46 protein-coding genes and 2 tRNA genes are annotated in these 42,787 nt (G+C 44.7%); 30 read left to right on the top strand and 18 right to left on the bottom strand.

Going from position 1 to position 42,787, the window contains the following annotated elements; all coding sequences use genetic code 11:
• On the bottom strand, nt 1-437 hold a 437-nt coding region (locus RDK53_RS08350), incomplete at its 3' end, for an ATP-binding cassette domain-containing protein (RefSeq protein ID WP_308514142.1).
• A 442-nt stretch (nt 438-879) separates the two neighbouring features.
• Between RDK53_RS08350 and RDK53_RS08345 the strand changes: the two genes are divergently transcribed.
• From RDK53_RS08345 to RDK53_RS08330, 4 genes are all read left to right on the top strand, one after another.
• The gene (locus RDK53_RS08345) at nt 880-1,170 is read left to right on the top strand and encodes a hypothetical protein (RefSeq protein ID WP_308514141.1); all 291 of its coding nucleotides are present in this window, start codon (nt 880-882) and stop codon (nt 1,168-1,170) included.
• Between the two features lie 81 nt (nt 1,171-1,251).
• Nucleotides 1,252-2,547, top strand: coding sequence for a CapA family protein (locus RDK53_RS08340; protein WP_308514140.1), 1,296 nt, complete (start codon nt 1,252-1,254; stop codon nt 2,545-2,547).
• Nucleotides 2,548-3,301: 754 nt separating this feature from the next.
• The gene (gene dcuC / locus RDK53_RS08335; protein WP_308514139.1) at nt 3,302-4,573 is read left to right on the top strand and encodes a C4-dicarboxylate transporter DcuC; all 1,272 of its coding nucleotides are present in this window, start codon (nt 3,302-3,304) and stop codon (nt 4,571-4,573) included.
• A gap of 14 nt (nt 4,574-4,587) precedes the next feature.
• The gene (locus RDK53_RS08330; protein WP_308514138.1) at nt 4,588-5,718 is read left to right on the top strand and encodes a M20/M25/M40 family metallo-hydrolase; all 1,131 of its coding nucleotides are present in this window, start codon (nt 4,588-4,590) and stop codon (nt 5,716-5,718) included.
• 161 nt (nt 5,719-5,879) lie between these two features.
• Here the strand turns inward: RDK53_RS08330 and RDK53_RS08325 are convergent, their stop codons facing one another.
• The 5 genes from RDK53_RS08325 to RDK53_RS08305 form a co-directional block, all read right to left on the bottom strand.
• A complete protein-coding gene (locus RDK53_RS08325; RefSeq protein ID WP_308514137.1) occupies nt 5,880-6,218 on the bottom strand; it encodes a cytochrome c3 family protein in 339 nt (112 codons plus the stop codon).
• An 11-nt stretch (nt 6,219-6,229) separates the two neighbouring features.
• Nucleotides 6,230-7,714, bottom strand: coding sequence for an FAD-dependent oxidoreductase (locus RDK53_RS08320; protein ID WP_308514136.1), 1,485 nt, complete (start codon nt 7,712-7,714; stop codon nt 6,230-6,232).
• A gap of 99 nt (nt 7,715-7,813) precedes the next feature.
• Complete coding sequence (locus RDK53_RS08315; RefSeq protein WP_308514135.1) at nt 7,814-9,202, bottom strand: flavocytochrome c; 1,389 nt, start codon at nt 9,200-9,202, stop codon at nt 7,814-7,816.
• An 11-nt stretch (nt 9,203-9,213) separates the two neighbouring features.
• A complete protein-coding gene (locus tag RDK53_RS08310) occupies nt 9,214-9,837 on the bottom strand; it encodes a response regulator (protein ID WP_308514134.1) in 624 nt (207 codons plus the stop codon).
• On the bottom strand, nt 9,830-11,611 hold the full coding sequence (locus RDK53_RS08305) for a PhnD/SsuA/transferrin family substrate-binding protein (RefSeq protein WP_308514133.1): 1,782 nt from the start codon (nt 11,609-11,611) through the stop codon (nt 9,830-9,832). The genes RDK53_RS08310 and RDK53_RS08305 overlap by 8 nt, the downstream gene beginning before the upstream one ends.
• A gap of 777 nt (nt 11,612-12,388) precedes the next feature.
• Between RDK53_RS08305 and RDK53_RS08300 the strand changes: the two genes are divergently transcribed.
• From RDK53_RS08300 to RDK53_RS08280, 5 genes are all read left to right on the top strand, one after another.
• Nucleotides 12,389-12,871 carry an AraC family transcriptional regulator gene (locus tag RDK53_RS08300; protein ID WP_308514132.1) on the top strand — a complete coding sequence of 161 codons (483 nt, stop codon included), beginning with the start codon at nt 12,389-12,391 and terminating at the stop codon, nt 12,869-12,871.
• A gap of 126 nt (nt 12,872-12,997) precedes the next feature.
• Entirely contained in the window at nt 12,998-13,582 is a 585-nt protein-coding gene (locus RDK53_RS08295; RefSeq protein WP_308514131.1) for a pyridoxamine 5'-phosphate oxidase family protein, read from the top strand.
• Nucleotides 13,583-13,585: 3 nt separating this feature from the next.
• The gene (locus RDK53_RS08290; protein WP_308514130.1) at nt 13,586-13,792 is read left to right on the top strand and encodes a 4-oxalocrotonate tautomerase family protein; all 207 of its coding nucleotides are present in this window, start codon (nt 13,586-13,588) and stop codon (nt 13,790-13,792) included.
• A gap of 205 nt (nt 13,793-13,997) precedes the next feature.
• Complete coding sequence (locus tag RDK53_RS08285) at nt 13,998-14,189, top strand: type II toxin-antitoxin system HicA family toxin (RefSeq protein WP_308514129.1); 192 nt, start codon at nt 13,998-14,000, stop codon at nt 14,187-14,189.
• Between the two features lie 56 nt (nt 14,190-14,245).
• Nucleotides 14,246-14,632, top strand: a complete 387-nt coding sequence (locus RDK53_RS08280; RefSeq protein WP_308514128.1) for a type II toxin-antitoxin system HicB family antitoxin — start codon at nt 14,246-14,248, stop codon at nt 14,630-14,632.
• 221 nt (nt 14,633-14,853) lie between these two features.
• Here RDK53_RS08280 and RDK53_RS08275 read toward each other — a convergent pair.
• Together RDK53_RS08275 and RDK53_RS08270 are read right to left on the bottom strand one after the other, a co-directional pair.
• A tRNA-Lys gene (locus tag RDK53_RS08275) sits at nt 14,854-14,929 on the bottom strand.
• A gap of 3 nt (nt 14,930-14,932) precedes the next feature.
• Nucleotides 14,933-15,008: transfer RNA gene (locus tag RDK53_RS08270), tRNA-Lys, on the bottom strand.
• Between the two features lie 262 nt (nt 15,009-15,270).
• On the opposite strand from RDK53_RS08270, the gene recA reads away from it, so the two are divergent.
• The 5 genes from recA to RDK53_RS08245 are packed head-to-tail and all read left to right on the top strand — an operon-like array spanning nt 15,271 to nt 19,679.
• Nucleotides 15,271-16,377, top strand: a complete 1,107-nt coding sequence (recA, locus tag RDK53_RS08265) for a recombinase RecA (RefSeq protein ID WP_066595299.1) — start codon at nt 15,271-15,273, stop codon at nt 16,375-16,377.
• Nucleotides 16,370-16,843 (top strand): recombination regulator RecX, encoded by a 474-nt coding sequence (recX, locus tag RDK53_RS08260; RefSeq protein ID WP_308514127.1) that lies wholly within the window; start codon nt 16,370-16,372, stop codon nt 16,841-16,843. The genes recA and recX overlap by 8 nt, the downstream gene beginning before the upstream one ends.
• Before the next feature lie 49 nt (nt 16,844-16,892).
• Nucleotides 16,893-18,059: an ADP-forming succinate--CoA ligase subunit beta gene (gene sucC / locus RDK53_RS08255; protein WP_308514126.1), complete on the top strand. Its 1,167-nt coding sequence runs from the start codon at nt 16,893-16,895 to the stop codon at nt 18,057-18,059.
• Between the two features lies 1 nt (nt 18,060).
• Nucleotides 18,061-18,954, top strand: a complete 894-nt coding sequence (sucD, locus tag RDK53_RS08250) for a succinate--CoA ligase subunit alpha (protein WP_308514125.1) — start codon at nt 18,061-18,063, stop codon at nt 18,952-18,954.
• Between the two features lie 11 nt (nt 18,955-18,965).
• Nucleotides 18,966-19,679, top strand: coding sequence for a TerC family protein (locus RDK53_RS08245; RefSeq protein WP_308514124.1), 714 nt, complete (start codon nt 18,966-18,968; stop codon nt 19,677-19,679).
• A 60-nt stretch (nt 19,680-19,739) separates the two neighbouring features.
• On the opposite strand, the gene mnmA is transcribed toward RDK53_RS08245, so the two are convergent.
• The 3 genes from mnmA to RDK53_RS08230 all read right to left on the bottom strand — a co-directional run bounded on the left by mnmA (nt 19,740) and on the right by RDK53_RS08230 (nt 23,004).
• Nucleotides 19,740-20,819, bottom strand: coding sequence for a tRNA 2-thiouridine(34) synthase MnmA (mnmA, locus tag RDK53_RS08240; RefSeq protein WP_308514123.1), 1,080 nt, complete (start codon nt 20,817-20,819; stop codon nt 19,740-19,742).
• Nucleotides 20,820-20,887: 68 nt separating this feature from the next.
• On the bottom strand, nt 20,888-21,850 hold the full coding sequence (locus RDK53_RS08235) for a LysR family transcriptional regulator (RefSeq protein WP_308514122.1): 963 nt from the start codon (nt 21,848-21,850) through the stop codon (nt 20,888-20,890).
• 164 nt (nt 21,851-22,014) lie between these two features.
• Nucleotides 22,015-23,004, bottom strand: coding sequence for an MlaD family protein (locus tag RDK53_RS08230; RefSeq protein ID WP_308514121.1), 990 nt, complete (start codon nt 23,002-23,004; stop codon nt 22,015-22,017).
• Between the two features lie 192 nt (nt 23,005-23,196).
• Here RDK53_RS08230 and RDK53_RS08225 point away from each other — a divergent pair, with 192 nt between their 5' ends.
• The 3 genes from RDK53_RS08225 to RDK53_RS08215 all read left to right on the top strand — a co-directional run bounded on the left by RDK53_RS08225 (nt 23,197) and on the right by RDK53_RS08215 (nt 26,129).
• Complete coding sequence (locus tag RDK53_RS08225; protein ID WP_308514120.1) at nt 23,197-24,261, top strand: nitronate monooxygenase; 1,065 nt, start codon at nt 23,197-23,199, stop codon at nt 24,259-24,261.
• Nucleotides 24,254-24,874: a bifunctional nicotinamidase/pyrazinamidase gene (gene pncA, locus RDK53_RS08220; RefSeq protein WP_308514119.1), complete on the top strand. Its 621-nt coding sequence runs from the start codon at nt 24,254-24,256 to the stop codon at nt 24,872-24,874. Before RDK53_RS08225 ends, pncA begins: the two co-directional genes overlap by 8 nt.
• A 139-nt stretch (nt 24,875-25,013) precedes the next feature.
• Nucleotides 25,014-26,129, top strand: coding sequence for a M20 family metallopeptidase (locus RDK53_RS08215; protein ID WP_066595270.1), 1,116 nt, complete (start codon nt 25,014-25,016; stop codon nt 26,127-26,129).
• A gap of 111 nt (nt 26,130-26,240) precedes the next feature.
• Here the strand turns inward: RDK53_RS08215 and RDK53_RS08210 are convergent, their stop codons facing one another.
• Nucleotides 26,241-26,489, bottom strand: coding sequence for a hypothetical protein (locus tag RDK53_RS08210; RefSeq protein ID WP_308514118.1), 249 nt, complete (start codon nt 26,487-26,489; stop codon nt 26,241-26,243).
• Between the two features lie 274 nt (nt 26,490-26,763).
• Entirely contained in the window at nt 26,764-26,997 is a 234-nt protein-coding gene (locus RDK53_RS08205; protein ID WP_308514117.1) for a hypothetical protein, read from the bottom strand.
• A gap of 195 nt (nt 26,998-27,192) precedes the next feature.
• On the opposite strand from RDK53_RS08205, the gene RDK53_RS08200 reads away from it, so the two are divergent.
• Together RDK53_RS08200 and RDK53_RS08195 are read left to right on the top strand one after the other, a co-directional pair.
• A complete protein-coding gene (locus RDK53_RS08200) occupies nt 27,193-27,888 on the top strand; it encodes a nucleoside recognition domain-containing protein (protein WP_308514116.1) in 696 nt (231 codons plus the stop codon).
• Entirely contained in the window at nt 27,881-28,354 is a 474-nt protein-coding gene (locus RDK53_RS08195) for a YjiG family protein (RefSeq protein WP_308514115.1), read from the top strand. The genes RDK53_RS08200 and RDK53_RS08195 overlap by 8 nt, the downstream gene beginning before the upstream one ends.
• Before the next feature lie 128 nt (nt 28,355-28,482).
• Here RDK53_RS08195 and infA read toward each other — a convergent pair whose 3' ends face one another.
• The gene (gene infA, locus RDK53_RS08190; RefSeq protein ID WP_308514114.1) at nt 28,483-28,746 is read right to left on the bottom strand and encodes a translation initiation factor IF-1; all 264 of its coding nucleotides are present in this window, start codon (nt 28,744-28,746) and stop codon (nt 28,483-28,485) included.
• A 222-nt stretch (nt 28,747-28,968) separates the two neighbouring features.
• On the opposite strand from infA, the gene hemG reads away from it, so the two are divergent.
• From hemG to argC, 3 genes are all read left to right on the top strand, one after another.
• Nucleotides 28,969-29,514 (top strand): menaquinone-dependent protoporphyrinogen IX dehydrogenase, encoded by a 546-nt coding sequence (hemG, locus tag RDK53_RS08185; RefSeq protein ID WP_066595264.1) that lies wholly within the window; start codon nt 28,969-28,971, stop codon nt 29,512-29,514.
• 78 nt (nt 29,515-29,592) lie between these two features.
• A complete protein-coding gene (locus tag RDK53_RS08180; protein WP_308514113.1) occupies nt 29,593-31,290 on the top strand; it encodes an AMP-binding protein in 1,698 nt (565 codons plus the stop codon).
• Between the two features lie 133 nt (nt 31,291-31,423).
• Nucleotides 31,424-32,482 carry an N-acetyl-gamma-glutamyl-phosphate reductase gene (argC, locus tag RDK53_RS08175; RefSeq protein ID WP_308514112.1) on the top strand — a complete coding sequence of 353 codons (1,059 nt, stop codon included), beginning with the start codon at nt 31,424-31,426 and terminating at the stop codon, nt 32,480-32,482.
• Between the two features lie 62 nt (nt 32,483-32,544).
• Here the strand turns inward: argC and RDK53_RS08170 are convergent, their stop codons facing one another.
• The 3 genes from RDK53_RS08170 to tyrS are packed head-to-tail and all read right to left on the bottom strand — an operon-like array spanning nt 32,545 to nt 34,911.
• On the bottom strand, nt 32,545-33,198 hold the full coding sequence (locus RDK53_RS08170; protein ID WP_308514111.1) for a YbhB/YbcL family Raf kinase inhibitor-like protein: 654 nt from the start codon (nt 33,196-33,198) through the stop codon (nt 32,545-32,547).
• An 11-nt stretch (nt 33,199-33,209) separates the two neighbouring features.
• Nucleotides 33,210-33,659, bottom strand: a complete 450-nt coding sequence (dtd, locus tag RDK53_RS08165) for a D-aminoacyl-tRNA deacylase (protein ID WP_308514110.1) — start codon at nt 33,657-33,659, stop codon at nt 33,210-33,212.
• Nucleotide 33,660: 1 nt separating this feature from the next.
• A complete protein-coding gene (gene tyrS, locus RDK53_RS08160) occupies nt 33,661-34,911 on the bottom strand; it encodes a tyrosine--tRNA ligase (protein ID WP_308514109.1) in 1,251 nt (416 codons plus the stop codon).
• Between the two features lie 196 nt (nt 34,912-35,107).
• Between tyrS and RDK53_RS08155 the strand changes: the two genes are divergently transcribed.
• Both RDK53_RS08155 and RDK53_RS08150 read left to right on the top strand, forming a co-directional pair.
• Nucleotides 35,108-36,433, top strand: coding sequence for a M23 family metallopeptidase (locus RDK53_RS08155; RefSeq protein WP_308514108.1), 1,326 nt, complete (start codon nt 35,108-35,110; stop codon nt 36,431-36,433).
• A 44-nt stretch (nt 36,434-36,477) separates the two neighbouring features.
• On the top strand, nt 36,478-37,578 hold the full coding sequence (locus RDK53_RS08150; protein WP_308514107.1) for an anhydro-N-acetylmuramic acid kinase: 1,101 nt from the start codon (nt 36,478-36,480) through the stop codon (nt 37,576-37,578).
• A gap of 73 nt (nt 37,579-37,651) precedes the next feature.
• Here RDK53_RS08150 and erpA read toward each other — a convergent pair whose 3' ends face one another.
• A complete protein-coding gene (gene erpA / locus RDK53_RS08145; protein ID WP_066595251.1) occupies nt 37,652-38,023 on the bottom strand; it encodes an iron-sulfur cluster insertion protein ErpA in 372 nt (123 codons plus the stop codon).
• A gap of 190 nt (nt 38,024-38,213) precedes the next feature.
• On the opposite strand from erpA, the gene glyA reads away from it, so the two are divergent.
• The 6 genes from glyA (at nt 38,214) to nusB (ending at nt 42,763) form a co-directional block, all read left to right on the top strand.
• Nucleotides 38,214-39,479, top strand: a complete 1,266-nt coding sequence (glyA, locus tag RDK53_RS08140; RefSeq protein WP_308514106.1) for a serine hydroxymethyltransferase — start codon at nt 38,214-38,216, stop codon at nt 39,477-39,479.
• Nucleotides 39,480-39,493: 14 nt separating this feature from the next.
• Complete coding sequence (gene nrdR, locus RDK53_RS08135; RefSeq protein WP_308514105.1) at nt 39,494-39,970, top strand: transcriptional regulator NrdR; 477 nt, start codon at nt 39,494-39,496, stop codon at nt 39,968-39,970.
• Nucleotides 39,967-41,058, top strand: a complete 1,092-nt coding sequence (ribD, locus tag RDK53_RS08130; protein ID WP_308514104.1) for a bifunctional diaminohydroxyphosphoribosylaminopyrimidine deaminase/5-amino-6-(5-phosphoribosylamino)uracil reductase RibD — start codon at nt 39,967-39,969, stop codon at nt 41,056-41,058. The genes nrdR and ribD overlap by 4 nt, the downstream gene beginning before the upstream one ends.
• Nucleotides 41,059-41,084: 26 nt before the next feature.
• Nucleotides 41,085-41,690, top strand: coding sequence for a riboflavin synthase (locus RDK53_RS08125; protein ID WP_066595243.1), 606 nt, complete (start codon nt 41,085-41,087; stop codon nt 41,688-41,690).
• A 106-nt stretch (nt 41,691-41,796) separates the two neighbouring features.
• On the top strand, nt 41,797-42,282 hold the full coding sequence (gene ribH, locus RDK53_RS08120; protein WP_308514103.1) for a 6,7-dimethyl-8-ribityllumazine synthase: 486 nt from the start codon (nt 41,797-41,799) through the stop codon (nt 42,280-42,282).
• Nucleotides 42,283-42,301: 19 nt separating this feature from the next.
• Nucleotides 42,302-42,763: a transcription antitermination factor NusB gene (gene nusB / locus RDK53_RS08115; RefSeq protein WP_066595238.1), complete on the top strand. Its 462-nt coding sequence runs from the start codon at nt 42,302-42,304 to the stop codon at nt 42,761-42,763.
• The last annotated feature ends 24 nt before the right edge of the window (nt 42,764-42,787 follow it).

Below are 42,787 nucleotides of genomic sequence, written 5' to 3'. Positions count from 1 at the left end.
TGTTCGGCAAATGGGCCGGCGGCTACGAGGGTTCTACCTCTACTCCCGACAAGCTCCAGCAAAGGTTCAACTTTCTTGCGGATATCTGCTTTACTGACGCCGGCAAGCTCCAAAGGCAGGGCAACGTTGTCGAAAACCGTACGGGAAGAGAGAAGGTTGAAGTGTTGGAAAATCATTCCAATCTGTCTTCTTTCTTTGCGCAGTTCCTCATCAGACATTTTTGTCAGATCTTTCCCGTCAACAATGACTGTTCCGGAGGTTGGTCTGTTAAGAAGGTTGATGCATCTGACTAAAGTGCTTTTTCCAGCACCGCTTCGGCCGATAATCCCGAAGATTTCTCCGGGTTTGATGCTGACATTGACATCTTTGCAGGCGAAAAATTTATCCTTTCCGTCAGCAGTGTCATATTCCTGTGTTATGTGCTGTAGTTCAATCATTGTCAAAATTCCAAATTCAGAGGCAAGCCTCGAGGTCCCGGTAAGGACAAATAGTTTCGTAAGCGGACAATAGTTGCCTATCGGTTTAATTACCTGTTGAAAAAATTTGAAGACTCTAAGATTAGCCTCGAATTCTTAAATAAAACAAAAAGAAAGGTACTTTTTTCATCGTACATGGTGAATTCACGGGTTTGTATTGGTCCGTTAAATAAAAATCCGTCCTCTTTTCCTGGAAGCAGATAATCCAATAGAGTGAAAAAACAAAAAATATTGTTCGGGTGTAGCTTCTTAATAAATAACAGTAAGACTTTTTCGTTACTCTGAGATTAATGTTCCTAGGCCGCTGGTGATTGATTCAAATACGTGGCTTCAACATAATGGAAACACAGAAGGATCCCGTATTGAAGTACATCATTTGACTATTTCAAGGAGCATTTTGGATATGAAACCTTCCAGACCTCTAACTATCTCGGCCGTCACTGTCGTATTGTTAGCTTTTCTGGCGGCTCCTGTATCGGCAGCCGAGTCTCCTGTTCCTACGAAGAATGAACCCGCCGTTAAAAACGAACTGCCTAATGGTGTTAATAAGAGTTTGGCTACTGCCGTTAAGCAAGGGGCAGTAGTCGCCGCTTCCCGAGTAGGTTCTGGCCTTATTACACCTCTCGGAAAGTTTACGAAAGAAGGATATGTAACTGCCATGATGCATAATCCTCAAAAGCCCGAATCCTCTTGATGTTGGCTTCTTACCAAGACGCAAGACTCAAAAGAAATCCAACGCATATTTAATGAATGTTGACCTCAAAGGAGTACTCCCATGAAAGTATCTTTTATAGCTTCTGGCGACAGCTTTATTACTAGACACGTAGCCGAATGTGGTTACCCAGGTTTTGATGAAATTCAAAGCTTAATTAAGTCACACGATGTTAGCTTTGCTAATCTTGAGATGACTTTCCATCGTCAGGAAGGTTATCCTGCTGCAACAAGCGGAGGCACTTGGGCGATGACTGATCCCACTATGCTTGACGACATGTTGCGTTATGGATTTAATATTTTTAATACTGCCAATAATCACTCCGGCGATTTTGGTCAGGAAGGGGTGAGCGCAACTATTCGTCACTTGAATGAAAGAAAGATGTGCTTTACCGGTACCGGTAATACATTACAGGAAGCTTCTCGAGCTTGTTATCTAGAGACGCGGCACGCCAGGGTTGCTTTGATTGGTGTTACTGCTACTCTGGATCCTGCTGCAATTGCAGGAGGGCAGGGAGCAGATATGATCGGCCGTCCGGGATTAAATCCATTGCGCTTCCGGACCGTACACCATGTGAATGCCGAGCATTTCTCAATGGCGAGAACTCTTTCAGACATCTCACAGATCAATGCTAGAACTGAACAGAAGATTCGCAATGGCTATTTGCCGCCCTTCCCGGAAGGCACTCTTCCATTAGGAAATATGAATTTCATGCTTACCGAAGGGGATGAGTACAACGAAACCATTCCGAATCCAAAAGACGTTGAAAGAACTGTCAAAGAAATTGAAGAGGCACGCCGTCAAGCTGATATCGTTATAGTGAGTGTTCATGCACATGAAATGAAGGGCGCTGACTCTCAGGTAGCGGCAGAATTTGTAGAAAGATTTGCCAAGGCTTGCATCGATGCCGGAGCCAGCGTAGTAATCGGCCATGGCCCTCACGAGCTTCGCGGTATTGAGGTTTATAAAGGCGGAGTAATTTTCTACAGCTTAGGAAACTTCATTTTCCAAACTGAAACTGTTGAAAGACAGCCCTTTGATGCCTTCCACGGTAAGAATCTTCCGATAGATACGAAGATTGGCGCATATATGGATCACAGAAGCAAGAACGGAACTAAGGGTTATATCGTTCAAGAAAATATTTGGCGCTCGATTTTGCCCTCATGGGAAGTTGAAGACGGAAAGGTAAAGAATGTTGTGCTCCATCCGATCGATTTAGCTCAGAAGGGAACGAGATCACAACGTGGAATCCCATCTCTGTCCGGATCAGAGGAAACCTTGAAGCACATTCAAAAACTCTCCGAACCTTACGGAACAAAAATAGAGATTAAAGACGGAAAAGGCTATCTTGTTTTGTAAGTCGTAAATATAAGATCTCTTTGTAGAGTTAAAAAAAGCAAATTCCATATCTTCCTTGCTTAATCCGGTGAAGACGATGATTTTGAATTCTCTTCACCGGATTTTTTATCGCCTTTCTTCCATAGTTTCTTTGATGAACCGCAATTCCTTGTTCATCTGGTTTTCTTCTTTTAAAGGCATTTCGACAAGCACTTATGGATTGGATCCAAATTCCTTTAGGCAGACCTTAATATCAGGTTTTCAAAAAGCCTTTTCCTAATAGCGAGTTCTGAGAACTGCTTCTTTGTATATATGCGACAGTGCAGAACATTTTTAAGTAAATGAAGTGTTTTCTCGAGGCAGGAAAACACTTAAAGAGAAGTTAATGTTTTTTCTGTTTTTAAATGCTTAACCTTTCTTAATAAGTTTTCTCATTTATTCGTCTAGTTTATAAAAATCAAGATGTTGTTGATGGTTTAGCAACTATTTGTATTTCTAATTCATTACTTAAAACGTAATAAAAAGGTGACCCAGGATATTGATTGAAACAAGCTAAATATTGATACTGGCAACATCAGACAACAGGTATTACAGGTCTGGCTTTAGCCTCTTCGGAAGCTAATTTTGAAACGTTAAAGTTTTGCCAGTTCTTTCCAAGATCTAAGACCGTAATCCAATCATCCCAGCGACATTGCGGTAAAGATCTGCTGTCCTACGACAGTCATTGGAGGGCCGGCGAATCCAATTACAAATCAACCTCAAAAAGGAGATTTTCATGACTATGTTGATTGCTGCCGTGATCGTCGCCGTGATGGTCTGGGCACTGATTAAAAAATATGAAACTAGAATGGTTCTTATCGCAGGCGGCCTGGCGCTTGCTTGCCTTGCAGCTGATCCGCTGGAACCACTTAAATCCTTTTCCGCTTCTATGAAGCAAGCAAAGATTTTTGAAGTCATTATTTCTTGTATGGGCTTTGCAGCAGTCATCAAGCTGACAGGATGCCACAATCATCTTATCGCTTTCTTCGTAAAAGTCCTTAAAAAGGCTGGTCCATTCGTTATCGTTGGTGCTGCCTTAGCAACAATGGTAGTTAATAGTGCTATTCCTTCGGCCGCAGGTACTTCCGCAGCAGTGGGCACAATATTGATTCCTCTTTTGCTGGCTGCAAGGGTTCCAGCGCCAATTGCCGCTGCGACTATTATGGCTGGTTTATATGGCGGTAACTTGAACCCGGGTCATGTTCATCCGACCATTGTGGCCGAGCTGGCAGGAAAGACCAGTGTTGACTTCGTTTCTCTGGTTTACTTCCCATTGATTTCTTCAGTAGTTGTTGCCTCTTGTGTTTTGATTGGTCTTTCTTACTACATGAGAAAGAAAGGGCTTTATCAGGATGCAGAGTTAGAAGAAGGCGCGGGAGAACTCCCAGCTGATTTCAAGCCTAACATCTTCTTGGCCATCGTTCCCCTTCTTCCTTTGGCAATCCTTATGCTTGGTAACTTTGGCTACGTTAAGTTCCTTAAGATGCCTGTTTCCCATGCCATGATTATTGGTGCTGTTATTGCCATGCTGGCAACAAGAACCGGCCCCGGCAGCATTACAAAGGCTTTCTTTAAAGGCATGGGCGATGCATTCGGATCTATCTTCGGCATCATCATCGCAGCTAATATCTTCGTTGCCGGTTTGAAATCTTGCGGCATCATCAAGGCTCTGATTGATTACATGTCTGGTTCTCCAATGATTGCCAAAGCTGCTTCCGTAGTCGGTCCGTTCTTCGTCGCTGTACTGTCAGGTTCTGGTGAAGCAGCTTCCATCGCCTTCAACAATGCTGTAAGTGCACATGCTCCTCAATTCGGTTTGGAAATCATGAATATGGGTGCTATGACAGTTTTGTCCGGTGGTATCGGTCGTTCTCTTTCTCCGGTTGCAGGTGCCATGATTATTTGTGCAGGAATCGCTAAGGTTTCTCCAATCGCGGTTACTCGCTGGATTTGCATCCCAATGCTTTGCGCTTTGGCAACAGCAACTTTCATTCTCTATGTTCTTTAAATTGGAGAATACGAATGCAAAATACACCTATTGTTCAAGAATTTTTAGAACTAGTTAAGCTGCCGGTTCATTCAAAAGACGAAAGAATCATTGCTGACGTCGTGAAGAAAAAACTCGAAGAGATTGGATTCTCCGTGGTTGAAGATGGCACAGCTGAAAAGGTCGGAGGTAATACAGGCAATCTCATCGCTCGTCTGCCAGGAAAACCGAATGTTCCTACAGTGCTCTTCTCAGCGCATTTGGATAGAGTCCGCAATCCAGGAAAAATCACGCCTGTTTTTGATGAGGAAAATGGCGTGATCAAGAGTGATGGAACCACTATCCTTGCTGCAGATGATGTTTCCGGTCTAGTTTCTATTATGGACGGAGTAAGAAGACTGAAAGCATCCGGCAAACCTCACGGCGACTTAGAAGTAGTGTTTTCCGTTTGTGAAGAAATGGCTGTAATCGGTGCTAAAGAGCTGAATTTCCCGGAACTCAAGGCTAAATTCGGTTATGTTCTCGATTGTCCCGGAAGAATTGGCCGCATTGTTAAGCAGGCTCCAACGAAATGCAAAATTATCGTGACGGTCAAAGGGATTAAGGCTCACGCAGGTAATGAACCTGAGAAAGGCTTGAATGCTATTAAAGTAGCTGCTCATGCCTTAGCTCAGGTGCCAGAAGGAAGGATTTCTTCTAACGTCACTTCTAATTTCGGCATGATTAAAGGCGGTTCGGGTACCAATGTCGTATGTGATGAAGTCGTTATTACCGGAGAGGCTCGAGGAACCGATGATAAAGAGCTGGAAGAATACTTGCAGCAAGTGCGTAAAGTGTTCGAAGAGACAGCTCAAAAATTTAATACTACGATTGATGTATCCATTACAACGCTTTATCACACCTTTAATGTTCCTGAAGATTCAGAAGTGATTGAAACTGTGAAGAAAGCTCTGAAGAAACAAGATATTGAAGGATTCTGTCAGAAAGGCGGCGGAGGCAGCGATGGAAATCACTATAACCGTCATGGAATCCCAACAGTTGTACTGGCTCTGGGATATTCAAAGAACCATACTAACGCTGAACAAATCATCGTTGAGGACTTAGAGAAAGCCGGAAAACTAGTAGAGGATATTATCTCGGAAGTGTATGAAAAATATTCCGGATAGGTAATGTAGCCGCTTCTGGCTTATAGGGCTGTAGGCCTCTGATCGAAAGAGTCTTACAGCCTTTTCTTTTGCTTATGCTTTCCGCAAAAAAGAACCGCCATAATGGCGGCAAGGAGGATCTCGCGGAGGCTGCCAAAGTGGCTGCCCCATCCTAAAAGATACTAAGGAGTCTTATAACCGAACTTGTGGCATTGATCGCATGTCAAAACCGATGGCTCATGCTGCTTGTGGCAGTCACCGCAGGGCTGAGACTCGCTGTGGCCGTAATGTGGATTAGGCTTGAGTCCGGCAGTTTTTTGCTTGACGGCGTCCCTGCTGACATGACATGTAAGACAAACTGATTCATCGGGAACTTCTCTAGGTCTGGTTTGACCGTGACAAGTGTCACACTGCATATTCATCTGTGCATGTTTTCCATGGAGCTGAACCTGCGCCGATGCATTCCAGGAAAAGATCAGCAAGCCGGATACGCACAGAGCCTGAAAAATTCTGACATTCATTCAATGAACTCCTATTGCATTAAGGCTTTCATGTGATCAGCAATAGCTCTGCCGATAACGGAAGCAGAAGTCAGCTGAGCACCGCCGACATAGTTGTCGTAGAAAAGACCGCCAGCGGCGTTGCCGACTGCATACAAGCCCTTGATCGGTTTGCCTTCTGTATCCAGGACTTGTCCCTTAGTATTAATAAGCGGACCGCCGAATGTAGCTGTCATACCGCCCTGGAACGGAACGGCATAGAAAGGTGCTTTAAGAATTGGACGCGGATTCTTGTGTGTGTTCGGAGGAGTGAGCTGATCAAGCTTGCCTTCCTTCAAAGCTGTGTTGTATTCATCAACAATCTTCTTCAATTCTTCAGGGTTTAAGCCGGCTTCTTTTGCAAGACCTTCGATAGTGTCAGCCTTATAAACAGGAGCTTTCTTAGACGCATAAGAGAACCAGTCGTTCTTGAGCATCGGAAGATTGTGAGTATCTTCGTCAACAATCATGAACCCCCAGTTGTCTTTTGTCTTAGCGGCTGTGTCGCGGGACATTTCAACGTAGGTGTGGCCTTCGTTGGTATATCTCTTGGTTTCCTTAGAAACGGCGATACCGGTATTGACGATGTTCAGCGGATTTGCACCTGTTGGACCGTGGATAGGACCGCAGTGGTATTGATCAACGTTGACAACGCGCGGGAAGTAAGGAGCTGTCAGGAGGATGCTTTCGCCGGTAACGGTGTTGGAACCGCGGACCGGCATGTTGGCTGCCGGAACACCTGCCATCATTGTCAGCATCATCTTGTTGGCAGAATAACCGCCGGTTGCCATGACAACACCGAGTTTACCGATGTATTCTTCAAAACCTTTGGCAGTCTTAACCTTGACGCCGGTAACGGCACCGTTCTTAGGATTGTCGAGAAGCTCAACGACTTTGGCGTTATAGATGATAGGAATATTCAGCTCTTTTGCTTTTTTCAAGAGATAGCTCATCAACTGTTTTCCGCCTGGCTTTTCTTCGCCGATTGTCAAGTGAGCTCTCTGCAGCATCGGCCAAACCAATTTGGCACCAACACCGTATTTAACGCCGACGTAGTCGTGAAGCCAGTTCAATGTGTCATCTGCATTTTCTGCGACAAGACGTGTAAGAGCTGGATCGCCTCTGCCTTGAGAGACCTTCATCATGTCTTCGTAGAATTTTTCAGTCGTGTCGCCGGTCTTCAAACCTTTTTCTTGCTGCATCTTTGTGTTGACGCCAAGCATGAAACCTGCGGAGTAAACAGTATTGCCGGCAGCAGAACCCATCTTTTCCAAAACAACGGGCTTCAAACCGTTTTCTGCAGCGCGGATAGCGGTGACGATACCGCCGATGCCTAAACCTGCGATAACGAGATCATAAGTATGTTGAGGAAACTTTGTTTCTTCTGCAGCAGAAGCCATGGCCGGCATGGCTGCAAAGCCGGTTGCCATTGATGCAATGATTCCGCCTTTCAAAAAAGAACGTCTGGAAGTGTTCATTTTTTCTCCTTGTTTCAATCTACTTATCGAAAGTATGGAGAAATCTTAATTTTTTACGTTTCCCAAGTCGTCCGTTGAAGATCTATTGATTTTTTATTTTTAGTGTGGTAAAGATTTTGCAAATTTTGCAGCGTTTTGTCCCGCGATTCTTCCAAAAACAAAAGCATCGGTCAGTCCGCATCCGCCAAGTCTATTTTCTCCGTGAACGTTCCCGGTTATCTGACCGGCAGCAAATAAATTGGGAACCGGTTGACCGGATGTTGTAAGACAGTTGGCGTCCGTATTGATAGAGAGGCCGCCTAAAGTATAGTGAATCCAGGGATACATACGCACAGCCCAGAAAGGTGCCTCTGACGGAGTTTTTGAGCTGTCTCCCTGTTCAACATAGGCTTTGATTGGTGCAAACGGAATTTCAATGATTTCGCACAATTCTTCCAATGTGTTGGCCTTCCAAACTTGCCCGGCGAAATAGGCTCGGTAAAGGTTTTTTCTCAAGTCTTTGCCCATCTTCGAAATGTTTTCCGATCCTACGATTGTGTAGCATCTTTTGTCGCCTTGTGCGATAAGCGCTTTGCTGATGACATTGCGCTGAGCGGCTTCATCGACGAATCTCTCACCGTTTTCATTTACGAAAAGCGTGTTCTTCACAAAAACATAAATACGGGCTGAGAACTGATCGAGAAATGATCCTTCCGGGACGCATTCCACGATATCCATATTTTCTGCCTTTAAGCCGAGATCAATGGCTTTCTGCAGGACGCTCCCGTGGCCGCGGGAATCAGAAAATACGAATTTAAGGCTTGGAACATACCGTTTGACCATTTCCGGATTGTTTCCGAATCCGCCCGCTGCCAATACAATTGTTTTGGCATAAATCTGCTGGCGCATGCCTTGGTGCTCTACAAAAGCACCAATAACATTTGAACCTTCGACAATAAAGTCTGAGAAGTAGGATCCTGTCATTATCTTAACCCCGCGCTGAAGGCAGGCTTCCGATAATTTTTGGATATATGAAGTGCCGCTGATGAGGCTTGGTTTGTGGCTTCTCGGGTGTTTAGAACCGTAAATTTGAAATACTCTTTCTTCAAAGACCACACCTTGTTGCTTCAGCCACTCCAAGGTGTCAACTGAGTTATAAGCAAGTATTTTGCGTAAGGCCGGATCGCCCTTTCCATTGGCTGATTCTTCAAGTTGTTGATAGAAGAATTCCGGACTGTCGGTCACATGAATGAGCTCTTGGATTTTTGGATCGGGAGCATTGTAAAACCCGCCTGAACGCAGAGTGTCTCCGCCGACGAAAGCTTCTTTTTCTAACAGGATAACTTTGCATCCGGCGTCAGCGGCTTCCAAAGCAGCCGAAAGACCGGCAGCCCCTGAGCCAACTACAAGAACATCGCAGGAAGTAACGGCAGCTTCGGCAATAGAAGGGGAAAAACCGAAGCCTAAGCTAAAGAAGGCGAGCAAAGAGTTTAGTGCACGGCGTTTCATTGTCATCTCAGTTAAAGGCTCGAGGAATTCTCCATATCGGTCAAGAATTGAAAAAGCTCTACCGCATTTCCCACGTCTAGCTTTGCAAAAACTTTACTCCGATGTGATTGAACGGTCCTTTCCGACATATCCAATACTTCGCCGATCGTCTTGTTGGTTAAGCCTTTGGCTACCTGGCGCGCTACCATTTGTTCGGTCGAAGTAAGCTGATTGAAAAGTTTCTGCAGCTCTTCGGTTTCCTTTTTTATTTTTCTTTGAGACTTGTTCAGCTTGATGGCTTTCTCAACTAAATCCTTAAGTTTCTCCGGAATAGGAGGTTTAACTAGAAAATTGAAAGCTCCTTGTTCCACGCAATTCATCGCCATCTCAATGTCACCGTGGGCCGAGAGGAAAATGATCGGCAAATCAACGCCGCGTTTATTCAATTCCTGCTGCACTTCCAATCCGGAAAGGGAGGGCATTCTCACATCCAAGATAATGCATCCCGGCCGATCCCAATCGTCTCGTTCCAAAAAAGTTACGGGATCCTGGTAGGTTACGGTTTGCCACCCGGCTAACTGCAAGAAGAAAGACTGAGAGTCACAAATAGTTGGATCATCATCAACGATACGGACGAGAGGTGTTAGGTTAGCCATTGTGGTTCTCCTTATTCGCAGCGTATTCTACAGAGAAGCTTACGATCAAGCCGTTAGGTTGGTTTCTGGAAAAGGTCAAGTGACCTCCGTGGCTTTCGATAATGCTAAGAGCAATTGAGAGGCCGATACCTAACCCGTCGGATTTCTTACTTTGGATGGGTTTTCCTAGTTTTTCAAACTGTTCATCAGAAAGAGCAGGGCCGTTGTCGGCAATATGAACGCGGATCTTATCTTCATTTTCTGTAATCGTAATAGTGACTTCCGGGGATGGTACGTCCTTGACAGCACTCAGGGCATTCTTGAGAAGGTTAAGGACTACCAATTCAATCTCAAAAGGGTCTCCTTTAGCTGAAATGCTTTCGCTAGGAAAAACAGTTCTAACTTCTACGCCTTTTCTTTCTTGCTCTTTAATACTTTTCAAAGCACGCAGGACGGTTGGGATTAAATCGAACTCAACTTCTTTAGAAGGTCTGTGTTTGGCGTAGCTTCTTACGTGGTCAACAATATCGGCGGTCCGCAGGGCCTGTTCTCTGAGCTTATCCAGCACCATTTCTACTTGGTTATCTTTTATTTTTAGTTTTTCAAGAAGAACTTTCAAGCCGCTGGTGTAATAAAGGATATTGGTAATTGGCTGTTTGACTTCATGAGCAAACATGGAGCTTAGCTGAGAGATTACGCGGCTTTTTTCCAGCATTTCCAGCCGTTCACGGTTTTCTAATGCTCGTGACTCGATTAAATGCTGTTCGGCAATAGAAGCTTTAAGTTCTTCCGTCCGCAGACGAACTAGCATATTGACGCGGACGATGTGAATCAGTACTGCAATTACCAGCGCAAAAAAGAGTCCGATTTCGAGTTTATGCGCAGCCAGAAAGTCTTTAACGGTAGTTTCTCGTAAATGCCGGTACGGACCGAGCTTTAAAGATTTCAGCAATTCAAAAACCTGATAAAAACTGCTTGCCGGAATCCATTCAAAATTATTTTGCTGAGGAGGAAAAGAGAGTAGGGAAAGCGTAATGGCTTTCACTGCTTGAGAAGGAGCGCCGTCCATCGAACAAAACACGACGTCCGGATACATCTTCGTGGACCGCGCACATAACTCTTTCGGATCCTTAAGTCCTATCACTCGGAAATCTGATTTATTAATTTCTCCGTTTTCTGCCAGTCGTTCTAATTGGCATGGACCAAAAATTCCTACGTCAACATTTCCTACTTTTAGATGAGTCAGGACATCCGGGAACTGATGTTCCGTGAACTTAACATTTTTAAAGAATTTTTCCGGATTGAAACCGGCATCGGCAATTTCACCGAGAGGAACGAGCCAGCCTTCAAAGTCAGTTTCGGTAGCTGCAGCTGCGGTTTTATTTTCTAGATCTCGGAGAGTCTGAAGGTCTTTCCGATCATTTTTGACGACAAAAGCTGCAAAAACGGCTTTTTCAGCGTTGATGGCTTGAGGACGTTTTACTGTTGCTATCTGCTGGGCACCTTTTAAGCTCATTAAGGTAGAGAAGTCGCCCGCTGACGCTATAAGGAATTGGGGTTTAAGTTTCTCAGTCCCTTCAATGATGTTTTTCGGCGATATCTCAATGATTTTTAGTTTGTAGTTAGGCAGCTCTTTTTGCAAATGCTCGACAGTTGGTACAAAAGTCTCGAGATAAAAATCGGGATCAAACGTATCAATGAGGCCAATAGTGATTTCTTCTTTTGCTTGTGCGATAGAAGCAAGGAATAGAAAGCAAAGAAGAAGTAACTTCTGTTTGAGAAATGCCGTGTTCATCTGGAAAAGTTTTACACATTTTTCTGGGAAAAGCTATTGGTGAAAGATTGCAAGCAGAACAGAAGGCTCGATGGATTGCCTTAGCAGATTCTGGCGATTCCATCACGCAAGAGTCTTGCTTAGGATAAGAAAAAGAAGTCTTAGGAAGTATGAAGTTGAGAAGTCAAAGGAAGTAGATAGAGAACTGTTCTATTGTATGAAGAAGTGGAAAGCCAGATGAAGAAAGTATGCCTTGAAGTCGGAATTTCTCTGACGACTACTTCTACGGATGAGGTCTCACATGTGTGATTGTCGTTTGTACCAATATTCCTTTTTCATCAAATAGATCTCTGAAATAATCAATTTAATGATACGCATAGGGAAGGGGACATGAACGGGAAGTTTCCGGATGAAATAAGGGGCGCTTCGAGTAGTCCAATGGGCTTGCTTAACTTACCTCAGTCAGAAATGTCGCAGTCCGATAATTTTCTTCTGTTTTATGCTCAGAATGTTAAAGGCTCTTGCGTCTTTCAAAAGGATGACAGTTACCAGTTGGCACTTATCTTTTTGCAGCAAGGACACTTGTTTATCCAGCAGAAAGGTAATCAAAGAGAGGTTCCCAGCCAGTCGGTCTTTTTTTTAGATCCATCTGAAGACTTTTGTCTCGATTTTGTGGAAGACAGTAATTTTTATCTTTTGCTCATCTCATCTTCTGTATGGTCGAGCCACATGGTATATCGGCCCTCTCAACTGTTAGGAGTCCGTATTTCTCTCCAAAACAACCTAGGAAAAACAAGCTTGGACACACTAAGAGCCGTTCGCCGGATGTTAAAGAAGGCGCATCCCCTTGAGCTCGAAAGTATGTGTATCGGCTTTCTCTACATCTTTATGCCGCTTATTGCTCAATTCCGTCGTCAAGCCAAAGGATTAGATGGAACGCTGACAAAACGAGAAATATTGAGGCAAAAGGTTGAGAGCTATCTCAAAGAAAATCTTAAAAATAAGGAACTGACGGCCACGGATATTGCCTCATTCTTTTCAATTTCCAGCCGTCAATTGACCAATATTTATAGTCCGAGCGGAACCACAGTAATGGCTCGTTTAAAGGAGCTAAGGCTTTCTGAGGCGGCAAGAAAACTCCGCGAACACCGCTACCAAAAACGTTCAGTCCGGGAGATTTCAGAGCTGTGCGGATTTGGAAGTTTTGAAAATTTTTGCCGTTCTTTCAAAAGTCATTTTGGTGTAAGTGCCACAGAGTGGAAAGCAAAAAAGACTTCCTGATGTGCTAAATGCAGTGCAGGAAATATCAACCTCAGAAGGCTGATTTTTCTAAATTCCAATAGAGTGAGCTCACAAGCTGAACATGAAAGGCTTGGTCTTAATGGCTTAACTCTAAAGGAGAAAAAAATGAACCTCTCACGTCGTTCAATCCTCGTATCTAGCTTTGCTGCTACTGTTGCACCTTTCGCATTTGCCTCTGGAACAAGTACGGAAAGAGAAATGCGTCGCAAGGATCGGCAATTAACGGAAGAAGAATGCTTTTATTTGATCCGTCATACTCCTCATGCCGTGCTTTCCACAACAGACAACTCTGGAACTCCATACGGCGTTCCTGTCACACCTATCCTTTTGAATGGCAAACTCTATTTCCATTGCTCTAAAGCGGGCGGAAGAAAGGTTGACAACCTGCGACAAAATGAAAGAGTTTCTTTGTGCTTCATCGGTAAAGATGATATCAATCAAAAGGAATTCGCCGTTGATTTCGCTTCTGTGGTTGTTGCCGGCACGGCCAAGGAGATCACTGATCCGCAAGAGCTCAGAAAAATTCAATTGGAAATTTGTAAGATTCATGCTCCCGAGGCCGGTGCAAAGGCTGCTGAAGCATATTTCGATAAGGGCGGAAAGGGGATTGCTGTTTGGGAGGTTACTCCGACAAAGATTTCCGGAAAATCTCGTAATAAGCACTTGTACTTTGGCAAGAACAAAGGTTAGTGCATGCCTATCGTCACTATTAAAATCACCGGAGATGAGGAATCTCCAGGTGCTGAATCAAAAAAACAGCTAATCTCCAAAATAACTAACGTAATTGGTGAGGTTCTACACAAAAACACCCACAATCTCTGCGTCATCATTGAAGAAGTACCTATGGATAGTTATGGCATTGGAGGAGTAACTGTGAGAGAACTTCGCCGAAGGAAGTAACATCTGATCTGATTAAGGAGGTAGAGGATTGAGTCTTCTGCCTCTTTTTTTACCATTTCTGAAGAGACTTTTCTACTATTTTAAAAAAGTGAAGAATTGTTGATTCATTAGAAAATTGTGGTGAAAAACGCTCACGTTGAGTTACGGACACAATTTATAGAAAGTGTGTATAATACACATTGTCGCACCTCTTCCAGGATTCATTATGACTAGTCAAGAAGTGATCGACATGCTTAAGTTAAATGGATGGGTTCTAAATCGTATAAAAGGAAGTCATCACATTTTTACTCATTCTGAAAAAGGAGGCCATGTTACGGTCCCTCACCCCAGAAAAGATATGGCGCTTCCTACTCTTAAGAGTATTGAGAGACAAAGCGGGTTACATCTTAGGCATTAGTTGGTCGGTGTGGATGGATTGCAAGCACTTCCATCATTTTTATAACAGGTGAATATATGAGATATCCCGTTGCCGTTTGGAATACCGAAGGCGTTTATTCAGCTGAAGTTCCCGATTTGCCAGGCGTTATTACTGAGGCTAATTCTATTGAGGAATTAGAAAGCTCCGTTAAAGAGGCGGCCTTCGGGTGGATAGAATGCGTTCTTGATGAGAATAAAGCTATTCCCAAGCCCTCTTATGTCGACAAGTATTTAAATAATCCAGATTATCAAGATTGTTTATGGCTGTTTGTTGATTTCTCGATTGATGAACTTTCCGATAAGACAGAAAGAGTAAACATTACGTTGCCCGCCCGTGTGCTTAGGAAATTGGACAATCAGGCCAAAAGGGCAGGTGCCACTCGCTCTGGCTATATCGCTTCTATGATTCTTTCGGCTCCTTAAAAAGGTAAGGATTCTGCCAAAAGATTTTGAGAAATATATCTTAGTTAGTAAAGTTCAGGAAGCAACGGGACGACTACAAATTTGCAAGAGTACCGTTGCCAGAGGGGATATTTGTCTTAGTAGTTTTATATCTAGGTAAGAAAAGTTCAGGGGGTGAAAATCGCAATAACAGCTTGACAGGAAAAAACCCGTGCTCTTATGTCGAGTCACGGGTGGTATTCTGGTGGGAGCACAGGGATTCGAACCCGGGACCTACGGATTAAGAGTCCGCTGCTCTACCAACTGAGCTATGCTCCCTTCTGGTGGGCTGTGCAGGACTCGAACCTGCGACCAATGGATTAAAAGTCCACTGCTCTACCAACTGAGCTAACAACCCGTTTGATTCGTGTTGAATCAATCCAGGAGTCGAACTATACATCCCTTTTTTTTATCCGTCAAACGATCTGTACGATTTTTTATTAAATTTGTTGTTTTTTTCCAAAAAGTCTAAAAAAAGTTAAGTAAAAGACATAAATTGACGCATATAGAGGAATAATTCCCATAAAAGATTGGAAAAAATAAATCTTTTGCAAAGAAAAACCATTCCAATTAGTATTTACAGAATCAGTTTATAAATAAGAAAAAGTTAGGAAAAAGAAATGGCAGAAAAGAAAAAAGCAAAACCGCAGGTGGTGCAGGTAGTTGACCCGGAAGCACGTAAAAAAGCCCTTAAGGTCGCTCTTGATCAGATTGCAAAACAGTTCGGTAAAGAAGCAATTATGCCGATGGGACAAAAAACCGTCCAGGAGGATCTGGAAGTTGTTTCCACCGGTTCCTTTACCTTGGATATGGCTCTTGGTGTCGGCGGTCTTCCCCGCGGAAGAATTGTCGAAATCTACGGTGCAGAATCTTCCGGTAAAACCACGCTGACTCTCCATATTTTGGCTGAAATGCAGAAATTGGGCGGAACATGTGCCTTCATCGACGCTGAGCACGCTTTAGATATCAAATACGCTAAAGATTTGGGCGTAAATGTAGACGATCTTCTTCTTTCTCAGCCGGACAGTGGTGAACAAGCTCTTGAAATTACCGATGCTTTGGTCCGTTCCGGTGCGGTTGACCTCGTCGTTATCGACTCTGTAGCTGCCTTAACACCAAAATCAGAAATTGAAGGCGAGATGGGCGAAGCCCTTCCTGGTCTTCAGGCTCGTTTGATGAGCCAGGCCCTTAGAAAGCTTACCTCCAGCATCAAGAAATCCAACGCTTTAGTCGTCTTTATTAACCAGGTCCGCCAGAAGATCGGCGTCATGTACGGTCCGTCAGAAACGACGACAGGCGGTAACGCATTGAAGTTCTACTCTACTATTCGTATGGAAATTCGTAGAACGGGCGGCGTCAAGAAAGGTGACGATGTTTTAGGTAACGAAACAAGAGTCAAAGTCGTTAAGAATAAAGTTGCTCCTCCGTTTAAGTCCGCTGAATTCGAAATCATCTACGGTAAGGGTATTTCCAGAGAAGGTGAAATTATCGACCTTGGAACCGAGATGGATATCTTCGGTAAGTCCGGCGCTTGGTACTCTTACCAAGGCAACAAGATTGGCCAAGGTAAGACAGCCGCCAGAGATTGGCTCCACGCTCATCCGGAAGAAATGAAGGCTATCGAAGAGCAAATCAAAGCGAAGATTGCTGAGAACTCCGGTTTGAACAACGATGACGATGAAGAAACCCTAATGGAAGAAACTTACGAAGATACAGCTAATGCTTGATGATGACGACAGAGTTCGGTCAATAAAACAAAAAGCTGTGGCGCTCCTTGCTGTCAGGGAGCGCTCTCGTTTTATTCTCCGCAACAAATTAAAAGAAAAATTTTCTGAACCGGAAGATTTGCCGATAATCGATGCCTGCCTCGATGAGTTGGAAGGTAAAGGCTATCTTTCCGATGAACGCTTTGCTCGCGCTTCTTTGGTAACCAAGGCATCACGATTCGGAGATCAGCGGCTTAAGTGGGAACTTCGATGCCAGGGCGTCAACTCTGAAACGATTAACTCTGTTATGGAAGAGTTTGAAGAGTCGGAATTCGAACGCGCAAAGACACTCTGGGAAAGAAAATTCGGTGAACTTCCCGAAGATCAAAAAGAAAGAGCAAGACAATTTAGGTTCTTAGCCTCAAGAGGATTTTCTTTCAAAACTATCAATCAAATTATTAAAGGTGATTGGGACGAGTTCGAGTAAAAGATGAGCTTGCTATACTTCACATTTTGGCACATTTTCAAAAATCACCATGAAAATTCACGAGTATCAAGCCAGAGAAATATTGCAAGACTTTGACGTCCCAATTCCTGCCGGAAAAGTTGCAGAAACTCCTTCACAGGCCCGAGAAATCGCAGAACAGCTCGGAGGTAATGTTTGGGCAGTCAAGGCTCAAGTTCACGCTGGCGGAAGAGGTAAAGGCGGCGGCGTCAAATTAGCCAGAAATTTAGAACAGGTCGAAGAACTTGCAAAAGCCATGATCGGGATGAGATTGGTTACCAAGCAAACGGGACCGGGCGGAGCATTGGTCAGCAAGGTTCTGATTCAGCAAGGCGTAAACATCGTCTCCGAATATTACGTCGGCTTCCTTATTGACAGAGTCAAACAATCTTCTGCTCTTTTGGCTTCTTCGGAAGGCGGCATGGAAATCGAGAAAGTAGCCGCGGATTTTCCTGAGAAAATCGTTAAAGAATATATCGACAGCTCCGTTGGATTAACTAAAGAACAAGCGAAAGATGTAGTTGTCAAGCTCAACATGGATGAAAAAGTCCGTGGAAAGGCTGAGAAAGTTTTATTGGGTCTTTGGAAAGCCTTTAAAGAAAAAGACTGTTCTCTTCTGGAAATTAATCCGTTAATCGTTACCAAAGAAGGAGAAGTCTTCCCTCTCGATGCCAAAATGACTTTTGACGATAATGCTCTTTATCGCCATCCCGAATTAGAAGCGTTTATTGATCCGTCCCAAGAAGACGAAACCGAATTAAAGGCACATGAGGCTGGACTGCCTTATATCCAGCTCGACGGCAATATTGCTTGTTTGGTCAACGGCGCCGGATTAGCAATGGCAACTATGGACACCATTAAGCTTTTCGGGGGAGAACCTGCAAACTTCTTGGATATCGGCGGAGGCGCATCCGTAGAAAAGGTGACGGCTGCTTTTGAAATCATGCTGTCCAAGCCGGAAGTTAAAGTCATCTTAGTCAATATCTTCGGCGGCATTATGAAGTGCGACACTATTGCTGAAGGAATTGTCGAGGCTTGCAAAGTTGTTTCCTTGACCGTTCCGCTTGTCGTTCGCATGAAGGGAACTCACGAAGATTTAGGTAAACAGATTCTCAAAGATAGCGGCTTGCCGATCATTACTGCTGAGACTCTTGGAGAAGCAGCCCTTAAAGCGGTTTCTCTGGCTAAGGAGCAATAAGATGAGTATTTTGGTTAATAAAGATTCAAGAGTAATTACTCAAGGAATGACCGGTAAAACCGGCCAGTTCCATACGGCTGCCTGCAGAGAGTATGGATTCGGCAAAGAATGTTTCGTGGGAGGCGTAAATCCTAAAAAAGCAGGACAAACTTGGGAAGGTCTTCCCATTTTTGGTACGGTCCAAGAAGCTAAAAAAGCGACCGGGGCCAATGTCTCTGTGATTTATGTTCCGCCGGCCGGCGCAGCTTCTGCCATTATGGAAGCGTCTGATGCAGGAATGGGCCTCATTATTTGCATCACAGAGGGAATTCCTGTTCTTGATATGATTCAGGTCAGAGAGCATATGCGCAAAACCGGGTCTAAGAGCTTGCTCCTGGGACCGAATTGTCCGGGTCTTGTGACACCGGGTGAAATTAAAGTAGGTATTATGCCTGCTCATATTCATAAGAAGGGAAGAATTGGGGTAGTCTCCCGCTCCGGAACTTTGACTTATGAAGCGGTTGCTCAGCTCTCTGAGCTCGGATTGGGCCAGTCTACTGCTGTTGGAATTGGCGGCGATCCGATAAATGGTTTAAAACATAAGGATATTTTGAAGCTCTTCGACGAGGATCCGGATACTGACGCTGTCGTCATGATTGGAGAAATCGGAGGCTCCGATGAGGAAGAGGCAGCTCTGTGGGCAAAAGAACACATGAGCAAGCCGGTAGTAGGATTTATTGCCGGCGTGACTGCTCCTGCTGGTAAACGAATGGGGCATGCCGGTGCGATTATTTCAGGAGGCAAAGGGACTGCTGAAGGAAAACTTCGCACTATGGAAGAATGCGGAATAAGAACTACACGCAATCCGTCTGAAATCGGAAGTCTATTGAAAGAGGTTTTGAACTCTTCCAATTGAAAGGATAAATTGTGGAATATTTTTTAGAGGTATTTGCTGACATACATTGGGGTGCTGTACTCCAGATCATCATTATTGACATCCTGCTCGGCGGAGACAATGCAGTTGTAATCGCGTTGGCTTGCCGAAACTTAGACCCTCACATGAGAGGTAAAGGCATCCTTTACGGAGCTGGCGGTGCTATTCTCCTGCGCGTTATTTTGGTAGCTTTCGCCGTCTCGATTATGAAGGTTCCGTTCCTGAAATTCTGCGGCGGTATTCTGCTTCTTTGGATCGGTATTAAGCTTCTTATTCCTCACGATGAAGAAGAAAAGGAAATTCACGCCAGTAAGAAACTTTGGGGTGCCGTCAAGACCATTATTATTGCTGACTTGGTGATGAGTATTGATAACGTTATTGCTATCGCCGGTGCTGCTGAACAGGCTCCGGGACACCATCAGATGTGGTTGGTTATCTTCGGTCTTCTTGTCAGTATCCCGTTTATTCTTGGCGGAAGCCAGATTATCTTGAAGGTAATCGATCGATTCCCGATTATTGTTTATGCCGGCGGCGCTTTGCTTGGTTGGATTGCCGGTACGCTGATGGTTGATGATCCGGGAATTTCTCCGCATTTCCCGAATCTGCCGAACCTTCACGTTGAGGGGGGAATTGCCGGAGCCGTCTTTGTTGTTGTGGTGGGATTTATCATCGCAAGGCTAAAAAACAGTAAAAAGACGTCTGGATAAGACCTTCCGGTAAATAAAAAGCTCCGCTGATCACGGAGCTTTTTTTGACATAGACGGCAATTACTTGTCGATTACTGCCCCGCCTAAGCATACATCCCCGTCATAGAGAACCGCGCTCTGACCTGGGGTGACGGCCCACATCGGTTCTTTACTGGCTAAGAACAAAGAATTTTCATCTGCTGAAATAATTTCGCAGGGCTCATCGGGCATTCTGTAGCGTGTTTTAACAGAGAGCTGACTTTCTGCAGCAGGGGGCGTGCCGAGAATCCAGTTCGGATCGCTCGCCTTTAAAGTCATGGATTGTAGCCAAGGATGGTCATGACCCTGAACTACATAAAGCGTGTTTTCCTTGATGTCTTTTCTCGCTGCAAACCAAGGTTCTCCATTGGAATCTTTTGTACCGCCGATTCCAATTCCTTTTCTTTGACCAAGGGTGTAGTAGGACAAACCGATATGCTCTCCCACAACCTTTCCGTCCGGGGTTTTAATTGGGCCCGGTTTGTTGCTCAAATAACGGTGAAGGAACTCGCGGAAGGGCCTTTCCCCGATAAAACAGATACCCGTGCTGTCTTTTTTACGGGCGTTCGGCAGTCCGATTTCCGCGGCGATTTTGCGAATCTCAGTCTTGCAGTAGCCGCCGATTGGGAATAAAGATTTGGAGAGTTGATGCTGGTTGAGCCTGTGGAGAAAATAGCTTTGATCTTTTGCCGGATCTACTCCTTTGAGTAATTCGAAAAGACCGTTATTTTCTCTGACTCGAGCGTAGTGGCCGGTTGCAATCTTTTCTGCACCCATCTTCAGGGCGTAATCCAAGAAAGATTTGAATTTGATTTCTGAGTTGCACAGAATATCGGGGTTAGGTGTACGGCCGGCTTTGTATTCCTCTAAGAAAATGGAGAACACTCTTTCTTTGTACTCTTTGGCGAAATTAACAGCCTCTAGTTCGATTCCGATGACATCGGCTGCCGCAGCGGCATCGATAAGATCCTGTCTGGATGAACAGTATTCGCTGTCATCATCGTCTTCCCAGTTTTTCATGAAAAGACCGATGACTTCATATCCTTGCTGTTTAAGAAGGTAAGCTGTCACCGACGAGTCTACGCCTCCGGATAACCCAACAACTACTCGGTTTGCAGTCAATGATCTCTCCTCAACTTTGTTCTAAGTACACAAATTTTGAATTATAGAATTCCAAACGTTGGATAGGTTTATTGAGTCGCTTCCAGATATTTTTCGGGTACTTTTCCTTGTAAAAAGCTCTGCCCGTCTTCCGTAACTTCAATGCCCAACTGCTGAATGTTATTGACGATTTCAGCAATGCATTCGATGGCTTCGGGGGAGAGAGCAGTGGAGCTTTTCGGCCAGAAAACGCTGAAAGGAATTGTCAGCGGATCGGCTACCGGAATGGCGGCACAGTCGTCACTGACTTTAACGGCGGCTAAAACATCCGTTAAGTGAACTCCCACGTTTTTGCGTGTCATTCGAATAGCAACTTGTGTGGAGGATACTTCGCCGACGATTTGATTTTCGTCAATGTTCCCGAGGAGGGGTCCGCAGGCATTTCTTTCTTTAATATCGCGGGACAAAACAATAAAACGTTCTCTTGCAAAATCGGCAGGTTTCAAAATTTTGCGGTTGCTTAAAGGATTCTCTTTAGACATAACCAGACAGAAAGGAAGGTTTGCCAAATTTACTTTGACCAAGTCGTCATGGTCGGATAAAAGAATCCCAAACCCCACATCAAAGGGATGAGAGTATTTGGAATAATAGATGTCCCGGCTTGCATGGACGTCAATCGTGACCCTGAGATGCTCCTCATGCTTCTTTAAAATTTTGACAACAGCCGGCAGAGTCACGTCGCTGGTATGTCTTGCTAAAAGAGCAACACGCAGTATTCTCTTATGGTGGCTTCGTCTTATCGGATAGTCTTCCAAATGTTTCCAGGCACGCACCGACTCCATGGCGATACGGTAAAAGTCAGCGCCTTCTTCGGTTAAAGATAAATTACGGTTGGTGCGGTGAAAAAGTTTGAACCCGAGCCTATCTTCCAATTGAGAAAGAACCCGGCTGGCTGCCGGAGCTGATAATAAATTTTTATTTGCAGCTGCAATGAGTGAGCCAGTTTCAACGATGGAGCAAAATAGCTTGATTGACTTAACTTTTATTTCCATTTTGTGCAACCCAAAAGGGCATAATTGCAATTTACGAATTGATGGAAATATAGCAAAATTACACCAACGCTACAGGCATAAAGTTGTTATTGTTTTTGAGAATAACGTAGCTTGGTAGTTGAAATGGGTTATTACGCCGGTCGTCTCCACGATCGGCTATTTTTTTACTCCACACGTGGAACGCCGGGTCTAGGTCTGACAAGACTAGACGGGTCGGTGGCCAATTGACCGGTTAATTGATCAAGGTTCTGCGTTACTTGAAGCAGAGACAGCATTAAAGCTCGTACGTCGTACTGATTGTTTTTGGCCATTGCATCGAACTTAGCCGAAAGCGAATTAATATCGTTCATTAACTTATCAATATTGGATGTACCTACTTGTTTATCAAGATCGGCCGCCGTGGAATCGAGCTGAGCAATGAGAGATTTCAGAGTTTTGACGTCTAAATCAGAGATTTTATTGGATGCGGTTTTAAGCAGCTTATCGAAGTTCGTTAAAACAAGATTGAGCGTATGAGCATTCAAACCATCGGCAATTCTATCCAAGTTAGCAATTAATTCCTTTGCATTAGGAATCGTTTCCATAATTTTTTGATCCGGATGGATCTTGTCTAAGCGAGACAAGAATGAACTAACGCTTTCTGTAATTTGAGTAGTAAGACTTGGTGCGGAGGGAATCACCAAATAGTTGGCTTCCCAGACGGGAGGTTTGTCCGGGGCAGGAAATTCTTTAGGATTAAGAAAATCCAGAGATATGTAAAGAGTGCCCGTCAGTCCGGATAATTGAGTTTGAGCTCTTAACCCTTCTTCAATATATTTGTGCAGATCCTGTTTTACTTGCCCTTCATCAAAATAGAGAAGCATCTTAACGACGGCCACAGACTTATTCTTAGAAAATAAAAAGATATGATTCTCAGGATAAACAGTCGAAGATAAATCGATTTCTGTGACCTTTCCTACCGGAACGCCTCTGAATTTAACGGGGGCTCCCACGTCTAACCCGTTGACGGATTCCGTAAAGTAGGTCTCGGCATAGGTTTTAGGCCGAAAGAAATTAGGGCTGGCAATAATGGCCACCGCAATCAGCGAGAGGATGATCAGAGTCATCACTGTCGTACCGATGATGAAATAAAGTTTTTTGTTTTTTGCTGCCATGCCGTTGCTTTCTTAAGCCCAAAAATGCAATTGTAATTTTCTTATATTCAGTCTCTCCATAACAATCTTAATCCTCAATTTAAGACACTCGGCGTCTTTTACTTTATGGTGTGTAAAGATGCCTTGTTAAGTTCTAGGACAAGGATTCGAGTTATATTTTCATTTTTTGAAAACCATTACGCAGAGGATCAATTGAGTTCTCAAATTCACCAAAACCAGATCGAAAGAGTTCAGTGGTACTTCGGAATAGAAAAGCCTATTTTTTGCCGTCCGAGTTTTTGCTGGCAAACTCCGGAACTTATTGCTCAGGCGAGCAACAGCGGTGCGTTAGGTGTGTTATCTGCAGGCTTGATGACTCCTGAAGAATTAGAAGAAAACGTCGGAAGGATCAGGAAGCTTACGGATAAGCCTTTTGCAGTGGAAATATTCCCGGAACAGAAAACGGCTTTTGATGAAAAGAAGTTCAAGCTCCTTAATAAGGCGCTGAGACCGGTCAGAGAAGATCTGGGACTCGAGGATCCTGAAGTTCCGAAAGGAATTGATTTTGAGGCCCAGTTCAAAAAGATCTTGGATTTAGATGTCAAAATCTTAGGGGTCTGTCTTGGAGGACTACGTGAACCGTATATGGAAGCCTTAGAAGAGAAGGACGTCAGGATTTACGGAGTAGCATCCAATTTAAAAGACTCTAAGGTTTTAGTTGCCAGCGGTGTTAAAACTATCTTGGCCCAAGGGTGGGCTGCTCCGGGTCTTCGATCCTTTTGCGAATCTTCTGCCGGTGCTTCGGCAATTGACTCTTTGACTTACTTTTCGGAATTGAACCGCGCTTTAAAAATTCCATTTGTAGCGGATGCATCTCTACTTTCCGAAGATGCGGTTAAAGCTGCCCTGCAGTTGGGGGCCTCAGGCATCGTGATTTCAGACGGTCTTATCAATACAGCTGAATCTACATTTCCCCAATCTTGGAGAATTCCGCTTTCTTATTTTTCTGACGGCGCCTCTGAAGTAAATTCTTTTGCGATGGGAAGACCTGCAAGAAGTTTGTACACAGGAATTTTAGAAGCTATCCAAGAAAACGAACTTCCGGTTCTGGACTTTCCTTATCAGTGGTTTGCTCTCAAAGATATATTTAAAAAAGCGGAAGAATCCGGCAGCATGGATTTGGCATACATCGAATTCGGACAGAGTGCTTATCAAGTCAAGAGCGGTTCTGTAAAAGGCGTTGTTGATCAGATATATGGATGGATTGGGAATGAATAAAAATCAAGCTCTCATTGTTGTTGATGTTCAGAATGATTTTCTGGAAACAGGCTCTCTTCCTGTCCCGGAGGGGTCCAAAGTAATTCCTGTTATCAATAAAGTGATGCCGTTATTTCAAACGGTTGTTTTAACCCAAGATTGGCATCCGGCCGAGCACAAATCCTTTGCTTCAAATCACGAAGACAAAAAACCGTATGATGTGACGACGATGCCTTACGGGCAGCAAGTGCTGTGGCCTGTTCATTGTGTACAGAATAGCAAAGGGGCAGAACTTGCCGAAACCCTTGCGGTCAAAGGCACTGAATTCAATGTTCGTAAAGGTACCAACCCGGAAGTGGATAGTTATTCCGCATTTTTTGAGGCAGACGGCAAATCAAAAACCATTCTTGCCGATTGGCTGAAAGAGCAGGGTATTACGGAAGTTTTCTTATGCGGTTTGGCAACCGATTTCTGTGTTTCTTGGTCCGCTTTGGATGCCGTTAAAGAGGGTTTTAAAACTTTTATTATCGAAGATGCTTGCCGCGGTATTAATGTCGGCGGTTCCATGGAGGCTGCTAAGCATCAGTGGAAGGACAAAGGTATTGAGACAGTCAGCAGTGATTCACTGAGATAACTTGAGTACGAGGACTGATCTGTTGTTCGTGTTAGTACTTATATCTTATTCTTGAGGAGCCTCCTACAATTTTGGGCAATTTTCGGGAATGACCAAGAATTATTCTCGCTTCTCAATATCTTTTAACAGGAAGATTTTCATGACAGTCCTTGAATCCTTTATCGAAGATTTAAAGCCTCTTGTTAACATCGATTGCGGTACAAGCAATGTCGCTGGCGTCACAGCTATTGCCGAAATGATGAAGAAGCATTATGAATCCATCGGATTCCATGCAGAACTAGTAGATCTCGGTCCTAACGCCGGTAAAGGTCTTTTTGCAACAAACAAACCTGATGCAAAAGAATACGATGTTCTTATGAATGCTCACATGGACACAGTATTCCCTGACGGAACAGCTGCCGCACGTCCCTTCTCCATGAAAGGCGACACAGCCTACGGTCCAGGATGCTCTGACTGCAAGAGCGGTGTTTTGGCTATCTTCTATGCTTTAAAGAATGCAAGACCGGAAGATCTTCAAAGATTGGCTATCGCCGTTGCTTTGAACCCCGACGAAGAAACAGGTTCTAAGAACTCCGCTAAGTGGCTTGCTTCTTTGGCTGCTAAGTCCAAACGCGCACTCGTTTTCGAAGCGGCTCGTGCAGGCGGCGAATTAGTTCGCTCCAGAAAGGGTTCCGCTACTTACGAAGTTACATTCCACGGTGTTGGTTCACATGCCGGCAACGCACCGTACAAAGGCGCAAACGCTAACGTTGCTGCAATGAGATTTGCTTTAGCTGCTTACGGTCTGGCTGATTATGAAGTCGGTACTACAGTTAACCCAGGCGTGATCCAGGGCGGTTCTGCTTCCAACGTTATTTCTGATAAATGCGTTGTTAAGCTCGACGTTCGTTACTGGAATCCGGAATGCGACAAACTCATTGATGATGCTCTCAATAACATGGCTAAATGCACATGGGCTCCGAGAGTTACTCAAGAACTCGTACGCGTCAGCCATATTCCTGCTATGCCGTTGTCTGAAAACACCAAAGAATTGGTTAGCCAGATTACTGAAGCCGGCAAGCTCGAAGGTGTCGACGTTAAGTGGGTTGATGCAGGCGGAGCTTCCGACGGCAACCACATGGCTGAAATGAATATTCCTGTTATCGACGGATGCGGCCCAGCCGGTGCTGAATTCCACTGCGACAGAGAATACTTGAGATTGGATACAGTTGAAGAACGTATCCGCATGATCTCTCGCTTCTTAACACTTATCTAATAAGATAGAAGAGTGATTTGACCGGCCTTCGTGGCCGGTTGATTTTTGACAGAACGTCAAATCCAACGGTCCAGCAGAAATGTTCGGACCGTTTGATTTTGACGAAAAAAACTAGTTTGTAGAAGTTCGAGCGTTGCCTTTCCAGACCTTCCAGCTCGCCACAAAGAATGGGATAGCTCCGAAGAAAATGAAGACTAAGTCGCCCGGCATTCTGAAGTAGCCGAAGAAGGAAAGAAGTCCGGAATTTGTGAATTCCACACTTCTAGCGTGCCAGTAACCGTTGCTGAATACGTCCCAAAGCTGGAGGTATCCGGCTGGCATTAGGCTTAGAACAAGCATCAGCATAAGTCCGATATTCACTCCCCCATAAGACTGGTACAGATTAGAAGTTTTCCAGTAACGGCCTAATTTAAAACATTCAAAATCGGCATAAAAATCGAAATAACGAAGTCTTTAATGCCTTGTTATCTGTTGCTCCTTGAAGGAAAAATGAAGTTGGTTTGCGTTGAGATATGGTTTGTTTGTTGTGGTTGAAATAGCTCGTAAGAGCGTCAGTACAAAAATGCTAAAAGACGAAACGAGCTCGGCCGAAGAGAGAGAACTTCAGCCGAGGCTGGCTTAATCAGTATGAAGCTTAAGCAGAGAGAGCGGCTTTAGCTTCTGGATAACGGGTGTGGCCAGAGAGGAAACTTCTCCACCACTCCCAGGTGGCTCTTGAGCAGCAATAAAGATTTTGCTCCGGGTCAAAGACGAAGGTGCCGGGGCTGGAAACAGCCATGGTCAGAGCTTCTGAATAGTCTTTCTCGTCCATCCAGTCAATCATGTTGAGAGAGCGTCTTTCACCAGTTTCATTAATGAGGACTTGCATGATTTTCTCCTGATATTCAGAAATCAATTAGGGTTATCAACTACATATTTATAATGACATAAAAATTAACAAATAGATCAAAAACTAAATAATCGTTTCCTATATCAGGGTTGATACTTAAATAAAAATTAAAAATTACAAATTATTTACAAATATAATGAATTTGTGATTAACAAATCTTTACAGGTTTATCAAATGGTTTCTAATGTTCTTTCAACTCCCCAAGTGCCTGAACAACAGGAACAAGCCACTTTGGAAGAAGAAAAAGTCGGAGTCGGCGCATACGTTTCTCTCTTTTTTGCGGTCTGTTTCTTTTCAGGAGTTTTCTACAAAATGCCTGAAGCCTATCGCTGGCTAGGAGCATTTGACTTCACAACGTTGATCGGCAAATTTGGCTCTATTTCCGGAGCTTCCTCCTTTGTCGGCAGCGGCGGCGTGAGTGCTCGTGCCGGTTTCCTTTTTGCTCTCTCTTTGGTGCCGGGTGTGATGCTCGCGTTAGGCCTTCTGGAAGTTCTTTCTTACTACGGAGCCTTAAAAGCTGCTCAAAAATTGATGACGCCTCTGCTCAAGCCTATTCTTGGCGTTCCCGGCGTTACCGGTTTGGCTTTGATTACTGACTTGCAAAGTACTGATGCCGGGGCTGCTTTAACAAAAGGTTTGTTGGATACCGGCAAGATCGATAAGAAGAATTTGGTTGTGATGAGTGCATGGCAGTACGCCGGTGCAGGGTTGGTTAACAACTACTTCTCTATCGCTTCCGCTTTGTTCTTTGCCTTCCTTGTCCCTGTCTGGATTCCGCTTGTTGTGATGTTCTGCCTGAAATTTGTCGGCGGTGTCTTTGTCAGAATTTGTCTTACAACTTTCTATAAGAAGGATTTCCAAAATGAGTAACGCAATGCCAACAGTCCAGACAAAGAATCCGTTTGATATTTTTATCGTCGGATTGAGAAAAGGGTTCAACGTTGCTATTAACAACCTCCTGCCCAATGTTTTAATGGCTTTCGTATTGGCCTACATCTTAGATTTATTCGGTGTTATGGCCTTTTTAGGCAAGGTTTGCGGTCCCGTTATGGGTATCTTTGATCTCCCCGGTCAAGCAATTACCGTACTTTGCGCCACTTGGTTGTCCTGCGGTGCCGGTGTCGGTGTTGCCGCGAGCTTGCTTGCTTCCGGGACTTTGGACGGTACCGCCATCACTATTATGTCTCCGGCTCTTCTGTTGATGGCTTCCCAGATTCAGTACATGGGCCGTCTGTTAGGCGTTGCTGAAGTGCCTAAAAAGTATTGGCCGCTTCTTATGCTTAACAGCATTTTGATGTCTGTCATCGGTATGTTGATTATGCGGTTTATTGTCTAGTAGTTTTCCTTTCCTTTCATTTCCTGTTAATACGCCTTACGGATTCAATTTTCCGTAAGGCTTTTTTCATATGAAAAAAGCCTGCTCACAAACGGCAGGCTTTTGTCGATTCGCTTTCTAAGAGAATCTTATTTCTTCTTAGAAGTAGCAGAAGTTATTGATTGCGGACGGCCTTCAATATAGCGGTAAGTGATTCGGCCTTTAGTCAAATCATATGGGGACATTTCTACAGCTACTTTGTCGCCGGCAAGGATACGGATGTGGTGTTTTCTCATCTTACCGTTTGCATAACCGATGAGTTCGTGACCATTTTCAAGTGTCACACGATAACGAGCATCAGGGAGAACTTCCGTGATGACACCAATCATTTCAAGTAAATCTTCTTTTGCCATAAATTAAGCTTGTAGTCCTATAAATAAAGTTAGTGGATTGTACTCCACAAATGCTTGATTCCTGCACACTTTTACTCTTTTTAAGAATTGGAGAGCTCAAAAAAAACATTCTTGCTAAAATTGTTGATTGGAAATTGAAGAAAAACTGCGGATGACGGCTTATTATTAGCTGATTCAGTTTTCTTTTAGCTGACGAAACATCGCTCCCTTTCGGAGAATTAAATGAAAAATATATTGATTGTCTACTACTCTCGTAAAGGTCATACCGCAAGGATGGTCAGAACTATAGAAGACCATTTGAAAGAAATGGGTCACAACGTGACGGTAATGCCCGTTAGCGAGGCGCTTTTGGAAGGAGTAGATTGGGACAAATACGATTTTGTGCTTTGCGGCTTCCCAGTCCTCTACGGCACTTACCACCCGAACGTTTATGAATTTGTCCGAAATAACTGCACCCGTCTGGACAGAAAACCGAATGCGATGTTTAACGTGACTGTAGTTGCACGCTCTCCGTTTAAAGCAACGGTTGAAGGCAATAGATACATGCAGAACTTTTTGACGCGCTCTCCTTGGCGTCCTAAAGATCTGAAGTGCTTTGCCGGCAAGATTGACTATCCGAATCTCAATTTCTTTGATAAGAAATGTATTCAGCTCATTATGAAGATTACTAATGGGCCGACAGATCCGACAATGTGTATTGACTTTACGGATTGGGACGATGTCAAGAGATATGCTGAGCATATCGGTAAATTGGCAGAACAGTCGTAGAAGAAGAGAAACCTTTGTGCCTGAAAAAGCCAAAGGTTTTTAATTTAATGAGTTTTCGTTTTTATTTTTGGATTTGATATGACAGAACAAAAAGAGTTCCCTTGGATCAAAAACTATCCTGAAGGGGTACCGGCGACGATCAATCCCGATATTTATTCTTCTTTGCCCGATTTTGAAGAAAAAATTGCTGAAGAGTATGGCAATACCCCTGCATTTCAAAATTTCGGCTGCACTATGTCTTATAAAGAGCTCGATGAAAAAAGTTCTGCTTTTGCAGCTTATCTTCAGAGCTTAGAAGGAGTCGAAAAAGGTGACAGAGTTGCCGTCATGATGCCGAATCTGATGCAGTATCCTGTCACTTTGTTCGGTATTTTGAAAGCCGGAATGATTGTTGTTAATGTCAATCCGCTCTATACAGCCAGAGAGTTAAACGGCACCTTAAAAGACTCCGGTGCTAAAGTTCTTGTCATCATCGAGAACTTCGCTAAGACTTTCGAAAAAATTGCTTCCGACAGTCCTGTTAAGCATGTCGTTACTACCAAGGTTGGTGACCTTTTATCTTTCCCGAAAAAACAAATCATCAACTTTGTTCTGAAGAACATTAAGAAGATGATTCCTCCGTTTAACCTTCCGGATGCGGTGGAATTCAACCAGGCTTTGAGCATCGGGGCTTCCAAAGGATATAAACCGGTTGAAATTAAATCTGACGATGTTGCCTTCCTTCAGTACACCGGCGGGACTACAGGCGTCTCTAAAGGCGCCATGCTGACACACCGCAATGTGCTGGCCAACATGATGCAGACCGGAATCTGGATCTCCAAAGAATTTAAGAAGAGAGAAGAAGTTGTGATGGTCGCTCTTCCGCTCTATCACATTTTCTCCTTAACCGCGATGTGCAGTTTCCTTCAATGGGGTGCCAAGTGCGTTCTCATCACTAATCCGCGAGACATGAAGGGATTAGTCAAAGAATGGGCAAAGAACAAATTTACCGTTATCTGCGGCGTCAACACCTTATTTAACGGTCTTCTGCGAGTGCCGGAATTCAAGAATCTTGACTTCTCAATGCTGAAGTTAACCGTCGGCGGCGGAACTCAGGTTCAGAAGCCGGTAGCTGAAGCGTGGTTTGACTCAACAAAAGGTCATATTATTGAAGCTTATGGCTTAACCGAAGCTTCTCCGGGCGTATCTGCTAATCCGATGTACACACCATGGAACGGCTCTGTCGGCTTTCCATTCCCATCAACTGAAGTCTCTATCCGCGGTGAGGGATTTAGAGATTTGGGAACTTGGACAACACCTAACGAGATTCAAGAACATACCGGTGAGATTTGCGTTCGCGGTCCGCAGGTTATGAAAGGGTACTGGAACAGACCGGATGAAACCGCCGCTACTATTCGCGACGGCTGGCTGCGAACAGGCGATATCGGTAATATGGATTCCAACGGTCGAATTACGATTACGGACCGTCAGAAAGACATGATTCTTGTTTCCGGATTTAACGTTTATCCGAACGAAATTGAATCTGTCCTTCAAGGCATGCCCGGCGTGCTTGAATGCGGCGTTGTCGGCGTACCAAGCGAAAAATCCGGTGAAATGGTTAAGGCTGTCATTGTTAAGCAGGATCCTTCTTTGACTAAGGAACAGGTTATTGCTTATTGCCGCCAGAATCTGACCGGTTACAAGATGCCGAAAGAAATCGTCTTCGTGGATTCAATTCCTAAGACACCTGTAGGAAAGATTCTCAGAAGAGAATTAAAAGGCATTGTTCAGAAGTAAAATTCTTCTAAACGAGATCCCGGGAGGCTCAAGGTTTTCCCGGGATTTTTTGCAAAAAAGGCCAGGCTGCTTCACACTTATTTCTTGGCAGTCCTCAATTTGAAATCCTCTCTAACTTATTCGGTAAACAAAAATGAAGAAAATTAAAGTCGGTATCGTCGGCGGAAGCGGTTACACAGGCATTGAGTTGCTCAGACTCTTGACGCAACATCCGAACGCAGAAATTGTCACCATCACCAGCCGAGGAGAAGCTGGGACCCGCGTTGAAGATATGTATCCCTCTCTTCGAGGAAGAGTTGACTTAGTTTTCCAGGATCCGAGGGAAGCACCTCTTAAAGAATGTGATGTCGTATTTTTTGCCACACCGCATGGGGTTGCTATGTCCATGGCTGAAGAGCTGACCAAAAACGGAGTGAAGGTCATCGATTTGGCAGCTGATTTCAGACTCAAGGATACGGAAGAGTTTAAGAAGTGGTACAAGATGGAGCACACTTGTCCGGATATTTTGAAAAAAGCCGTTTACGGGCAACCCGAAACCATGCGCGACAAAATGAAAGACGCAATGGTATTGGGCATGGCAGGCTGCTATCCGACTTCCATCCAATTAGGATTGCTGCCTTTGCTTGAACTTCACAAGAAAGTCGGCAATATAGTTGATATTAAACAAACAATCATTGCCGACAGTAAATCCGGCATCAGCGGGGCAGGAAGAAAAGCAGCCGTTAATTTGCTCTGTGCAGAAGCAACGGATAACTTTAAGGCTTATGGAGTAGGCGGTCACCGCCATTCTCCTGAGATTGTTCAGCAGTTAAGTGAATTCGCCGGCGAAAAAGTCTCTTTGACCTTTATTCCCCACTTACTTCCGACGATTCGCGGAATCTTTTCCACTATTTATGTCCAACTGACCGAGAAGGGCATGGAGCAAGATTTTCAAAAGCTCTATGAAGAACGCTACGCTAACGAACCGTTTGTTGATGTGATGCCTAAGGGGGCGTTGCCTGAGACACGCATGGTAAGAGGCTCTAACTACGTTCGTATTGCTCTTTACCGTAAAGAACCGAACTTATTGGTTGTCCTTGTTGTTGAAGACAACTTGGTAAAAGGCTCTTCAGGCCAAGCAGTTCAAGCAATGAATATTCTGTTTGGATTGCCGGAAACAACCGGATTAGAACAGATAGCTCTGGCTCCTTAATCTTGTGCAGACACAAAAAAGCCGAGACAATATTGCTCGGCTTTTTTGAACAATTTCTTTTCTTAAAGCTTGTGAGCCACTTCCGGATTCAAAGAATACATTCCGGTAACGGAGCCGGCGGCAAGGATGTGGCCTTTCATGACTTCGAGGACGTCTTCCGCTGTGAAGGGACCGGACAATGGTAAAAGTGGAAAGTCTACGGCATAGACCGTAAAGACATAGCCGTGCGGGCGCAGATCATTCCACGGAGGACATGGACCGTCGTATCCGTAATACTTGCCTCTCATCTCCGGATCATCGGCAAAGGCTTGGGTATAGTCATTAAGACCTTGCCGCATCCCATTTGCGCAAGCCGGCCCTTTCTTTCCGTGTGGAACGAACCCCTTGGACAATGTCCCTGGATCGATGCAGGACTCCTCAGGAGAGATGTCAACCAAAATCCAGTGGTGGAAGTCTGTTCTCGGGGCATCTGCCGGAATAGTGCAACCTTCTTTATTCGCCGATGAAAAATCGGCAGGGACATCGTGATCCGTGCAAAGAAGGATTAACGACTTAGTACCTGCAGGTGCGTTAGACCAAGCGATTTGCGGATTCCGGTTGCCTGCGGGTACGGTGTGTTCGCCGGGAGTGCTAGAAATTTTGGCAAAGGCGAAACCTTCAGGGATTCTCTGCCCATCAGGGAAGGAATCGCTCCAAACTCTAAAAATACTTTCCATTTTGTCTCCCATTATTTGTTTTTTGGAATCTGCAGCCAGAAAGTTACGGGACCGTCGTTGATCAGAGAAACTTTCATGTCTGCACCAAAAATTCCAGTTTCTGTCTTTAATCCGGAAGCTCTGACCTCTTCAGTAAAGAGATCATAGAGTTCCTTTGCCAAGGCCGGTTCGGCAGCGGGAGTAAAGCTCGCACGGTTGCCGCTGTTTGTGTCGGCGGCTAACGTGAACTGAGAAACCACGAGAATTTCTGCTTTTGTATCAAGAGCACTTAAATTCATCTTGCCGGCTTCGTCTTCGAAGACTCGGAATTTAAGGACTTTCTGCGCAAGTGCTTTAGCATTTGCCGCAGTATCGCCCTTTTGTGCGCAGACAAGAAGAAGCAGGCCTTTTCCAATGCTTCCCGTGGTTTGGCCGTCAACTTTGACGCTGCTTTCCAGCACGCGCTGAAGAAGGGCAATCATCTTAGGCCTTAGTCAAAGTGATTTTGGCCCATTTGCGCTTGCCTACCTGAACGGTGTACTGACCGGGTTTAAGTTTGTAGGTCTTGTCGGCAATCTTTTCACCGTTAATGTGTACGCCGCCTTGTTCAATATTTCTGTAGCCTTCGGAAGAAGTCGGGACCAAACCGGCTTCTTTAAGCACTTTGGCTAAAGAGGTTTCATCCGCATCGGTTGTGACGGTTACTTCCGGCATGTCGGCCGGAGCGGCGCCTTTCTTGAAGCGGTTGATAAATTCTTGTTCTGCGGCATCAGCAGCTTCTTTGCTGTGGAAGCGTTCAACGATTTCCTTGGCTAAGAGGACTTTGATGTCTCTGGGGTTTCTGCCTTCTTCGCATTCTTTCTTGAACTGAGCGATTTCTTCGTTGCTTCTCAAAGAAAGAAGATCGTACCAATTCCACATCAAATCATCGGAGACAGACATCATCTTGCCGAACATTTCATTCGGTTCGTCGGTAATGCCGATGTAGTTATGTTTGGACTTACTCATCTTGTTGACGCCGTCAAGACCGACAAGAAGAGGCATTGTGATGATGCATTGCGGTTCCTGACCGTATTGGCGCTGGAGTTCACGGCCGACTAAAAGATTGAATCTCTGATCGGAACCGCCAAGCTCAACATCGGATTCCAAGGCAACGGAGTCATAACCTTGCATCAATGGATAGATGAGTTCATGCATGGCGATAGGGGCATTTTCTGCATAGCGCTTAGCAAAATCATCACGCTCCAAAAGACGAGCCAAGGTGTAGCGGGATGCTAATTTAATGAGTCCGTCGGCACCGAGTTTGTTTGTCCATTCGGAGTTGTATCGAACCTCAGTCTTGCTTTTATCCAAAACCAAAGTTGCCTGATCTAAATAAGTCTTAGCATTAGTTTCGATTTGTTCGCGTGTGAGTGGCGGACGAGTCGTGTTTCTGCCGGAGGGATCGCCGATAGCACTTGTAAAGTCACCGATCAAGAAAATAACGGTGTGACCAAGATCTTGGAATTGACGAAGTTTGTTTAAAACAACTGTGTGCCCAATATGGATATCCGGAGCAGTTGGATCTAACCCTAATTTGATGCGCAGGGGTTTTCCCGTAAGCTCGGATCTGGCGAGTTTTTGTTCCAACTCTTCCTCAATTAACATCGTGTCAATTCCTCTCTTAATCAAGGCCATGGCGCTCTTGACTTTAGGAGAGACCGGTAATTTTTTCTCTTGAACTGTATCAGTCATTGTCGGAAACATCCTGAAAAAAGCTAAGGTAATCTATAAGGGACTGGAAAACGATTATTTACTATAATTGCGACGCTTCAATTCGAAGCAGGCCTATTCCAATCCGAACCGTAATTTTATCTGACAAAAGTCTACTATTTGCTGGCTAGGGAAGGGAGTTATTTTTTATTAATTGTTAGTGAGTGAATAAGCCGTGATGATGAATTTTAAGATGCTGATGAAAGCGTTAGGAACAAGCTGTTTAGTCTTAGCTTGTACGGTTTATTCATCCCATTCGGCTATATCCGCAGAAACTGCACAACCATCTAAAGTTGTTGAAAAGGCCGGAGAAGTGGATCTCGGCGCCCTCATTCAAGAGTGGGCCGGAGAGATGGACCATGTTTATGCTGAAACTGTCATTAGAAATAAAGACAACAGCAACAAGATTTTTGAAAGATTAGGAATTAAAGATAACGCTTTTAAACGTTACGTTAATTCCATCAAACCTAAAGAAAATCCTTTCGCAAGATTAGTCCCCGGAAGATTGATTCAGGCAAGACTGACTCCGAAGGGTGAAGTTATCGCAATTAAATTATTCAAACCGATTGACACACTTTCTGAAGATATTACCTATTTTCAGATTAGCCGTTCTAACACAGGCAAGTCAAAGTTTGTTCATGAAAACAAGACCAGCGCTTTTACGACTTTGCCGGTTGCTGCCTCCGCTTATGTAGAACGTACATTAGACGGTGCCGCTCAGTCTGCGAAGATTCCTGCCGGGGTTATGAAGCAGGTCAAAGAACAGTTGGGCGACTCCTTTGATGTTAAGAAGGTTGCTAACGGCGATTCTTTCAATGTTATTTATGAAAGAAGACAGCTTGACGGGGCTGATTTAGGCCCGGGACGTCTGCTTGCTCTTGAATTCTTCGGAAAAGACAAGACGGTTGAAGCCTACTGGTTTGAAAATGATAACTTTAAAGGCTACTTCAATGCAGATGGAGAAAGCGTTGAAAAAACATTCCTCCGCATGCCTTGCGAAGCTCGTTTAACTTCAACTTTCAACCGTGTTAGAAAGCACCCCGTGACTGGTCGTCTTCGTCCTCACTGGGGAATTGATTTGGCAGCTCCGACAGGAACCCCAATTTATGCTTCCAGCGACGGCAAGATCGTTACCAAGCGCTATCAAAGAAGAGGCTACGGCTACTGGTTAGAGATTGATCACGGATCCGGATACTCTTCAATTTATGCGCACATGAGCAAGTATGCTCCCGGTATGAAGGAAGGAGTTCAAGTTAAGAAAGGTCAGCTCATCGGCTACGTGGGAAGAACAGGAATGGTTACCGGTTCTCATCTCCACTATGAGCTTAAGCACAACGGACAGCAGATTAATCCTTTGACTGCTGATCTGCGTACGGGCGAGCCTCTCAAAGGAGCCGTGAAGCAAGAGTTCGACTTGGCTATTTCTCCTATTAAACGTCAGCTGGCACTCTTGGGAAAATTCCATTTGGCGCATAACACCAATTCTTCAGTTTCTATAGAGTAAGAGTCAAAGTTAATAAAGGCCTCCGTTTGGAGGTCTCGTTTTTTATGAGCATTTATATCGGGATGATGTCGGGCACCAGTCTGGACGGAGTGGATGCCGTAGCCGTACGGTTCGAATCGAACACGGGGCTTGAAGTTCTCGGTTCTAAGTCAATGAACCTCTCGGAAGAGCTGCGCACGCTCTTGCTGTCACTTTGCTTTTCCGGTCCGGATGAAATTAATCGCAGCCAAATTGCCGGCAATCAGTTGGCACAAATCTACGCCGAGACTTGTCATGCTCTTCTGAAAGATTTGGACTTGTCTGCGTCCCATATAATAGCGATTGGGGCTCATGGACAGACCGTCCGCCATAACCCGCAAAACGGAGCCACAACTCAGCTTATCAACGGCGCTTTGCTGGCGGAACTAACGCAAATTGACACGATCATCGATTTTCGAAATCGGGATATTGCAGCGGGAGGACAGGGCGCTCCGCTTGTACCGGCTTTTCATGCATCTGTTTTTGCTTCTGATGAGCCTCGAGCAATTGTAAATTTCGGAGGCATTGCCAATGTCACTTTCCTGAGAAGAAGAGGGGAAGAAGAGAAGACTTTCGGTTTTGACTGCGGACCGGCTAATATCCTTTTAGATGCTTGGGTTAAAGAGAATTTAGGCTTTACGTATGACAAAGATGCTAAATGGGCTAGAACCGGGGTCTTAGATGAAGGTTGGCTCAGCTATCTTTACAGTTCGGAGCCTTACTTCAGCCAATCTTGTCCGAAAAGTACGGGTCGAGAGTTGTTTAACCTCAAATGGCTCAATAAGCACCTTCGTGCCGGAATGAAACCGGAAGACGTGCAGCACACTTTAACTGCTCTGTCGGCGTTAGCGGTGGCAAAAGACATCGAAAAATATCAGCCGGAGACTAAGGAAGTTTTTACCTGCGGAGGAGGCGCCAGAAATCCGCTCTTAATGGAATACTTGCAAAAGTATCTGCCGGGTAAAATCGTACAGCCAACGGATATTCTTGGACTTAGTACACAAGATGTTGAAGGTGCGGCATTTGCATGGCTGGCAAAGCAATTCGTGGAAAGATTGCCCGGCAACTTGCCGTCTGTTACGGGAGCAAAAGGACCGAGAATTCTGGGAGCTCTTTATCCGCACTAGAGAGAGCCGGGGAAGCAAAGAAAAATCCCGTCCAACGTGTATTGAACGGGATTGAAGTGAATTCTGAACTCTACTATACGGAGAAGCTGGAGCCGCAGCTGCAAGTTGTGGTGGCGTTCGGGTTCTTGATAACGAACTGAGCACCTTCCAAGTCTTCCTTGTAGTCGATTTCAGCGCCGACAAGATACTGATAGCTCATAGAGTCGATGAGCAATGTAACGCCGTTTTTTACCATTGTGGCATCGTCTTCGTTGATTTCTTCATCGAATGTGAAGCCATATTGGAAACCGGAGCATCCGCCGCCTTGGACGAAAACTCTTAATTTCAGATCAGGGTTTCCTTCTTCTTCAATCAATTCTTTAACTTTGAGGCTGGCAGCATCAGTAAAAATGATTGGATCCGGAAGCTTGATTTCTTCAGCGTTTGTTTGAGTATTATCTGCCATTTCTTTTATTCCTTAAAAGATAATTAGTTGTTGATAATTATATGGAAGTCGTCAAGGTAAAAAAGAAAGAATATTCAAAAAATAACAATCTTTTCTCGGAATTCTGTACATAACTCTCGGAAGAAGCTGAGATTGTCCCATGTCACCACTATAATTTGGTGACTATCTTTAACAATTCCGGAGGGTAACCGTGTTTAGTAAGGACAACACCATCGAAAAGACTGATCCAGAAGTATGGGCAAGCATCCAAAGAGAAAGCCAGCGACAGGAAGAACAGATTGAACTGATCGCATCCGAAAACTACACATCCCCTGCCGTTCTTCAGGCACAGGGCAGTATTCTGACAAATAAGTATGCTGAGGGCTACCCCGGAAAAAGATATTACGGCGGTTGTGAATACGTTGACGAAGTTGAAACACTGGCTAAAGAACGCGCTAAGAAGCTTTTCTGCGAACCATGCGGCGTTGAAATGGCTGTGAATGTACAGCCTCACTCCGGTGCACAGGCCAATATGGGAGTGTTTTTTGCATTGCTTAATCCCGGCGACACCGTCATGGGAATGTCCTTGGCAGAAGGCGGTCACCTTTCCCACGGCATGAAACTTAACATGTCCGGCAAGTGGTTCAACGCCGTCAGTTATGGTCTGAATGAAAAAGAAGCTATCGACTACGACGCTTTGGAAAAGCTGGCTCTCGAACATAAGCCGAAACTCATCATTGCCGGCGCCTCTGCTTATTCATTGCATATCGACTTCAAGCGCTTTGCAGAAATTGCTAAGAAAGTTGGCGCTTATTTCATGGTGGATATGGCGCACTACGCCGGCTTGATTGCAGCCGGTGTTTACCCTTCTCCTTTCCCTTATGCCGATATTGTCACAACTACAACTCACAAGACATTGAGAGGGCCAAGAGGCGGCATGATTTTCTGCAAGCCGGAATTGGAAAAACAAATTAATACTGCTATGTTCCCGGGTATTCAGGGTGGTCCGTTAATGCACGTCATTGCCGGTAAGGCCATCGCCTTGCATGAAGCCTTGCAGCCTGAATACAAGGAATATCAAAAGCAGGTTATCAAAAACGCAGCTGTCTTCGCCGATGAATTGCAGAAGAGAGGATTGCGAATTGTTTCCGGCGGAACTCAAAGCCATGTCATGTTGGTTGACCTCCGTTCAAAGAACATTACCGGTAAAGAAGCAGAAACCGTTCTTCACGATGTCGGTATTACCGTAAATAAAAACTCCATTCCTAATGATCCGCAAAAACCATTTGTCACGAGCGGCATCAGAATCGGTTCCCCTGCTATGACAACAAGAGGCATGAAGGAAGAAGAAGCACGTGAAATTGCTTCCTTAATTGCCGACGTTTTAGATGCTCCTCACGACGAGGCGGTACTGAAGAACGTTAAAGAAAGAGTGCAGAGCCTTGTTGCTCGCTTCCCGGTCTACAGAGAACCATAGAAGTCGAGAGAGTGATGAATTGTCCATACTGCGGGTACGAGGATACTCAGGTGATTGATTCCCGAACTAGCGATGAGGGAACAACCGTTCGAAGAAGACGCAAGTGTCCTAAATGTGACAGCAGATTTACGACCTACGAGAAGGTTGCTTTGTGCATTCCCGTCTTAATTAAAAAAGACGGTTTGACCCGAGTGCCTTACAGCCAAGAAAAGTTGAGAAATTCAATGCAATTGGCTCTAAGGAAAAGACCGGTTAAAGCAGACCTTCTTGAAGAGGCGATTGATAGGATCGAGAGAAACCTGAAGCTGAGAAAAGAGAAAGAAATTTCGACCAAGGAAGTCGGAAAGTTGGTGATGAGCGAGTTAAGAAAACTCGACTCGGTCGCTTATCTTCGCTTTGCTTCAGTCTACTTCAATTACTCCAAGCCTGAGGACTTCACTGAGGCTTTGAAAAAACTCGGAGACGTTCTCGAAAGGGAGAAAAGCAAATGAGTTTTTCTGATATCAGTTTCATGAAGAGGGCGTTAGCTCTTGCTGAAAACGCCCTCCCGAACTGCCCTCCGAATCCGGCCGTCGGCTGTGTGATTGTAAAAGACCGCAAAATTATCGGCGAGGGATTCACCCAGAAAACGGGGGAGGCTCACGCTGAAGTAATGGCGCTTCGAGACGCTCAATCCAGAGGCGAGAGCGTTGAAGGAGCAACGGTCTATGTCTCGTTGGAACCTTGTTCGCATTATGGACGGACTCCTCCCTGTGCTTTGGCGTTAATTAACGCCAAAGTCGGGCGCGTAGTTGCAGCTTTGAAAGACCCGAATCCTGCCGTTGCGGGAAGAGGCTTAAAGATGCTCGAAGAGAATGGTGTGCAGGTTGAATCCGGTATTTGTGCAGAAGAGGCCGAAGAAATGAACATCGGTTTCTTAAAACGGATGAGAACCGGGCTTCCTTTCGTCCGAAGCAAAATTGCAATGAGTTTGGACGGCGACATTGCGTTAAGCAATGGCCAAAGTAAATGGATTACCGGCAAACTTGCCCGAGAAGACGGGCAGATGTGGAGAGCTCGTGCAGGCGCCATCTTGACGGGTTCAAGCACTGTTGCAGTTGATAATCCGCAGTTGAACGTAAGACTCCCTGATGTTCAGAGACAGCCTTTGAGAGTCATAGTTGATTCTCATTTAACGCTTAATCCTGAGCTTAGGATTTTTGAGACGGGGCCTGTGCTTTTAGTATGTGCTAGGTACGATATAGTCCGTGCTCAAGTGTTCGACGACATGGGTGTTGAGGTTCTGGAACTACCGGCTCCGGACGGCAAAGTAGACTTACAGGCTTTGATCAAAGAACTTGCTAGGCGCGAAATCAATGAGATTCATGTTGAAGCGGGCCCGAAATTAAACGGTGCTTTGACTGAACTAGGTCTTATTGACGAGTATCTGATTTACATGGCTCCTAAGCTTTTGGGAGGGGGAATGCGTGCTTTCCGTTTGCCGTCGTTTCATAATTTGGAGGAAGTCCCTCAACTGGAATTCAAATCGATGCAGAAAGTCGGCGAAGATGTCAGATTTCAGCTTAGACCGTTAAAATAAGAAGATTAACTTTAGAAAGGAAGAAGATGTTTACAGGAATTATTCAGGCTGTCGGCCGAATTCGTGACAACGAAGAGATTGGTGATGGATTGAGAATTCACGTAGAAGCTCCGGATTTGGGACTCGACAGTGTGAAGATCGGAGACTCTATCGCTATCAACGGCGCATGCATGACCGTAGTTGAGGTCGATGAAAAACGATTCAAAGTTGACGTTTCGGCCGAGTCCTTAGAGAAGACCGCCGGTCTTGACGGCTGGGGCTACGTAAACCTTGAGAAAGCCATGAGACTCGGCGATCGCCTTGACGGCCATATCGTCAGCGGCCATGTTGACGGTGTCGGCGAAGTTGAAGTGATGGAACAGAAGGCGGAATCTTGGCATTTGGTTGTCAGATGCCCGATGAAGCTCGCAAAATTCCTGGCATACAAAGGATCAATCACCATCAACGGCGTCTCTTTGACAATTAATTCTGTTGAAGATACTCCTGCCGGAACAAGAGTTTCCATTAACTTGATTCCTCATACTTTTGAACACACTTCTTTCAAGTACACCAAGAAGCGTGACCTTGTTAATGTTGAGGTTGATACCGTGGCTCGCTACATTGAGCGTATGTACTCATTGTCACATTGCTAATTATTTTTAAAAATTAAATATTCTGGGTGCTTAAGAAGGTGCGAAGAAGATACCTTCTAAGCACCGCTTTGTTAGAATCAAAAAATCTCTTTTCTAGGAGTCAGTTGTGGCTATTAATTTCATTGAACCAAATAAAGACGGAAGCGCATTAAGGGTCGGTATCGTTGTTGCAAGATTTAACGAGTGGGCCTGCAACGCCATGCTCGAAGCTTGTCTTGCTCAATTGAAGAAGCTTGGAGTTAAGGAAGAAAACATCACTGTCGTGACAGTTCCCGGCGCTCTCGAGATCCCGTTTGCACTTTACCAGCTTTACGAATCCACAGAATTGGAAGCCATGGTCGCAATTGGCTGTGTTATCAGAGGCGAAACTTATCATTTCGAATTAGTTGCTAACGAATCCTCCAGAGGCATTACCGACATGATTGGCGCCGAAGCCATTTCTATTGCTAACTGCATTCTGACTGTTGAAAACGAAGAACAGGCAAAAGCAAGAGTTGTAGAAAAAGGTACGGACGCTGCTAATGTTGCCGTAGAAATGGGTAACTTAAAAGTAAGAACTGACAAACTGCTTGGCTACGGACAAGCCGAGTAGTAAACAAGGAATAACGAAGATGGCATCACAGCAATCTGACTCTCCTGTTGCCAAGAAACGCGGCGGCAGAAGTGCACGCAGACGTGCAAGAGAGTTTGCTCTTCAAGGCATTTATCAATGGCTTTTAACCGGAAATGATCCGGACGGTATCGATCTCAACATTTACGAGATGGAAGGTTTCTCTGAAACCGATTCTGATTTTTATCGCGAATTGTTTCACGGTGCCGTTGAAGACTTTGCCGGACTTGAAGAGGTTTACCAAAAACATTTGGATCGCGAAACCAAGAGCCTTTCTCCGGTCGAAAGAGCTATTCTTTTGATTGGTACCTATGAGTTGAAGCATACCACTACACCTTATCGTGTTGTCATTAACGAAGGTGTCGAGCTTGCTAAGAGCTTTGGCGGTACGGACGGTTTCCGTTATGTCAACGGCGTTCTGGATAAATTGGTTCCGGAACTTCGTCCGCACGAAGCTAGATAATGCCGGCAGATGCAGACGAAGTTC

Origin of the sequence: uncultured Turicimonas sp., from assembly GCF_902477955.1 — a bacterium.
Taxonomy (GTDB): Bacteria; Pseudomonadota; Gammaproteobacteria; order Burkholderiales; family Burkholderiaceae_F; genus Turicimonas.
This window is presented reverse-complemented; position numbering and strand designations above follow the sequence as displayed.

Excerpts from the sequence above, each read along its gene's own strand:
- RDK53_RS08180 (WP_308514113.1), top strand. The coding sequence starts at position 29,593 with ATGACAGAACAAAAAGAGTTCCCTTGGATCAAAAACTATCCTGAAGGG.
- RDK53_RS08315 (WP_308514135.1), bottom strand. The coding sequence starts at position 9,202 with ATGAAACGCCGTGCACTAAACTCTTTGCTCGCCTTCTTTAGCTTAGGC.
- RDK53_RS08280 (WP_308514128.1), top strand. The coding sequence starts at position 14,246 with ATGAGATATCCCGTTGCCGTTTGGAATACCGAAGGCGTTTATTCAGCT.
- erpA (WP_066595251.1), bottom strand. The coding sequence starts at position 38,023 with ATGGCAGATAATACTCAAACAAACGCTGAAGAAATCAAGCTTCCGGAT.
- RDK53_RS08330 (WP_308514138.1), top strand. The coding sequence starts at position 4,588 with ATGCAAAATACACCTATTGTTCAAGAATTTTTAGAACTAGTTAAGCTG.
- RDK53_RS08125 (WP_066595243.1), top strand. The coding sequence starts at position 41,085 with ATGTTTACAGGAATTATTCAGGCTGTCGGCCGAATTCGTGACAACGAA.
- sucD (WP_308514125.1), top strand. The coding sequence starts at position 18,061 with ATGAGTATTTTGGTTAATAAAGATTCAAGAGTAATTACTCAAGGAATG.
- RDK53_RS08310 (WP_308514134.1), bottom strand. The coding sequence starts at position 9,837 with ATGGCTAACCTAACACCTCTCGTCCGTATCGTTGATGATGATCCAACT.
- RDK53_RS08325 (WP_308514137.1), bottom strand. The coding sequence starts at position 6,218 with ATGAATGTCAGAATTTTTCAGGCTCTGTGCGTATCCGGCTTGCTGATC.
- RDK53_RS08150 (WP_308514107.1), top strand. The coding sequence starts at position 36,478 with ATGAGCATTTATATCGGGATGATGTCGGGCACCAGTCTGGACGGAGTG.
- RDK53_RS08170 (WP_308514111.1), bottom strand. The coding sequence starts at position 33,198 with ATGGAAAGTATTTTTAGAGTTTGGAGCGATTCCTTCCCTGATGGGCAG.
- RDK53_RS08235 (WP_308514122.1), bottom strand. The coding sequence starts at position 21,850 with ATGGAAATAAAAGTTAAGTCAATCAAGCTATTTTGCTCCATCGTTGAA.
- infA (WP_308514114.1), bottom strand. The coding sequence starts at position 28,746 with ATGGCAAAAGAAGATTTACTTGAAATGATTGGTGTCATCACGGAAGTT.
- sucC (WP_308514126.1), top strand. The coding sequence starts at position 16,893 with ATGAAAATTCACGAGTATCAAGCCAGAGAAATATTGCAAGACTTTGAC.
- argC (WP_308514112.1), top strand. The coding sequence starts at position 31,424 with ATGAAGAAAATTAAAGTCGGTATCGTCGGCGGAAGCGGTTACACAGGC.
- dtd (WP_308514110.1), bottom strand. The coding sequence starts at position 33,659 with ATGATTGCCCTTCTTCAGCGCGTGCTGGAAAGCAGCGTCAAAGTTGAC.
- RDK53_RS08340 (WP_308514140.1), top strand. The coding sequence starts at position 1,252 with ATGAAAGTATCTTTTATAGCTTCTGGCGACAGCTTTATTACTAGACAC.
- tyrS (WP_308514109.1), bottom strand. The coding sequence starts at position 34,911 with ATGACTGATACAGTTCAAGAGAAAAAATTACCGGTCTCTCCTAAAGTC.
- RDK53_RS08285 (WP_308514129.1), top strand. The coding sequence starts at position 13,998 with ATGACTAGTCAAGAAGTGATCGACATGCTTAAGTTAAATGGATGGGTT.
- ribD (WP_308514104.1), top strand. The coding sequence starts at position 39,967 with ATGAGTTTTTCTGATATCAGTTTCATGAAGAGGGCGTTAGCTCTTGCT.
- hemG (WP_066595264.1), top strand. The coding sequence starts at position 28,969 with ATGAAAAATATATTGATTGTCTACTACTCTCGTAAAGGTCATACCGCA.
- RDK53_RS08215 (WP_066595270.1), top strand. The coding sequence starts at position 25,014 with ATGACAGTCCTTGAATCCTTTATCGAAGATTTAAAGCCTCTTGTTAAC.
- RDK53_RS08205 (WP_308514117.1), bottom strand. The coding sequence starts at position 26,997 with ATGCAAGTCCTCATTAATGAAACTGGTGAAAGACGCTCTCTCAACATG.
- nrdR (WP_308514105.1), top strand. The coding sequence starts at position 39,494 with ATGAATTGTCCATACTGCGGGTACGAGGATACTCAGGTGATTGATTCC.
- RDK53_RS08195 (WP_308514115.1), top strand. The coding sequence starts at position 27,881 with ATGAGTAACGCAATGCCAACAGTCCAGACAAAGAATCCGTTTGATATT.
- RDK53_RS08295 (WP_308514131.1), top strand. The coding sequence starts at position 12,998 with ATGAACCTCTCACGTCGTTCAATCCTCGTATCTAGCTTTGCTGCTACT.
- RDK53_RS08305 (WP_308514133.1), bottom strand. The coding sequence starts at position 11,611 with ATGAACACGGCATTTCTCAAACAGAAGTTACTTCTTCTTTGCTTTCTA.
- nusB (WP_066595238.1), top strand. The coding sequence starts at position 42,302 with ATGGCATCACAGCAATCTGACTCTCCTGTTGCCAAGAAACGCGGCGGC.
- RDK53_RS08290 (WP_308514130.1), top strand. The coding sequence starts at position 13,586 with ATGCCTATCGTCACTATTAAAATCACCGGAGATGAGGAATCTCCAGGT.
- RDK53_RS08200 (WP_308514116.1), top strand. The coding sequence starts at position 27,193 with ATGGTTTCTAATGTTCTTTCAACTCCCCAAGTGCCTGAACAACAGGAA.
- RDK53_RS08320 (WP_308514136.1), bottom strand. The coding sequence starts at position 7,714 with ATGAACACTTCCAGACGTTCTTTTTTGAAAGGCGGAATCATTGCATCA.
- RDK53_RS08155 (WP_308514108.1), top strand. The coding sequence starts at position 35,108 with ATGATGAATTTTAAGATGCTGATGAAAGCGTTAGGAACAAGCTGTTTA.
- recX (WP_308514127.1), top strand. The coding sequence starts at position 16,370 with ATGCTTGATGATGACGACAGAGTTCGGTCAATAAAACAAAAAGCTGTG.
- recA (WP_066595299.1), top strand. The coding sequence starts at position 15,271 with ATGGCAGAAAAGAAAAAAGCAAAACCGCAGGTGGTGCAGGTAGTTGAC.
- RDK53_RS08345 (WP_308514141.1), top strand. The coding sequence starts at position 880 with ATGAAACCTTCCAGACCTCTAACTATCTCGGCCGTCACTGTCGTATTG.
- RDK53_RS08230 (WP_308514121.1), bottom strand. The coding sequence starts at position 23,004 with ATGGCAGCAAAAAACAAAAAACTTTATTTCATCATCGGTACGACAGTG.
- pncA (WP_308514119.1), top strand. The coding sequence starts at position 24,254 with ATGAATAAAAATCAAGCTCTCATTGTTGTTGATGTTCAGAATGATTTT.
- dcuC (WP_308514139.1), top strand. The coding sequence starts at position 3,302 with ATGACTATGTTGATTGCTGCCGTGATCGTCGCCGTGATGGTCTGGGCA.